The sequence below is a fragment of the Azoarcus sp. DD4 genome (assembly GCF_006496635.1).
GTDB lineage: Bacteria > Pseudomonadota > Gammaproteobacteria > Burkholderiales > Rhodocyclaceae > Azoarcus.
In genome coordinates this window covers 1,125,981-1,182,478 of sequence record NZ_CP022958.1, presented here as the reverse complement: position 1 = coordinate 1,182,478, position 56,498 = coordinate 1,125,981, and the positions used below count along the sequence as shown (strand labels likewise).

Here is a 56,498-nt window from a genome sequence, read left to right as displayed (position 1 = left end):
CAGATATGCACGCGCCTCCTGCGGCAGCGCATCCCAGCTCTGTGCGCCGAAGGTCGTACCCGACCAGCCCGCCATCACCTCATAGATCGGCTCGCAGCGCGTCACCTCTTCCGACCCCATCGGCAGCAGGTCGACGCGCTTGCCGTCCAGCATGTAACCGGTGCACAGCTTCAACTCGGCCAGACCGTCGAGCACGTCGAGCTTGGTGATGCACAGGCCGGTGACGCCATTGATAATGATCGAACGCTTGAGCGCGGCCAGATCAAGCCAACCACAGCGACGCTTGCGCCCCGTGACGGTGCCGAACTCACGCCCCTTGGTCGACATCTGCTCACCCGGCGTGCCGGCCGTTTCGATATCGAGTTCAGTCGGGAACGGACCGCCACCGACGCGGGTGCAGTAGGCCTTGGTAATGCCCAGCACGTAATGCAGGCGGCCGGGGCCAACACCTGAACCCGCCGCGGCCTGACCCGCCACACAGTTGCTGGAGGTGACGAAGGGGTAGGTACCGTGATCGATATCGAGCAGAGTACCCTGGGCGCCTTCGAACAGCAGACTGCCGCCGGACTTGTTCACTGCGTAGAGTTCGGCCGACACATCCGCAACCATCGGCAGAATCTCGGCCGCATCGGCCATCGCCTCGTCGAACACCTCGTCGAAACCGACGGGTTCGGCACCCAGATGCTGAGTCAGCACGAAGTTGTGGTATTCGAGATTGGCCTTGAGCTTGGCCGCAAAGCGTTCGCGGTCGAAGAGATCGTAGACGCGCAGTGCACGACGGGCGACCTTGTCTTCGTAGGTTGGCCCAATACCCTTGCCGGTGGTGCCGATCTTGTCGCAAGCTGCCTTGGCCGCCTCCCGTGCGCGGTCGAGCGCAGCGTGATAGCCGAGTATGAGCGGGCAGCCCGGGCTGATGCGCAGCCGCTCGCGCACCTTGATGCCGCCCGCCTCCAGGGTGCGGATCTCGGACAACAGGTGATGCGCATCCAGCACGACACCATTGCCGATGTAGCAGGCCACGCCTTCGCGCACGATGCCGGACGGCACCAGATTCAGCTTGTATTCCTTCTGCCCGATCACCAGCGTATGGCCGGCATTATGACCACCCTGAAAACGCACCACGCCGCGCGCATGATCGGTCAACCAGTCGACGATCTTGCCCTTGCCTTCGTCGCCCCACTGGGTGCCGACGACCACCACGTTCTTTGCCATACCCTTACTCTCCCTGAAGCGGTTCGACGACCCAGGCGCCTTCCCGCATCACAAGCTGCCGGTCGCAACCGGCCGCGTTCCACGTTCCATCATGTCCCGGCAGACAGGCGACGACGATCTCGCCCTCCGCCCGCAAGGCCGCCACTACGCCCTCGAGCGCGGCATCGCCGCCGACAGGCGCCAGAATGCCACCGACCATCGGTGCCACCGGCAGACGCAACGCCAGTTCGCGCAGATCGAGGCTGAAGCCCGTCGCCGGCCGTGCCCGGCCGAACGCCTCGCCGACGCGATCGTAACGACCACCCAGCGCCAAGGCTGCTGGCGAACCACTGCCGTATGCGGCGAACACCACACCACTGTGATAGTGGTAACCACGCAGGTCGGCCAGGTCGAAGCTGATGGGCAGATCTGCCAGCGCCCCGGCAAGGCGCCGCAGATCATCCAGAGCAGCTGCGATCTCGGCATCGACCGGCAAGCGCTGCGCGGCCACGTCGAGGATATCCGGACCACCGTACAACTCCGGCAGCATCAGCAGCGCGCTGCGCACCGGTTCGGCCACATCGGCCACCATCTCGCGCAGACCCGGCACGTCCTTGGCCTGCAGCAGATCGAACAGCTCCTCCTCCCGCCCCGGCACGAGGCCGGCGCGCGCGGCGAGCGCATGAAAAATACCGACGTGCCCGATGTCGATACGGCTCGCGGGCACCTCGGCCAGGCGCATCACGTCGGCCAGCAGTCGCACGATCTCGATGTCGGCCTCTATCCCCGCATGGCCGTAGAGCTCGGCGCCGAGCTGCAGCGGCTCGCGCGTAGCGGTCAGGGTCGAAGGCAATGTATGCAGGACGCTGCCGCAATAGCACAGCCGCGACACGCCCGCATGATTGAGCAGATGCGCGTCGATGCGGGTCACCTGCGGCGTCATGTCGGCCCGCACCCCCATCGTGCGCCCCGACAGCTGATCGACCAGCTTGAAGGTACGCAGCTTGAGATCCTGGCCCGCCCCGGTGGTCAGCGAATCGAGATACTCCAGCAGCGGCGGCATGACAAGCTGGTAGCCGCGGCTGCGAAAAGCATCCAGCAGCCTGCGGCGCAACGCCTCCAGACCGGCAGCCTCGGACGGCAACGCGTCCTGAATATGATCGGGCAATACCCAGCGCATGAAAGACTCAGCTGAAAACAAACAGGAGAAGCACGCCGAGCAGCATGGACGACAATCCGATGAACCGGATCTGCCCGTCCGCCATGCTCGCGAGCCGCAAAAAAGTTTCGCGCCAGGCGGCTGGCGCGACAAACGGAAGGATGCCTTCGATGATCAACATCAGCGCGAAGGCCATCAACAAACTGGAGCCCATCCGGGGATCAGTTCCTTCGCACCCCTCCGGAATTCTTCATGAATTTGAAGAAGTCCGAACTCGGATCGACCACCAGCACGTCGTCCTTGCCATCGAAGCTCGCACGATAGGCCTCGAGACTACGGTAGAAAGAATAGAACTCCGGACTCTGACCGAACGCTTCGGCGTAGATCGCGGTCGCTTTCGCATCGCCCGCACCCTTCACCTGCTGCGCCTCACGATAAGCACCTGCAATCAGTACCTCGCGCTGGCGATCCGCATCGGCGCGTATCTTCTCGGCCTCCGCCGCACCCTGCGAGCGGAGCTCGTTGGCGACGCGCTTGCGCTCGGCTTCCATGCGGCGATACACCGACTCCGACACTTCGGTCGGGAGATCGACCCGCTTCAGACGCACATCGATGATCTGGACACCGATCTTGCGAGCATCCTGGTCGGCCTTGACCCGCATGTCTTCCATGATCTGGTCGCGAGCGCCGGAAACGACATCATGCACCGTGCGCTTGCCGAACTCCTCGCGCAAACCGGCGTTGACCGTCTGATTGAGACGGGTGCGTGCGCGCGCCTCGTCACCGGCGACCGACTCGTAGTACAGGCGCGGATCGACGATACGCCACTTGACGAAGTGGTCGACCAGCACGTTCTTCTTCTCGGACGTGATGAAGCGCTCAGGCTCCGGCGTATCCATGGTGAGGATGCGCTTCTCGAAATAGCGAACGTTCTGGATCATCGGCAGCTTGACGTTCAGACCCGGCGCATCGATGACGTCCTTGACCTCACCGAGCTGGAACACGATCGCGTACTGACGCTGATCGACGGTGAACAGCGACATCGATGCCAGCACCACGGCGAACAGCACCACCCCTGCGATAACGGAAAGCTTATCGCGCATCATCGTTCTCCCCGCTCGCGGTTGCGCACCAGATCGCGACTACGCGGATCCTGCGATCCGACCGGCGCATTCATTGCCGGCGGCAGGGTCGCCTGCGGCTCGGCGGCAACCGCCGAACTGCCACCGGCTGCCTGCTGCATCAGCTTGTCGAGCGGCAGGAACAACAGGTTGCCGTTACCCTTCGCATCCACCAGAACCTTGCTGGTGCTGGACATCACCTGCTGCATCGTCTCGAGATAGAGACGCTCGCGCGTGACTTCAGGCGCTCGCTTGTATTCCGTATACACCTGATCGAAACGGCTGGCCTCACCTTCCGCATTGGCGACAACCCTCGCACGATAAGCGTTGGCCTCCTCGACCAGCCGCGACGCCGTGCCGCGGGCACGCGGGATGACATCGTTGGCATAGGCCTCGCCTTCGTTCTTCTGCCGCTCCCTGTCCTGGCCCGCCTTCACGGCATCATCGAACGCAGCCTGTACCTGCTCGGGCGGCTGGGCGTTCTGCATCGTGACGCGGCTCACGAGGATGCCGGTCTGGTAGCGGTCGAGAATGCGCTGCATCAATTCATGCGCGGTGGCGGCAATCTCCTCGCGCCCTTCGTACAACACGAAGTCCATCCGGCTCTTGCCGACGATCTCTCGCATCGCCGTCTCGGCCGCCTGCGCTACCGCCTCGTCCGGGAAGCGGTTGTTGAATACGTAATTTTCCGGACTGTTCAGCACGTACTGCACCGCGAACTGGATGTTGATGATGTTTTCGTCATCGGTCAGCATCAGCGATTCACGCAGCACCTTGTTGCGCTCCGAGCCGCGGTAGCCGACCTCGACGGTGCGCACCCCGGTGAGGTCGACGAGTTCGTGACTCTCGAACGGATAAGGCAGACGCCAGCGCAGGCCCGGCTCGGTGGTTTCGGTGAACTTGCCCAACCGCAGCACCACGCCGCGCTGATTGGCATCGACCGTATAGAGACCGCTCGCCAACCACACGAGTGCGACCAGCGCAACCAGGGCGCCGAGGCCACCGCCGAACTGCTTGAATGAGAAGACCGGCAACTGCGGGCCGCCGCCGTCATCGCCACCACCACTGCCACGGCCCTGACGCTTGCCGCCGAACATGCCCGACAGGCGCTGATTGAAGTCGCGCCAGACCTCTTCGAGATCCGGGGGCCCCTGGTTGCCGCCGCGGTTGCCGTCGCCGCGATTGCCATTGCTGTCGCCCTGGCCGCCCCAGCGTGGGTCGTTAAGTGACATGAGAATGCCTGTTATCACTATTGAATGGGTAGGTTGTCGACTCGATCCGGAGCATCCGACGAGTCGCCTTGCATGTCGCGCCGGGCCAGCTCGGCGAGCGCATCGCGAAGCAGAGCAAGCCCTTCGCCCGTCCTGGCGCTCAAAAAAACGCGCCTGATTCTATCACAGTCGCCCCGCTCGACCGCCGGAGCGGCATGGGTGAGGTCGATCTTGTTCCACACCAGGATCTGGGGGACATCGGCCGCACCGATTTCCTCCAGCACTCGGTTTACCGCTTCGATCTGCGCATCCCTGTCTTCGCTTGCCGAGTCCACCACATGCAGCAGCACGTCGGCATGCGCGGTCTCCTCCAGCGTCGCCTCGAACGCAGCCACCAAGGCATGCGGCAAATCGCGGATGAATCCGACCGTGTCGGACAGCACAACGTTCCCGCCACCAACGAAAAGTCGTCGCGAAGTGGTATCCAGAGTCGCGAAAAGTTGGTCGGCTGCATAGGCACCGGCCTTGGTAAGCGCGTTGAACAAGGTCGACTTGCCCGCGTTCGTGTACCCGACCAGCGACACCGACAGGACATCCCGACGTTCGCGCGCCCGGCGCCGTACGCGGCGCTGCTTTTCGATCTGGGCGAGACGGGACTTGAGCAGCTTGACCCGATTACCCAGCAGGCGCCGGTCAGTCTCGAGCTGGGTTTCACCCGGACCGCGCAGGCCAATGCCGCCCTTCTGCCGCTCAAGGTGAGTCCAGCCGCGCACCAGGCGGGTCGACAGATGGTCGAGCTGCGCCAGTTCGACCTGCAGTTTGCCTTCATGACTGCGCGCGCGCAGCGCGAAGATGTCGAGGATCAGCGCAGTGCGGTCGATCACGCGGCAGGACAGCGCCCGCTCGAGGTTGCGCTGCTGCGCTGGCGACAGGGCGTGATTGAAGATCACGAGGTCGGCATCGTGAGCGCGCAAGACCTCGCCGATCTCGTCGACCTTGCCGCGCCCGGCAAACAACGCCGGATCCGGCGCATTGCGCCGCCCGCGCACCACCGCCTCGACGCTGGCGCCCGCACTGGACGCCAGGAGTTCGAGCTCAGAAAGGCGCTCTTCGATCGCCCCCTGACCGAGGTCGAGTTGGACGAGAACGGCGCGCTCGCCCGTCGCGGGACGTTCAAACATGAGAGAAAGGGCCGGCGGCGCACCCGGGCGCCGATCTGACGGACGAGGCGGACTTCAGGCGGCGGCCACTCGCCGGGAGAAGGCTCAGTTGCCGCCCTCGCCGTCCTGCTGCTGGATCGTGACCGGACGGGCGGGCACGACAGTGGAAATCGCGTGCTTGTACACCATCTGGGTGACGGTGTTCTTCAGCAGCACAACGTACTGGTCGAAGGATTCGATCTGGCCTTGCAGCTTGATGCCGTTTACCAGGTAGATCGACACCGGCACGTGCTCGCGGCGCAGGGTATTGAGAAACGGGTCTTGTAAAAGTTGGCCCTTGTTGCTCATCGTTGAACCTCTATAGTTGTGTTTTTATGAATGTATAGGATTTCATGCTGCACCGCCACATCGACGGCGCGCAATCCAGCCTTGGTGTGGAAAGGGTCCTGGACAATCAGGCTTTCGTCGCGTAGGGATTGTGCGCGGTCCGGAACTGGATCCGCAAGGGCGTCCCCTGCAACTTGAACGCTTCCATGAAGGTCCGCTCGAGGAAGCGCACGTAGGAGTTCGGGATATTGTCGAGTGCGTTGCCGTGGATGACGATGACCGGCGGGTTCATGCCGCCTTGGTGCGCATAGCGCAGTTTGGGACGAGCACTGCCGTGACGCGGTGGCGCCTGTTTGGCGACCGCCGCCTGCATGGTCCGAGTCAGGCGCGGCGTCGACAGATTGGACATCGCCGCGGCATAGGCTGCATCCACCGATTTCAGCAGACCGGCGATACCCTCGGCACGCAAGGCCGAAATCTGATGGAAGCGGGCGAAGGACAGAAAGGCGAGCTTGCGTGCCATGTCTTCCTTCAGGCGATCGCGCCGGTAGTCGTCCACCGCATCCCACTTGTTGATCGCCACCACCAGGGCACGGCCGGTATCGAGCACGAAACCGGCAATATGCGCATCCTGGTCGGAGATGTCCTGCGCCGCGTCGAGCACCAGGACAACCACGTTAGCCTCCTGGATCGCCTGCAGGGTCTTGATCACCGAAAATTTCTCGACCGCTTCGAAAACCTTGCCGCGCCGCCGCAAACCTGCGGTGTCGATAAGCGTGTACTGCTTGCCGCCGCGCTCGAACGGGATCGCGATCGCGTCGCGGGTCGTGCCCGGCATGTCGAAGGCAATCACCCGCTCTTCGCCGAGCAGGGTATTCACCAAGGTGGACTTGCCGACATTGGGACGACCGACGATCGCCACGCGCGGGCCGCTGTCCGGCCCCGCTTCCGCCTCGTCATCGGACGGAAAGGGAGCGAGGACGAGTTCGACCAGGGCCTTGATCCCATCGCCATGGGCTGCCGAGACAGGCAGCGGGGCACCAAGCCCGAGCGCGTGGAAATCGGACGCAACGATCGCGCGGTCCAGCCCTTCAGCCTTGTTGACCACCACTACGACCGGGCGGCCCGCACGGCGCAGGTGGGCGGCAATCTGCTCGTCATGCGGCGTGCGACCGGCACGGCCATCAACCAGGAACAGCAGCACGTCGGCCTCGGCAATGGCCTGCTCGGCCTGCCGCGCCATCTCGTGCATGATGCCGTCCTTGGCCACCGGGTCGAAACCGGCGGTATCGACCACCAGGTAATCGCGCTCGCCGACGCGGCCGACGCCGTAGTGGCGATCGCGGGTCAAACCCGGCTGGTCGGCCACCAGGGCATCACGTGTCTTGGTCAGTCGGTTGAACAGCGTCGACTTGCCCACATTGGGGCGTCCGACGAGAACGATGGTGGGTTTCACGTCTGCAGATCCGCCTTAACGCACTTCATAGGCGACCACGTCGCCGGACCGCGTCTGCACCACGAAACCGCGGCCATGGGCACGCAGGTCCGCCGTGATCGCGCTGCTGTCGGCACGCGCACGGGCGGCGAAGGCACCATCCTCGCGACGCAGCAGATGCACGTAACCTTCCAGATCGCCAACTGCGACGTAATCACCCACGATCAGCGGACGCGAAACGGCACGGCGCGCCAGCGCATCCTGTTTCCACACGCTCGCCCCGCTGTAGACGTCGAGCGCCTGGACCGCGTCCTTGTCGTCCGTAATCACGGCGAAGCGGGTGTCGCGATCCATGCCCACGCTGCTGGAAAAATCGCGCGCCCACAACGCATTGCCATTGCTCGCGTCGAAGCAGGCCGCCCGTCCCTGGTACGTTACCGCGCAAACCTCGCGCCGCCCGACCACCGGCACGCCGGCGACATCGGCCACCCGTTCGAGCTCGGTCGAACCACGCGGCAGGGCGACGGTCAGCTCCCACAGGGCGCCGCCATTGGTCAGATTCACAGCGACCAGCTTGCCCCCGGGAAATCCCGCCAGAGCGACGCCACCTTCGACCACAACGCCGGAAAAGCTGCGCAGGGCAAGCGGCGGATTGCTGCGCTGGTACACCCAGCGGCGACTGCCATCCTTGGCACTGAGCGCGATCAGACGCTGATCGGACGCCCGCACGACGACCAGGTCGTCGTTCACCGCCGGCGCCGCCAGCACCTCGGCACCCACCGGCGAACGCCAGCGCTCGCTGCCGGTGGCGGCGTCATAGGCGATCACCACGCCGGCGACCGTCACCACCACGGCCAGCTTGCCGTCGCTGCCGACGCCGGCCGACAGCTTCGCGTCGGCGTCGGCACGCCAGACCTCGCGCCCGCCTTCGATCCGGGCGACCTTGCCCTTGTAGCTTGCCGCATAGACGCTGCCACCGGCCACCGCCGGGTAGAACACGTAAGCGCCGGAATCACCGATATCGACGCTCCAGGCAGCGCGCAGGTCCGCCGAAGTCTGGACATCGACAAGCTTTGCCGGTTTTGGCGCACTGCTGGCAAAAGGATTGAGCGACGAGCAGCCCGACGACAGGGCGATCGCGGCGATCAGCGGCAAGAGACGCAGGGAGCACAATTTCATCGATCAACCTTCCAGCGATTCAAGTTTGACACGGACCACTTCGCGCAAGGTCGATGCCTCCTCGCCCGCAGCGGTGAGGGCATCGAGCGCAGCCTGATAGGCAACGCGCGCCTCGGCAGGCTTGCCCTGGGCAGCGAGCACGTCGCCGCGCAGGTCTGCAAACCGGGCGAGATGGGCTTTGTCGGGATCGGGCTGCAAGCGCGCGAGCGCCTGGTCGAACGCGCCCTGTTGCAGCAGCACGGCAGCCAGCCTCAGACGCGCAATGTCGCGCAACGCGGCATCGCCGCCCTTCTCCGCAGCCCACTCCAGGGGCGCACGGGCATTGTCGAGATCATCCTTACCGAACTGCACGCCGGCCGACACCAGCGCCCCCAGCTGGGCATACGCAGTTCCACCGTACTGGTCGATGAGCCTGCCAGCAAGATCGCGCGTCTTCTGCGCGTCCTGCTGGGCAGCGGCCTGCTGTACCGCGAAGTACAGCGCGCCGGCGTCGGCCGCCTGACGGGCCTGATACCAGCGCCATCCCTGCCAGCCGACCGAGGCGACCGCGACAGCCACCGCAATCGCCGTAACGAACTTGCCGTACTGCGCCCACCACGCCTTGAGCTCGGAGATCTGCTCCTGCTCTTCCAGGTCATACACCGCCATTGTCACCCTCATCGTCTGCATACAGGAGTGCGCCCACCGCTTCCGGCAACAGCTCCAGACTCACCCGCTGCTGACCGCCGGGGCCGCGCAGGGGCTTGATTCCGACTTCACCGACGGCGGCCTCATCGTCGCCGATCACCACGGCAACCGGCGCGCCGCTACCGTCGGCCTTTTTCATCTGTGACTTGAAACTGCCACCACCGCAATGCAGGACAGCGGCAAACCCGTGGCCGCGCAGGGCCTCCGCCGCGCGGAAAGCCAGGCGCTGCGCGGCATCGCCGAGGTGCACCAGATACACGTCCGGCACCATGCGCTCGGCCTCGCCGCCACTTTCACGCCACAGGGCAAGCAGCCGTTCGACCCCCATCGCGAAACCGGCCGCCGGCTGGGGCTTGCCGCCGAGCTGCGAAACCAGCCCGTCGTAACGCCCACCGGCGCAGACTGTTCCCTGCGCGCCCAGACGGGTCGTGACCCACTCGAACACCGTACGGTTGTAGTAGTCGAGACCGCGGACCAGCCGGTGATTGATGCGGTAGGGAATACCTGCATCTTTCAGGAAGACCTGCACCGCCGCGAAATGCGCGCGGCTCTCGTCGCCGAGGTATTCCGCGAGCTTGGGTGCAGCTTCGACCACTGCCTGCAATTCCGGGTTCTTCGTATCCAGAATGCGCAAGGGATTGGTATAAAGGCGACGCTTGCCGTCATCGTCGAGCTTGTCCTGGTGCTGCTCCAGGTAGGCGATCAAGGCCGCACGGTGCTGACCACGTTCCTCGGCCGAACCGAGCGAATTGAGCTCGAGGCTCACATCCTCGAGGCCGAGGTCGTCCCACAAGCGCGCGCACATCATGATGTGCTCCGCATCGATGTCGGGGCCGGCAAAGCCCAGCGCCTCGACGCCGATCTGGTGGAACTGGCGGTAACGGCCTTTCTGCGGACGCTCGTGGCGGAACATCGGGCCATGGTAGTAGAGCCGCTGAGGCCCCTGCCCGGTCACCAGATTGTGCTGGATCGCCGCGCGCACGCAGGACGCCGTACCTTCCGGCCGCAGCGTCAGGTTCTCGCCGTTGAGCGCGTCCTCGAAGGAGTACATCTCCTTCTCGACGATGTCGGTGACTTCACCGATCGCACGCTTGAACAGCGGCGTCGGCTCCACGATGGGCATGCGGATCGGACGGTATCCGTAGCTCTTCAGCCAGTCGCGGACAATGTCTTCGAAGTGCTCCCAGATTTCGGCCTCGTCGGGCAGGATGTCGTTCATCCCGCGCACGGCCTGCAGCGTCTGACTCATCGGTATGTTCGGTTTATCCGGTTTCGGTGTTGCGGGCCTCAGCCCGGCTTTCTCGGGTACTTGGTGGCCACGTAGTTGTCTACGATGGCTTTGAATTCCGCGGCGATGTTGTCACCGCGCAGGGTCACCGTCTTCTCGCCGTCGACGAACACGGGCGCGGCCGGGCTCTCGCCGGTGCCGGGCAGCGAGATGCCGATGTTGGCATGCTTGCTCTCGCCCGGCCCGTTAACCACACAGCCCATCACCGCCAGCGTCATGTTCTCGACGCCGTCGTATTGTTCGCGCCACGACGGCATCTGCTCGCGCACATAGCCCTGGATGCCGGAGGCAAGCTCCTGGAAGAAGGTGCTGGTGGTGCGCCCGCAACCCGGGCAGGCCGTCACCATCGGCGTGAACGCGCGCAAGCCCATGGTCTGCAGGATCTCCTGTGCGACCACCACTTCCTGCGTACGACTGCCGTTCGGCTCGGGCGTCAGCGAGATGCGGATGGTATCGCCGATACCCTCCTGCAACAGCACCGACAGCGCCGCGGTCGAGGCGACGATGCCCTTGCTGCCCATGCCCGCCTCGGTCAGACCGAGATGCAGCGGGTAGTCGCAACGCGTCGCCATGTCGCGATAAACCGCGATGAGATCCTGCACGCTCGACACCTTGGCCGACAGGATGATGCGATCGCCGGACAGGCCATACTCTTCCGCCTTGGCCGCCGACTCCAGCGCCGACACTACCAGCGCCTCGCGCATTACGGCGCCGGCATCGCGCGGCTCGGCGCGGTTCGCGTTCTCGTCCATGATGCGGGCGAGCACCGACTGGTCCAGGCTGCCCCAGTTGACGCCGATGCGCACCGGCTTGTCGTACTTGCAGGCCATCTCGACGATGGCAGCGAACTGAGGATCGCGCTTGGTGCCGGCCCCGACGTTGCCCGGATTGATGCGCAGCTTGGCGAGCGCCTCGGCGCACGCAGGGTTGTCCATCAGCAGCCTGTGGCCGTTGTAGTGGAAGTCGCCGACCAGCGGCACGTCCATGTTGAGCGCCAGCAGGCGGTCACGGATATGGGGCACGGCCTTGGCGGCCGCTTCGTTGTTCACCGTGATGCGAACCAGCTCGGAGCCCGCACGCGCCAACTCGGCGACCTGCATGGCGGTGCCGAGCACGTCGGCGGTGTCGGTGTTGGTCATGGACTGCACCACGACGGGTGCGTCCGATCCGACAAGGACGCGGCCGATGCGCACCTGACGCGTCGGTCGCCGACCCCGCGGACCAAAGGACGGAAGACTCTGGATCATGTCATTGCACCTTCAAGCGCGCCACAGTCCCACGCGTATGCGACTGAAGGTCGATCTCGCGGCCATTGAGTTCGAGGCGGACATCCTTGGCATTGCCAACCACCAGTGCAAAAGGCGGACGGCCCTGCACGTTGCGCGAACTGCCGGCGGAACCGAGGCCCGAATAAACCACGGTACCGGCAGCATCACGGACCTCGACCCAGGACTCGCCGGCAAAGCGGAACGTCAACTGCGGCGACTCAGAGTCGGGTACGGCCTGTGCTGCTCCGTCGGTGGCTGGTGCGGCTGCCGGTTGCGGCACCTGCGGCACAGCCGCAGGGGGCGGCGCCGACGGGCTGAGCGCCTGCGACTCGACTATCGGCTGCGGCACAGCCATGCCCGGAGTCGGCGCCACGGCGTCGGTAGGGGCGGGAGCGGGCGGTGCGACCACGATGGGCTCAACGGCAACGTCGCCACGTGGCGGCATCTCCGGCTCGCTTTGCGTATCGCCCGTAAGGCTTGCCGGCGGTTCGGTCTGGAACCAGTCGAAATACCAACCCGCGAGAACAGCAAGAAGCAGGAACACCGCGACGATCGCGGCCGGACCGGAAGCATTGCGGCCGTGCCCGCCTCCCGACGGCATGTCACCGTCGGCGTTGGAGACCGGTGCGAGCTCCACCTGCGCCGCCACAGCCCCCTCGTTCAGTGCTGCGAGCAAGGGCGCGGGATCGATGCCCAGGTGGCGGGCGTAGTTGCGCATGAAGCCACGCACGAAGGCAGGCCCGGGCAGCGCATCGTAGTCGCCCCGCTCCAGCGCCTCGACCTGACGCATCGACAGCTTGAGCGTCTGCGCGACATCGGACTGCGACTCGCCCCGCGCCTCGCGCGCCGCCCGCAGGCGGTCGCCCGGCGACATCGCTGCACCGGCCACCACATCGGCAGACACGGCGATCTGTTCGGTGTTGCTCACTCGTACTTCCCTTGCGACATCAACTGATATTCCGGCGAACTGGCGAAGCGGCTGCGCAACTGCGCTGCGTAGCTCGCCTCGCCGTCGCGATTGCCCAGGCGGCGCTCGGCACGCAGCCCCAGCCAGGCCGAAGCCGGGGATGGGCCACGGAGCTGATGCAGCCGGATCAGCTGACTGCGCGCGCCCTCGAAATTGCCCTTGCGATAGGCGATGGCCGCCAGCTGATACAAGGCTTCACCGTTTTGAGGATCGGCCTGGAGGGCATGCGTGAACTGGACCTCGGCCGCGCCATCCTGCTTCAGCCGCAGATGGCAGAGTCCGGCATTGGTGTAAGGCCGCGTCGCGTAGCGATAGTAGGGATTGCGCGCGGCAGCGGCGAGCCGCTCTATCCCTTCCTGCTCGCGGCCCTGCGTGCAGAGGAACCAGCCATAACTGTTGTTGAAATCGGGATCCCCCGGCGCCCGCGACAGCGCCTGCTCGAAGTTCTCGCGAGCCGCAGCGACATCGTCGATCGCCATGTAAACCAGCGCGCGCAGGTGATAGGCCGGCGGATATCCGGGGCTGTCGTTCAGCGCGATGCCCGCCTCGTCGAGTGCGACATCGTTGCGCCCGACGTCGAAATAGGCGACGCCGAGATCCACATGCACCTTGGCGCGTCCTTCCGCCGCATTTGCCGGCGGCAGTTCCGACCACGGCCGGCTGGCGCCCGCGCCCGACCCTGACGGCATCGGCGTCACACAACCGCCGAGCAGGGCCATCAGCATCAACGCCAGGGGCGCAAGTCTACGCATCATGAACGAATCTCCATCGACTGCTTGAGGCGCACCGTGCGCCGGGTCTTGTCCTGAACCTGCCCCGCCAGCTGACCGCAGGCGGCGTCGACATCGTCGCCGCGCGTCTTGCGCGTGGTGGTGACGATGCCAGCGTCAATCAGGATACCTGCAAAGCGGCGGATGCGATCCGCCGGAGAGCGCAGAAAACCGGAGTTCGGGAAGGGGTTGAAGGGGATCAGGTTGAATTTGCACGGTACGTCGCGCACCAGCGCGACCAACTCACGTGCATGCACATCCTGGTCGTTCACCCCGTCCAGCATCACGTACTCGAAAGTGATGAAATCCCGCGGCGCACGATCGAGGTAGCGCTGGCAGGCTGCCATGAGTTCGCGCAACGGATATTTCTGGTTGATCGGCACCAGCCGGTCGCGCAACGCGTCGTTCGATGCATGCAGCGACACCGCCAGCGCCACCGGACACTCGTCGCGTAGGCGATCGATCGCCGGCACGATACCCGAGGTCGACACCGTGACCCGCCGGCGCGACAAGCCGTAGGCGTGATCGTCCAGCATCAGCCGCAGTGCGGTGACGACGTTGTCGAAATTGGCCAGCGGCTCGCCCATGCCCATCATCACCACGTTGCTGATGATGCGGCCGTTGTCCTTTTCATCTGCTTCGAGATCCGCTGCCGCATCGCGCGCAGCGCCCAGCAGGTTGTTCGCCAGCCACAGCTGGCCGATGATCTCGCCCGCAGTAAGGTTGCGGTTGAAACCCTGCTTGCCGGTGGAACAGAAAGCGCAATCGAGCGCACAGCCGGCCTGCGAGGAAATGCACAGCGTGCCGCGGTTGGTCTCGGGGATGAACACCGTCTCGACCGCATTGGCATTGCCGACATCGAGCAGCCACTTGCGCGTGCCGTCACTCGACACCGAATCGCGCACCGGCACCGGCGGGCGGATCACCGCGATGTCCTTGAGCTTCGCGCGCAACGACTTGGCCACGTCCGTCATCTGGTCGAAATCGCTGCAGCCTTCGCGATGCATCCAGCGCATCACCTGGCGGGCGCGAAAGGGTTTCTCGCCCAGCCCGGCGAACCAGGCGACGAGACCGTCGACATCGAAATCAAGCAGATTGACCGGGATATTCATGTTTGCCTCCAACGCAAACGGCCCGCCCGCGCGTTTCGCAGTGAAACTACCGCGAAGCGGGCGCGACGGGCCGTCAGGATGGACCGCTCAGCGGGAATAAACGTTCATGCCCGGGAAGAAGAAGGCCACTTCCACGGCGGCGGTTTCCGGCGCATCGGAGCCGTGCACCGCGTTGGCGTCGATGGAATCGGCGAAGTCGGCGCGAATCGTGCCCTTGTCGGCCTTCTTCGGGTCGGTGGCGCCCATCAGCTCGCGGTTCTTGGCAATGGCGTTCTCGCCTTCCAGCGCCTGGATCATGACCGGGCCGGAGGTCATGAAGGACACCAGATCCTTGAAGAAGGGACGTTCCTTGTGCACGGCGTAGAACTGGCCGGCTTCCTGCTCGGACAGGTGCACCATCTTGGCAGCGATGATCTTCAGGCCAGCAGCTTCGAAGCGGGAATAGATCTGACCGATCACGTTCTTGGCGACGGCGTCGGGCTTGATGATGGAGAGGGTGCGTTCGATGGCCATGGAAAAACTCCGAGGGTGTTTGACAAAACGCGGAATTTTAGCAGGTTTACGCTACACCTCGGCGACAGCCTGTAACAGGCCGCGCCTCAGGCGCTGGCCCGGCCGCTTTGCTGGCGCAGCCAGCCAATCACCAGTGGCATCAGCGACAGCACGATGATGCCGATGATCACCACCGAAAGGTTGTTCTTCACCACCGGCAGGTTGCCGAACCAGTAGCCCGCCATGACCAGCGGCCCGACCCAGAGGGCGCCGCCGAGTACGTTGAAGCTGAGGAAGCGGCGATAGTCCATCTCGGCCATGCCGGCGACGAAGGGCGCGAAGGTGCGGATGATGGGCATGAAGCGGGCGATCACGACGGTCTTGCCGCCGTGCCGTTCGTAGAACGCGTGAGTGCGCTCCAGGGCCTTGCGGTTGAAGAAGCGGCTGTCCGGCCACTGCGAGATCCTGTTGCCGAAACGCCGCCCGATCGCGTAATTGAGCGAATCGCCCAATACCGCGGCAACGAAGAGCGACGCGATCAATACCGCCGGATCCATGCCGCCGCCCGCCGCCAGCGCCCCTGCCATGAACAGCAGCGAATCGCCCGGCAGGAAGGGCATCACCACCAGGCCCGTTTCGCAGAACACGATCAGGAACAGGATGGCGTAGATCCAGTTGCCATAGTCGGCCAGCAACTCGGCGAGATGGCGGTCGAGGTGGAGAAAGAGATCGATGAAGGAGGCGAGGATTTCCATGGAACGCCTGAAGGAGAATTTGGTGTGATCTTACCCGAGCAGGCCAGCATCGACAGCCGCGCGATACACCGCGAAACACCCGGAACGAAAAAAGCCCGGCTCTAGGCCGGGCTTTCTTAACGCCAGGACTTCAACACCGCGCTACATCATGCCCAGCGTTCTGGGCAGCCACAGCGAGATCGCCGGCACGTAGGTCACGAGCACCAGGAACACCAGCATGGACAGCAGCCACGGCCACACCGCCACCGTCAGCTCGGTAATGCCCATCTTGGTGATGCCGGACGCCACATAGAGATTGAGACCGACCGGCGGGTGACACATGCCGACCTCCATGTTCACCACCATGATGATGCCGAAATGCACCGGATCGATACCGAGTTTGATCGCGATCGGGAACAGGATCGGCGCCAGGATCAGCACGATGGACGACGGCTCCATGAAGTTGCCGGCGATCAGCATCAGGATGTTGGCCATGATCAGGAAGCCGATTACGCCGACACCGGTGCCGATCATGAAGTCGGCCATCTGCTGCGGAATGTTCTCGTGCGTCAGCAGGAAGGAGAACAGCACAGCATTGGTGATGATGTAGAGCAGCATCGCGCTCATGTTGGCGGAGTTCAGCAGGACCCTGGGCACATCCTTCATGCTCAGATCCTTGTAGACGAACACCGCCACGAAGAAGGCGTAGGCCGCACTCATCGCTGCCGCCTCGGTCGGGGTGAAGATGCCGGTGTAGATACCACCCATCACCACCACGATCAGGAACAAGCCCCAGGCCGAATCCTTGAAGGCCTTCGCGCGCTGCGCCCAGGTCGCCTTCGGCATGCGCGGGTAGCTGAAGCGGCGCGCACGGTTCCAGGTGACAAAGCCGAGGAAAGCCGCCAGCAGCAGGCCCGGAATCACGCCCGCCATGAACAGCGCACCCACCGAGGTGTTGGTGGACACGGAGTACATGACCATCACGATGGAAGGCGGGATCAGGATGCCGAGCGCTCCCGAGGTGGTGATGACGCCGGCGCCGAACTTGTTCGGAAAGCCTTGCTTCACCATCGCCGGCAGTAGAATGGCACCGATCGCCACCACGGTCGCCGGACTCGACCCGGACACCGCAGCGAACAGCGCGCAGGCAAGCACGCCGCCTAGACCGAGACCACCATGCCAGTGACCGACCATGGCCGTGGCGAAGTTGATCATCCGCCGCGCCACGCCACCGTGGGTGAGGAAGTTGCCGGCGAGGATGAAGAACGGGATCGCCATGATCTCGAACTTCTCGATGCCGGTGAACAGCTTCAACGCGACCGACTCGATCGGCACCTGTGTCATGGTGAAGAGGAAGGTCAACACCGTGAGGCCGAGCGAGATGGAGATCGGCATGCCCGTCAGCATGAGGACGAGCAGCAAGACGAAGATGATTGCGGCACTCATTTCTTGCCTCCCTGGTCGCCATCGCGACCTTCGCCGATCTGTTTGTGCTTCAGGTCGTGCGGATGCAGGTTGTCGCCCATGTCCAGATAATTGACATCGGTCGGCAGGTGCTCCTCGTCGATGCCGTCGACATGACCGTGATCATGGTGCGGCAACTCACCGGTCTTGATGAAGCCGACCATCACCTGCAGGAAGCGGAAGCACATCAGGTAGGAGCCCAACGGAATCGCGGAGTACACGACCCAGGTCGGCCATTCGAGGTCGGGCGTGGTCGGCCCCTCGTAGAGTTCGCCGACGTCCATGCCCAGCCAGGTGAGTATCTGGTAATGAGCCCCGTTCTCCAGCACGAAGGTCGCACCGAGCGTGCCAACGATACCGGTGAACAGCGCACCCGCGCCAAGGCCGATCACGATGAATTTGGAACGATTGCTCTCGGACAGACGGTTGATCAGCACATCGACACCAACGTGGATGCCGGTACGCACACCGTAGGCTGCACCGAACTTCGCCATCCACACGAACATGATGATGGTCAGCTCCTGCGCCCAGCCCATGTTCAGCGACAGCAGCCAGTCCTGAACACCCGGAATGGCCCAACCTGAACCGTAACGATGCACGACCGAGAGAAAGATGATCGTGGTCGCCGCACCCATGAGGAAGGTGATGAGCCACTCCTCAATATGGTCGAGAATTTTCAGCATGTGAGGTCTCCCGTCACAAAAAACGCCCGCAAGCGCGCGATCGGCTGGCGGGCGTTGTATGAATAGCGGGTGATTACAGCTTGGCCGGGTCGAAACCGGTTTCCTTGTAGATGGACTGGATCAGCTCGGCGCCGATACGCGACTCCATCTTCTTGTGTACCGGCACCAGCGCCTTCTTGAAGGCGAGACGCTCGTCCGCGCTCAGCTGGGTGACCTCGGTCTTGCCGGACTTCTTCACCAAATCCAGCGACAGGTCGTTCTCTTCCTTGGCGATCTTATTGGCGTACTCGGTCGACTCCTTCATCGCCTTCTCGAGCGAGGTACGCACGTTGGCCGGCAGACCGTCCCAGAACTTCTTGTTGGTGATGACCGCGTAGCCGAGGTAGCCATGTTCGGTCAGCGTCAGGTGCTTCTGCACCTCGTGCATCTTCTGGGTGTAGAGGTTCGAGATCGGGTTCTCGGTGCCATCGACCACCCCTGTCTGCAGCGCCTGGTAGACCTCGGAGAAGGCCATTACCTGCGGCAGCGACTTCAGCTCGCGCATCTGCTCTTCCAGCACCTTGGAGGACTGGATGCGCATCTTCTTGCCCTTGAGATCGTCCGGCTTCTTGATCGGCGTATTGGCGGAGAAGGACTTGAAGCCGTTGTCCCAGTAGGCCAGGCCGCGAATACCCTTGGGTTCGAGCTTGGAGAACAGCTGCTGGCCCACAGCGCCGTAGGTCACCTTGTGCAGGTCTTCGTAGTTGTCGAAGATGAAGGGCAGGTCGAAAACTTCGAACTCGCGCACGCCGAGCGGGCCGAACTTGGCCAGCGACGGGGCGAGCATCTGCACGGCGCCGAGCTGCAGCGCCTCCATTTCTTCCTTGTCCTTGTACAGCGTGCTGTTGGGGTAGACTTCGACCTTGACCGCGCCGGAGGTGTATTTCTCGGCGAGTTCCTTGAACTTGTCGGCCGCCTTGCCCTTGGGCGTATCCTGGGCAACGACGTGGCTGAACTTGATGACGATGGGGTCGGCTGCAGTGGCGGTTGCGGTCAGACCTGCGGCGACGAGGCCGAGCAGCAGTGCACGGATTTTCATTGATCTCTCCTCCAGATGAAGAATCTCGCATTGATTGCTTATTACCTGACGACGGCATTTTTCCGCCGTCCGGATCCCCCAGCTGCACACAGCGACCGGGGCATTCGCCAAGTATCGAGTCCCGCCGATCACTGCATCTATTGTGGAATACCGCAACGAGGCTTGCCGGCCAAAGATCGCAAGCGCCTAATCCCGGCACTCCAGGTCGCATCACCGCAGGGACAGCATGCCCACCTCCAACCCTAGCCCACAGCCCCGTCCGACCAGCAGCTGGCGTACACGCTGGGTGGCACGTCTGCCCTTCCTGACACTGGCGCTCTTTCTCGGAGCCATCGCCACGCTCGTCTGGCTGACGCGCGAGTACGACAAGGAAGAGCAACAGACCACGCTCATCACCGACGCGCTTTGGATGGAGCAGAACCTGCGTTTCCAGCTCGATCGCAACGAAGCGCAATTGCAGCAGATCGCGCCCGAACTGTTGCGGAACGGCCGTCTCGCCCCGCAGACCGAAGCCCAGCTGCGCCACTTGCTCAGCCAGGATCGCGGCCTGGTGCGGATGATCTGGCTGGACCACGAAGGCCGCGTGCGCGGCGCCATGCCGCCGCAGTCCGACGAACACCTGGTCGGCGAAAGCGCCGGTGCGGTTCCCTCCGGCGACGTCTTCCGCCTCGCGCGCGCGGTCGGTCGGCCCGTGTACGGCCCCGCCTACCCGGTGCTCGGCGACAAGACCCACTTCGAGGTGCACGTGCCGGCTTGGTCGGATGAAGGCTTCCTCGGCGTGATCGTGGGGGTCTATTCCCTGTCCGACCTGGTCGTGCGCGAACTGCCCTGGTGGTTCTCCGAGCGCTACCGCGTCGCAGTGCTCGACCCCGATGGCCGTGAAATCGCGGCCAAGTCCAAGGTCGCACCGCTGGAAGCCACCCACGGCTACACCATGGCCTTCGATCCGCCCGGCCATGGCCTGACGATGCAGATCACGCCCTACAAGGGCGAGACGCGCTGGATGCCGGTGCTGCTGTCCGCATCCATCGTGCTGCTGGGCACCATCATCGTGTGGAGCGTCTGGCAACTGCGCCGCCAGCTCGCCGCCCGCCAGACGGCCGAGCAGGCCCTGCGCGAAGAGTCCGCCTACCGCCGCGCCATGGAGGATTCGCTGATCACCGGTCTGCGCGCACGCGACCTCGAGGGCCGGCTCACCTACGTCAATTCCGCCTTTTGCCGAATGACCGGTTTCTCAACCGAGGAGCTGCTCGGGCGCAAGCCGCCCATGCCCTACTGGGATCCGGATCACATCGCAGAAACCCAGGCACTGCACGAGCAGATCATGGCCGGCGGCACGTCACCGGACGGCGTCGAGGTCCGCCTGCGGCGCAAGAACGGCGAGCGCCTGGATACCTTGGTGTTCGAGGCGCCGCTGATCGATGCCCACGGCCGCCACACCGGCTGGATGGGCTCAGTCCTCGACATCACCGAACAGAAGCGCGCCCGTGAGCTCGCCCTGCAGCAGGAGGAACGCCTGCAGGCCACCTCACGCCTGGTGACCATGGGCGAGATGGCGTCCACGCTCGCGCATGAACTCAACCAGCCGCTCGCCGCGATCGCCAGCTACAACAGCGGATGCATCAACCGGCTCGAGGCGGACCAGCTCGACCGCGGCGAACTGCGCGACATCCACGATAAGATCGGTCGCCAGGCACGCCGCGCCGGCGAGATCATCCGCCGGGTGCACGACTTCGTGCGCCGCTCCGAGCCGCGACGCGAGGCCATAGACCTCAACGCCGTGATCCGCGAGGCGCTTGGACTGATAGAGGCCGACGCGCGCAAGCGCCGCACCCATCTGGTCGCAGATCTCGCCACCGATCTCCCGCCGGTGCACGCCGACGCGGTGATGATCGAGCAGATCATCGTCAATCTGGTGCGCAACGGCATGGACGCGATGCGCGACACGCCCGACGCGCTGCGCACCGTACGCATCTCCACCCGCAGCGGCGGCAACGTGGTGACGGTGCGCGTCTCCGACCACGGCAGCGGTATCGACGCCGACACCGCACGCCACCTGTTCCAGCCCTTCTTCACGACCAAACAGGAGGGCATGGGCATGGGCCTGAATATCTGCCGCTCGATCGCCGAACTGCATCACGGCCGTCTGGGTTTTGAACCGGCCCCCGACGGCGGTACCATCTTCACCCTCACGCTCCCGGTAGACCCTACATGACACAGGCCTGCGCCCACATCATTGACGACGACGAAGCCATCCGCGACGCGCTGCAATGGTTGTTCAAGACGCGGACGGTGCCGGCCCGGGCCTGGGCAAGCGGCGAAGCCTTTCTGGCAGCCTGGCAACCCGACTGGCGTGGCTGCATCGTGCTCGACATCCGCATGGACGGCATGAGCGGGCTGGAATGCTTCGATGCGCTGCTGGAACGCGGCTGCCAGCTGCCGGTGATCTTCATCACGGGCCACGGCGACGTACCGATGGCCGTCGCCGCCCTGAAGAAGGGTGCCTACCACTTCATCGAAAAGCCCTTCAACGACAACGATCTGGTTGATCTGGTCGAGAAGGCGATCGCGCACGACGCCGAACAGCAGCGCGCGGTTGCCGACCGCGAAACCGTTGCCGCGCGGCTGGCAACCCTCACCGCCCGCGAGCGCGAGGTGATGGAGCTGATCCTGGAAGGCAAGTTCAACAAAGTGATCGCCGACGAGCTCGCGATCTCCATGCGTACGGTCGAAGCCCACCGCTCACGCGTTTTCGACAAGATGGAGGTACGCTCAGCGGTCGAACTGGCGCAGATGCTCACCACCCTGCGCAACTGATTACGGCTGCCAGTCCGGCACCACACCAGGCTCGTCCGGCCCGCAGCGAAACTCGGCTGCCACGCCGATCCCGCCTATCCAGGCGGTCGCGCCGTCGACTTCCAGCACCGGCAGGCGCGGCCGCATCCATGTCGGGATGCCGGCCTCCTGGCACAGGTTCTTGAAGCTTCTATTCGGCCGGCGCGCGTCGAGCCGCAGGCGCAAGCCGGGCCGGGGCGCCTGCAGGCTCAGCGAGGCGGCCGCATCGAGCCGCCCCCGCGCCAGCCCCTCACCGCGCGCCGGCCTGAATCCGATCATGCCCGCCCCCCAAGGCAGTTGCGGCTCGCCCCGCCACACGCAACTCGTCGGCGGCGCGTGCTCGGCCTGCTCCAGCCACACCCGCCCGCGGTAGGCGCAGCAGGCGACCTCACCCAACGGCAGGTAGAGCGGATGACGGGCGTCGACCGTCCCGAGCTGACGCAGCGCCTCGCCCAGCCGCGCTTGCGAAGGCATCGCCGCCCCGAGACGCCGCACCTGCCAGCGCAGCAGGTTGGCAATACGCGCCGGCGACAGGGCACGCAGGCGCTCACGATCCAGCATCGCACCGCCACATTCCTTTTCGTCGATTCCGGCGAGTACATCCAGCAGATCGCTCGCCTCACGGAAATGCCCTGCCGCCCGCGCCAAGGCCGGTACCGCAGCACCGAAGCTGCGCTCGATCGCCGGCAGCACCTGATGACGCAAGGCGTTACGGGAAAAACGGCAGTCGGCGTTGCTCTCGTCCTCGACCCAGCACAAACCCCGCGCGCGGGCATGCCGGAGGATCTCGGCGCGACGAAGTCCTAGCAGCGGTCGCAACTTGCCAGGCACGGCCGCCTGCGGCGGCTCGACCGCCGCCATCGCAGCCGCACCGTGCAAACCGGTACCGCGCAGCAGCCGGAACAGCAGGGTTTCTGCCTGGTCGTCCTGATGATGACCGAACACCAGCCAGTCGCAGGCCTGCGCCCGCAACGCGGCATGGCGCACACGCCGCGCTGCCGCCTCGAGCCCTGCATCGTCGTCGCGCGGGACGTCGACCCTCAGGACGGATACGGGCACCCCGCGTGCAGCGCACAGCCCGGTGCAGAAGTCCGCCCAGTCGTCCGCGTTCGGGCTGAGTCCATGATGAACATGTGCCGCGCTCAGCGAATACCCGAAGCACGCCCGGAGCTCCGCCAGCAGGTCGAACATCACGACGGAATCCACGCCGCCCGACAGTGCGCAGCACAAATGATTCGCCGGACCGATCCCCGCAGCAGACAGCACCGCGGCAACCGGTCCGGCGAGCGTGGATTCCATCACGGCAAGGGTCAGGCCGCGATTTCCTTGAAGCGACCGTAGCCCATCAGCTTTTCCATGCGCTGCTCGATCAGCTCGGCCGGCGACATCGAATCGACCTGGCGCAAGGCTTCGGCGAGCGCCCGCTTGAGGGTCTGCGCCGTCGCCCGGTAATCACGGTGCGCGCCGCCGACGGGCTCGTTCACCACCTTGTCCACCAGGCCGAGCGACTTCAGCCGGGCCGCGGTGATCCCCATGGTTTCGGCCGCCTCCGGGGCTTTCTCGGCGCTCTTCCACAGGATGGAGGCGCAACCTTCCGGCGAGATCACCGAGTAGGTGGAGTACTGCATCATCATGACCTGGTCGCCGACCGCAATCGCCAGCGCGCCACCGGAACCGCCCTCGCCGATCACCGTGCAGATCAGCGGCACCTTGAGTTCGGCCATCACATAGAGATTGTGGCCGATCGCCTCGGACTGGCCGCGCTCCTCGGCACCGATACCAGGGTAGGCGCCCGGCGTGTCGACAAAGGTAAACACCGGCAGGCCGAACTTCTCGGCCAGCTTCATCAGGCGCATCGCCTTGCGATAGCCCTCTGGCCGCGGCATGCCGAAGTTGCGCGCAATCTTTTCCTTGGTGTCGCGCCCCTTCTGGTGCCCGATGACGACGCAGCTCTGGCCGTTGAAACGGGCCAGACCGCCAACGATCGCCTTGTCGTCCGCATAGGCGCGGTCACCATGCAGTTCTTCGAAGTCGGTAAAGATGTGCTGGGCGTAGTCCAGCGTATAAGGCCGCTGCGGGTGACGCGCGACCTGGGCGATCTGCCAGGGGGTCAGCTTGGCGTAGATATCCTTGGTCAGCGCCAGGCTCTTGGCCTCGAGGCGGGCGATCTCTTCGGAGATATCGACCGCGGAATCGTCCTGAACGAAACGCAGCTGCTCGATCTTTTCCTCGAGCTCGGCAATCGGTTGTTCGAAATCCAGAAAGGTGGTCTTCATCCGACCGTCCCAGCAAAAAAATGAGCGACATTGTAACGCCTGCGGCGAAAAAGCCACCCCAGGCGTTACATTCACGCCTTGCTCAGGCGTCCGCAGCCCGTGCCGAGCGGCGCACGCTCAGCCATACTGTGACGGCCAGGATCGCCGCCACCACGCCCAGCGACACCGACACCGGGATCTTGAACCAGTCGACGATCAGCATCTTGGTGCCGATGAACACAAGGATCAGCGCCAAGCCGTATTTCAGCAGTGAGAAGCGGTTGCCAAGATCTGCGAGCAGGAAGTACATCGCGCGCAGGCCAAGGATGGCGAAGAGGTTGGAGGTCAGCACGATGAAGGGATCGGTGGTGATCGCGAAGATCGCCGGAATGCTGTCCACCGCGAAGATCACGTCGGAAATTTCCACCAGCACCAGGGCAAGCAGCAGCGGCGTGGCGTAACGAACACCATTGCGCATCACGAAGAAGCGCTCGCCCTCCAGCGTTTCCGTCACCGGGTAGTGCCTGCGTATCCAGCGGATCAGCGGGTTCTTCGCCAGATCGGGATCATGCTCGGCGAACCAAACCATCTTGATCCCGGTCATGATCAGGAAGGCACCGAAGACATACAGCAACCAGTGGAATTGGGTGATCAACCAGCTGCCCGCGAAGATCATGCCGGTGCGCAGTACGATCGCCCCAACGATGCCATACAGCAGCACCCGGCGCTGCAGCTCGATCGGCACAGCGAAGAATCCGAAGATCATCATCCAGACGAAGACGTTGTCTACCGCCAGCGACTTCTCGACCAGATAGCCGGTGAAGAAAGCCGCTGCCTTCTCGTTTGCGACAACCCGCCCGACCGTGCCGTCGAGGTACCACCACAGCCCCGCGTTGAACAGCAACGCCACAGTCACCCAGGCCGCCGACCACGCCGCAGCCTCCCTGAGCGACACCTTGTGCTGGTGCCCCCCTTTGAACACCAGCAGGTCCACCAACAGCATCACCACCACGATGCAGGCAAAAGCCGCCCACATCCACCACGTACCGATCGACTCCATGCGACGACTCCGAACAAGAAAAGAAAAAGGCCTGTTCCGAAGGACACAGGCCTGTTTCGAGTCAAGCGAGTCGAACGCGCAATGCACCTTGCCCTTCGGCAAGGTCTTGCTTGCAACGTGTGTTGCCCGGAGCACCGGGAGGCCCGCCCAGCCTTGCTGGCACGAACCCACCGTGATGACGATGCTGCGGCGAAAAGCTACTCCCCTTGATGTGCCAAAGTCTATCCTGCCTCGAACGGAAGTCAAGCTTCACGCATGACACGCCCGGACGATTCGTGCATGATTGCATTCGTTCGAACACAATAAAGGCCGTGCGAGGCGGAATGCGCCTCGCCTTATGAGTTACCGACCTACGTCCCCCCCCCTCCCGGCGCCCTCCCGGCAGGCACACTTTGCCGCCGGTCGATTTCCGCCTCCAGCCGCTACGGCCGCTTCCGTTCCGCACTTGTCCGGCTCGTACAGGCAGTCCTTTTCCGCACGCCGGCCGCCGTCTGCCGCGCGCCGACGCACATCGGCCCAACGCCACGCCCACGCAACACCAAACCCGTGGCTGATGACGGGCCATGCCCTGCCCCCGCTCCAACACCTGATCAACGTCCCAGCGCAGACGCCCGCCGGCTGCCGCCACTCGGGCTGACGCTACCCCCATGGAAATCTTCATACTCATCGCCCTCATCATTCTGAACGGCGCATTCGCGATGTCCGAGATCGCGCTGGTCACCGCGCGAAGGGCCCGCCTCGCCAAGCTCGCCGAGGAAGGCGACGCTTCGGCAGCGGTCGCGATCAAGCTCGGCGAAGAACCGACCCGCTTCCTGTCGACCATACAGATCGGAATCACCTCGATCGGCATACTCAACGGTATCGTCGGTGAAGCGGCGCTGGCCTCACCGCTCGCCACCTGGTTGCAGGCCCTCGGCGTCGCACAGCGGCCCAGCGAGATTGGTGCCACCGTGCTGGTGGTCGTGGTGATCACCTACGTTTCCATCGTCGTCGGCGAACTGGTGCCCAAGCGCATCGGCCAGATCAACCCGGAGGGCATTGCCCGCCTGGTGGCCAAACCGATGAATACGCTGTCCATCGTGTCGCGCCCCTTCGTGCGCCTGCTGTCAACCTCCACTGCCTTGCTGCTGCGCATCATGGGACAGCGCGACGAAAAAGGCCCCGGCGTCACAGAAGAGGAGATCCACGCGCTGCTCGAGGAAGGCTCCGAAGCGGGCATCATCGAGAAGAACGAACACGCGATGGTGCGCAACGTATTCCGGCTCGACGATCGCCAGATCGGCTCGCTGATGGTGCCGCGCTCCGACATCGTGTGGCTGGACGTCAATCGCCCGCTGGAAGAAAACCTGGCACGCATGGCCGAATCCGACCACTCACGCTTCCCGGTGTGTCGCGGCGGCCTCGACGACATCCTCGGCATCATCTCGTCCAAGCAGCTCTTCAACCAGACGCTGAAAGGCGGCAAGGCGGATTTCACCCGGCAGCTGCAAAGCCCGGTGTATGTGCCCGAGTCGCTCACCGGCATGGAACTGCTCGATCAGTTCCGCGCCTCCAGCTCGCGCATGGTCTTCGTCATCGACGAATACGGCGAGGTGCAGGGCATGGTCACGCTGCAGGACGTCATGGAGGCGGTCACCGGCGAGTTCCAGCCCCATCGGCTCGAGGACGCCTGGGCGGTGCAGCGCGAGGACGGCTCGTGGCTGCTCGACGGACTCATTCCGCTGCCCGAGCTGAAGGATCGCCTCGAACTCAAGAGCGCCCCGGAAGAGGACAAGGGCCGCTACCACACGTTGAGCGGCATGATCATGTGGCTGCTCGGCCGCCTGCCGCGTACCGGCGACGTCACCGTGTGGGAACAATGGCGGCTGGAAGTCGTCGATCTCGACGGCAAGCGCATCGACAAGATCCTTGCCAGCCGCATCCCCGAACCCAGCGGCGAGGATGGCGGCGCCGCACAGACGGAACCGCCGGCGGAGAATTAGCCGCGCACTCGGTTCAGCTGTGCCCCGAACGTCCGGTGCCCGGCGGCGCCGGACTGGCGGGCGCGAAGCGCGCGAGCACGTGGCTGGTCATACCCTTGGCGAGCTCCTCTTCGCCAAAAAACACCCGCCCGACAGACTCCTTGGCCAGCAGTGCGGCCTCGTCTTCGCTATGGGTGCGCAGCACGATCTCGATCGACGGGTTGAGCGTCCGCGCCGTCTCAGCCATCTTGCGGACGTCGAGCGTATCCGGCGTGGCAACCACCAGCATCGCCGCATGGGCGATATGAGCCTGGATCAAAACCGCCGGCTCGACCGCATCGCCCGACACCGCAACGATGCCCTGTTTGCGCAAGGCTTCGACGCGCTCGCGGTTCTGCTCTGCCACCACATAGGGAATGCCACGTTCGCGCAGCGATTCGGCAATCCTGCGACCGACCCTGCCGTAGCCCACCAGCACCACCTGACCTTCGAGGTACTTCCGCTCGGTCGTCATCGGCAGTTCGGCCAACGGATCCTCCCGCCGCTCCAGCTTGCGCGCGAGTTCCGAACGCTCCAGCACCCAGTTCCGCACCGGCGTCACAGCGGCGAACACGAAGGGATTGATCGCGATCGAGATGAGCGCGCCGGCCAGGATCAGGCTCTGCCCCTCGGCCGGCAATAACCCGAGCGACATCCCCAAGCCGGCCAGGATGAACGAGAATTCGCCGATTTGCGCCAAACTCGCCGCCACTGTGAATGCAGTGTTGAGGGGGTAACGGAACGCGATCACCAACACCGCCGCGGCGATCGACTTGCCGACGATGATGACAGCCACCACACCCAGCACGTGTAGCGGCTCATCCAGCATCACCTTGGGATCGAACAACATCCCCACCGATACGAAGAACAGCACCGCGAACGCATCGCGCAGAGGCAGCGACTCCTCCGCCGCCCGATGGCTGAATTCCGACTCACGCATCACCATGCCGGCGAAGAAGGCACCCAGTGCAAACGAGACACCGAAGAGACTGGCAGCCCCGAAGGCGATGCTCACGGCAGCGGCAACCACCGCGAGCGTAAACAGCTCCCGCGACCCGGTGCGCGCAACCTGCCACAACAACCACGGCAGCACGCGCCGCCCCACGACCAGCATCAGGGCAACGAAAGCGCCGACCTGCAGCAGCGTCAGCCCCACCGTCCGCCACAGCGACACGTCGTCAACCGCGGCGTCCGTCTTCCCGCCCAACACCCCGGCCAGCGGCGGCAGCAGCACCAGCACGATCACCATCGCGAGGTCCTCCACCACCAGCCAGCCCACCGCGATGCGCCCGTTCATCGAATCGAGTACCCCGCGGGTCTCCAGCGCCTTGAGCAGCACCACGGTGCTCGCCACCGACAGCGACAGGCCGAAGACGAGGCCGGCGCCGATGCTCCAGCCCCACCACCACGCCATCCCCATCCCTAGCAGCGTCGCCACCGCCATCTGTACCACCGCTCCCGGCAGGGCAATGCGCCGCACTGCCAGCAGGTCATCGAGCGAGAAATGCAGACCGACGCCGAACATCAGCAGCATCACGCCGATCTCGGACAACTGACTGGCGATGCCTACGTCGGCCACGAAGCCCGGCGTGGTCGGACCGATCAATATGCCGGCGAACAGGTAGCCAACCAGCGCGGGCAACCTCAGCCGCTCGGCGATGAAACCGAATACCAGGGCTAGGCCAAAACCGCCGGCAAGAGTGGCAATCAGGGAAACGTCATGAGGCATGAGGATAACGGGTCAAGGGTGGTAACAGGGCGGGACCAGATCGGTCACGACGCGCGACACCTCGGTTCATGGAAATGATGCGAGGGCAGGGAGCGATGCAACGCTTCGCTTCCGGTCAACACGACAGGGGGCGGGTGCCTCACCGGCACCCGCCCCCGGGTCAATCAACAAGACCGAAAGGAATCAGTCGTTGTTCATGAAACCCAGCAGGTGGAGCAGGCTGGTGAAGAGGTTATAGATGGACACATAGAGCGACACCGTGGCCATCACGTAGTTGGTTTCACCGCCATGGATGATGTTGCTGGTCTCGAACAGGATCAGGCCGGACATCAGCAGCACGAACATCGCCGATACCGCCAGCGACAGCCCCGGCATCTCGAAGAACACCGCCCCCAGGCCAGCCAGGAAGGCCACCAGGATGCCCACCATCAGGAAACCGCCCATAAAGGAGAAATCCTTGCGGGTGGTTAGCGCGTAGGCCGACAGTCCCAGGAAGATCGCCGCTGTGCCGCCCATGGCTTGCATTACGATGGCGCTGCCGTTCGGCAGTGCCAAGTAGGACGAAATGATAGGGCCAAGGGTGAAGCCCATGAAACCGGTCAATCCGAAGACGAACAGGACGCCGAGGCCGCTATTGCGGAACTTGGTGGTCAGGAACAGCAGACCGAAGTAACCCACCAGGGTCACGATCAAACCCAGGCGCGGCGCCCCCATCGCCATCGACACGCCGGCAGTCAGCGCCGAGAAGGCCAGCGTCAGCGACAGCAGCATGTAGGTGTTGCGGATGACCTTGTTGGTCGAGAGCACCGAGGCTTCCGACCGGGTCATGGTTGCCATACGGTTTTCCATGGAAGACTTACCTCTTGAAAATGGGTTGCATTAGCGCAGTCTAGCGCGTCACATACTATCGGACAAAGATATTCAGGCCGGCTGCTCGGCCAGCCCGATCGACTGGCCGCGTTCGACGCGCTGGTGGCGCCGCAGGCGCTGCGCCAGTACGCGCGCGACCCGGTCGGCGGCTTCGTCCACCGCCGCCCGCACGTCGAGCTGGGTGATCGCGAACACCACGTCGGGCAGGTTGCGCAAGCGCAGCTGCACAACGCAGCGCTTGTCGGTACCGCCACGCGGACCGTTTACGTCCGCTACCTTGATCCGTGCCCACTGGATGTGATCGCGGAAACGTCCGATCGCGAAGCGCATCCGCCGGGTCACGTAGTCCTGCAAGCCGGGGGCCGCCTTCACGCCGTCACAATGCAGATCGATTCGCATGTCGAATTCTCCTTGGTTCTGATGCACTCGCCGGCCTGCACAAGTACATGCCGGATGCTAAGTCTGAGACTGTTCGATAAAATCCGGGTTCAACAGAATTTAAATCCTGTTTTATCGAACCATTGCGACATGCTGAACTATAAGCAGCTTCACCATTTCTGGAATGTCGCCCGCGCTGGCGGCGTCGTTCGCGCCAGCGAGCGTTCCGGACTGGCGCCGCAAACCCTGTCCGGCCAGATCGCCGTCCTCGAAGCCACGCTGGGCGTTACGCTGTTCCGCCGCCAGGGCCGTCGTCTGGTCCTGACCGAAACCGGCCGGATGGTGCTCGACTATGCCGAAGAAATCTTCCGTCTCGGCAGCGAGCTCGAAGATGCGCTCAGCAGCCGCGCGGCCGGCCGTGCGGTGCCATTCCGCGTCGGGGTGGCCGACGTGGTGCCCAAGGCGATCGCCTACGTGCTGCTGGCCCCCTCGATGCAATTGCCCGAGCCGATGCGCATCGTCTGCCGCGAGAACAAGTTGGACCAGCTGCTGGGCGAACTCGCCACCCACAAGCTGGACGTGGTGCTGGCCGACAGCCCGCTCCCCCCCAACATGGACGTGCGCGGCTACAGCCACAAGCTGGGCGAATCGCCGCTGGGATTCTTCGCCACGCCGGCCCTCGCAGCCACGCTCGAAGGCCCGTTCCCGGCCTGTCTGGATCGCGCTCCGCTGCTGCTGCCCGGTGCCGAGGCGGCAGTACGCGGACCGCTGTTACGCTGGCTGGAGCAGCACAAGGTGCGACCGCAAATCGTGGGCGAGTTCGACGACGCCGCCCTGATGCGCGCCTTCGGCGAGGCGGGGGCGGGTATCTTTCCGAGCGCCATGCTGATCAACGACGAAGTGTGCCGTCAGCACGGCGTGCGCTGCCTGGGCACTGCTGACAACGTCAGCGAATCGTTCTACGCGATTTCGGTCGAGCGCCGCCTGACACATCCTGCCACCCGGGCCATCAGCGGAGCCTCGCCGTTCGCGGCGGCATCGAAGACGGAATAGGCCACGACCGGTCGGACAGGCCGCGGACGCTTACAGGGAACCTGGGGAATACTGCTAGAATTCGCGGCTTTCGCGCGAAGAGGCCAGAAGCCTGGTGCCGGGAGTGGGACTCGAACCCACACACCTTGCGGCGGCGGATTTTGAATCCGCTGCGTCTACCGATTCCGCCATCCCGGCACGGGAAGGTCGCGCATTATTACTGATCCGGCCCGCCCGCGGCAAGAGAACACACGCCTGATGACGCTTACGCTCAACGATTTCGACTACACCCTGCCCGCCGAGCTCATCGCCCAGGCGCCGCTGGCCGAACGCAGCGCCAGCCGGCTGCTCGTGGTAGCCGAGGGCGGAAACTTCACGGATCGCCACTTCGTCGACCTGCCCGACTACATCCACCCCGGCGACCTGCTGGTGTTCAACGACACCCGCGTACTGCATGCGCGCCTGCACGGCACCAAGGAATCCGGCGGCCAGGTGGAAGTGCTGATCGAGCGGCCGGTCGGTCCGCACGAAGCGCTCGCCCAGATGCGCGCCAGCAAGTCGCCCAAGCCGGGCACCCGGCTGCGGCTCGCCGACGCCTTCGACGTCGAAGTACTCGGCCGCGTCGGCGAGTTCTACCACCTTCGCTTTCCCGACGGCGAAAACCTGGTCGCACTGCTTGAGCGCCACGGCAAGCTGCCGCTGCCGCCCTACATCCAGCGCGCCGCCGGCGACGCCGATGAGACCCGCTACCAGACCGTTTTCGCCCGCACGCCGGGCTCGGTCGCCGCGCCGACTGCCGGCCTGCATTTCGACGAGACCGTACTGGCCCGCATCCGGGAACGCGGCGCCCAGTGCGCCTGGCTGACACTGCATGTCGGCGCCGGCACCTTCCAGCCGGTGCGGGTCGACGACCTCGGTGAGCACCGCATGCACCGCGAGCGCTACGTCATCCCTCAGGAAACGGTGGAAGCCATCGCCGCCACCCGAGCCGCCGGCGGACGCGTGATCGCGGTTGGCACCACCAGCATGCGGGCACTCGAAGCTGCGGCCCAGGACGGACCGCTGGCCGCCGGTAGCGGCGAAACCGAGATCTTCATCCTGCCGGGCTTCCACTTCCAGGTGGTCGACGCGCTGGTCACCAACTTCCACCTGCCCAAGTCCACCCTGCTGATGCTGGTATCCGCCTTCGCCGGCATGGACACCATACGCCACGCCTACGCCCACGCCGTGGCCGAACGCTACCGCTTCTTCAGCTATGGCGACGCCATGCTTCTCACCCGCAACGACCATGCAATTTGATCTGCTCTCCACCAGCGGCAGCGCCCGTCGCGGTCGCCTGACGCTGGCCCACGGCGTCGTCGAAACCCCGGTCTTCATGCCGGTCGGTACCTACGGCACGGTCAAGGCGATGACGCCCACCATGCTCACCGACATCGGCGCCCAGATTTGCCTCGGCAACACCTTCCACCTCTGGCTGCGGCCGGGGCTGGACATCATCCGTGCGCACGACGGCCTGCATCGCTTCATGGGTTGGGACAAGCCCATCCTCACCGACTCCGGCGGCTTTCAGGTGTTCAGCCTGGGCGCGCTGCGCAAGATCAGCGAGGAGGGCGTGAAGTTCGCCAGCCCGATCGATGGCGCCAAGCTCTTCCTGACGCCGGAAATCTCGATGCAGATCCAGACGGTGCTCAATTCCGACATTGTCATGATCTTCGATGAGTGCACGCCCTACCCGGCCACCCGCGACGAAGCGGCAAAGTCGATGCGGCTGTCGCAGCGCTGGGCGCGGCGCTCGCGCGACGAATTCGACCGCCTGGAAAACGCAAATGCGCTCTTCGGCATCGTCCAAGGCGGCATGTACGAAGACCTGCGCGACGAGTCGCTCGGGGTGTTGCAGGATATCGGCTTTCACGGCTATGCCATCGGCGGGCTGTCGGTCGGCGAACCCAAAGAAGACATGGCGCGCATCCTGGCCCACACCGCACCGCGTCTGCCGACGGACAAGCCGCGTTACCTGATGGGCGTGGGGACGCCGGAAGACATCGTTGAAGGCATCGCCAACGGCATCGACATGTTCGACTGCGTGATGCCGACCCGCAACGCGCGCAACGGCTGGCTGTTCACCCGCTACGGCGACATCAAGATCAAGAACGCAATACACAAGGCCGATACCCGTCCACTTGACCCGAGCTGCGACTGCTATACCTGCCGCAACTTCAGCCGCAGCTACCTGCACCACCTGCACCGCACCGGCGAAATCCTCGGCAGCATGCTCAACACTATCCACAACCTGCGCTACTACCAGATGCTGACCGCCGAACTGCGCGACGCCATTGCCGCAGACCGTTTCGCGGATTACGTTGCGCACTTCGGTCAGGAGCGCGCCACCGGCACGGCCTAAGACCGTGGTGGCCTGGCCCTGAGATCAGATGCCGGCCACTTCGAAGGCCTCGCGGATATCCGCCAGATAGTCGGTCAGCTCGTCCGGGTGCAGGCCGAGTTCGCCCATCACCTCGCCGCCGATACGCGGCCAGCTCGCATTGAAAATACCGTGCTGACCGTGGTAGCAATGGATCGCCAGCTGCAGGATGGCGACCAGGCTACGCACCGCGCCGAGTTCCTCACGCGGCACCTCGCCGTAATGCAGGATGGCCTGGGCAACGAAATCGGGCAACCGCCAGTGACGGGCTACCAGGTAGCCGATACTGGCGTGATCGACGTTGTAGCGCTGGTCTTCCTCACGCAGGCTGGGCAGATCCAGGCTATCGTCGCCCATCAGGCTCTCGCAGTAGCCGGGAAAGCGCTGCATCAGCACCGGTACGCCGCAATCGAGAAAGATCCCCGCCATGTAGGCCTGGTCGGGAAAGATGTTGCAGACCGACACCCTGTCCTCGGCGATCACCGCGGCAAAGCGCGCGATCTCCCGGGCACGGCTCCAGAATCGCTGCATGGCTTCGGCGCCACCGGCCGGCAATGCCGTGGTCAGTGCGACTACCCTCACCAGGTTGATGGTCTGCTTGAGACCGAGCCGGACCAACACCTGCTCCAGCGAATCCGGCGAACGGCCCGCGTGGAACAGCGGACTTCGCGCCACCTTGAACAGCATTGCGGCGATGCCTGGATCGGTCGAAATGATCGCCGCCAGCCCACGTGCGTCGTAATCGCCGTCACGCAGGCGCTCGCACAATTCCACCAGCACCACCGGCTGCGGCGGAATACGTATCCCGCGGGCCACCAAAGCCTGCAACGCCTGCTCTTCGTCCATCACCCCTGCTGCTCCGACAATGTTGCAGCGCACATTTTCCGGCCGATCAGCACTGGCGCCAAGTCCACACCGGAAAATAATGAGAATTATTTCACTCGATATCCGCATCGCACTGCCCGTACGCAGCGGCCGGCCGGGGAGGCGTCATGTGCTGCTGCTATAATCCCGAGCTTTTCGCAACCTCTGGAGTACAACGTGCTGATTTCCAACGCATACGCCCAGGCCGCCTCCGGCGCCGCCCAGGACCCGACGGGCGGACTGATGGGCCTGCTGCCGCTGATCCTGATGTTCGTGGTCCTCTGGTTCCTGATGATCCGTCCGCAAATGAAGCGGGCGAAGGAACACAAGTCCATGGTGGAAGCGCTGGCCAAGGGCGACGAAGTGGTGACCCAGGGTGGCGTTGCCGGCCGCGTGGCCGAAATCGGCGACAACTTCGTCCATCTCGAAGTGGCCGAGAAGACCAACATCCTCGTCCAGAAACAGTCCATCGCCACGGTACTGCCGAAGGGAACGCTCAAGACCCTGTAAGGTCCGAAGCGCGGGCGCGCAAGCGCCCCGCCCCATCCGCCGTCGCGCGCCAGCGCCGACGCCCTTCCCTTCCCTTCCCTCCGACGATGAATCGCTATCCGCTCTGGAAGAACATCCTCATCGGTCTCGTCCTGCTCTGGGGCCTGATCTACACCCTGCCGAACTTCTACGGAGAAGTCCCTGCGGTCCAGGTCTCCAGCGCCAAGGCGACGCTGAAACTGGATCCCGCGAACGTGACCGACCGCGTCGCTGCCGCCCTGCAAGGCGCCGGCATCCAGCACGACGGCATTTTTTCGGATACGGGCAGCGTACGCGCCCGCTTCGCCAGCACCGAACTGCAACTGCGTGCCAAGGATGCGATCGAGCACGCCTTCAATCCTGACCCGCAGGATCCCTCCTACGTAGTCGCACTGAACCTGCTTTCCGCCTCGCCCACCTGGCTGACCTCCATCCACGCGCTGCCGATGTACCTCGGCCTCGACCTGCGCGGCGGTGTGCATTTCCTGCTGCAGGTCGACATGCCCGGCGCGCTGCTCAAGCGGCTGGACGCCACCGCAGGCGACCTTCGCACCTTGATGCGCGACAAGAACGTCCGCCACGCCGGCATCACCCGCGAAGGCAGCACCGTGGTGATCCGCTTCCGCGAATCGGCCCAGCGCGAGGCCGCACGTACGGCGATCCAGGCGACCACGGCCGACCTGCAGCTCGCCGAGCGCGATGACGGCAGCGAAGACCTCAAGCTCGTTGCGACGCTGACCCCGCAGGCGCAGCAGACGATGCGCGACTTCGCCATCAAGCAGAACATCTCCACCCTGCACAACCGGATCAACGAACTCGGCGTTGCCGAACCTGTGATCCAGCAGCAGGGCGCCGAGCGCATCGTCGTCCAGCTGCCGGGCGTGCAGGACGTCGCCAAGGCCAAGGACATCCTCGGCCGCACCGCCACGCTGGAAGTCCGGATGGTGGACGACACCCCGGGGGCGCTCGAGAATGCGCTCGCCGGCAACGTCCCCTTCGGCACCGAGCTCTATCGCGAACGCGGCGGTGGTCCCTTGCTCGTGAAGAAACAGGTCGTGCTCACCGGCGACCGCCTCACCGACGCCCAACCCGGCTTCGACGGCCAGACCAACGAAGCCGCCGTGCACCTGACGCTGGACGCAGCCGGCGCCCGCATCTTCCGCGACCTCACCCGCGAGAACGTCGGCAAGCGCATGGCCATCCTGCTGATCGAAAAGGGCAAGGGCGAGGTCGTCACCGCGCCGGTGATCCGCACCGAGATCGGTGGCGGTCGCGTGCAGATTTCCGGCCGCATGACCACGGTCGAAGCCAACGACGTCGCCCTGCTGCTGCGCGCCGGCTCGCTGGCCGCGCCGATGGAGATCATCGAGGAGCGCACCGTCGGCCCCAGCCTCGGTGCCGAGAACATCGCCAAGGGCTTCAATTCCACGCTGTGGGGCTTCGTCGCAATCGCGGTCTTCATGTGCATCTACTACGCGCTGTTCGGCCTCGTCTCCAGTATCGCGCTGGCCGCCAACCTGTTGCTGCTGGTGGCCCTGCTGTCGCTGTTGCAGGCCACGCTGACGCTACCCGGGATCGCCGCGATGGCGCTGGCGCTGGGCATGGCGATCGACGCCAACGTGCTGATCAACGAGCGCATCCGCGAAGAACTGCGCAACGGCGTCAGCCCGCAGGCCGCCATCGCCGCAGGCTATGACCGCGCCTTCGGCACCATTCTCGACTCCAGCGTCACCAGCCTGATCGCCGGCATCGCGCTGCTGGTGTTCGGCTCCGGCCCGGTGCGCGGCTTTGCGGTGGTGCACTGCCTCGGCCTGCTGACCTCGATGTTCAGCGCCATCCTGGTGTCGCGCATGCTGATCAACCTGATCTACGGCCGCCGCCGCAAGATCGACAAGCTCGCGATCGGCCAGGTCTGGAAACCCGGCAGCACCGCCGGCAACTGAGCGGAACTGAGGAACGCATCATGGAATTCTTCCGCATCAAGAAAGACATCCCCTTCATGCGCCATGCGCTGGTGTTCAACGTCATCTCGTTGATCACCTTCCTGCTGGCGGTGTTCTTCCTCGTCACCCGCGGCCTGCACCTGTCCGTGGAATTCACCGGCGGCACCCTGGTCGAGGTGAGCTACAGCGAAGCCGCCGAGCTCGAACCCATCCGCCAGTCTCTTGCCGCCGATGGCTACACCGATGTGCTGGTGCAGCATTTCGGCAGCACGCGCGACGTGCTGATCCGCCTGCCCAACCGCGACGACATCGACAGCAACGGCATCGCCCAGCGCGTGATGGACACCTTGCAGAAAACCTCCGCTCAGGCGCCGCAACTGCGTCGCGTCGAGTTCGTCGGCCCGCAGGTCGGCAAGGAACTCGCGACCGACGGCGCAATGGCGCTGTTGCTGGTGGTGATAGGCATAGTCATCTACCTGGCGATGCGTTTCGAATGGCGACTGGGGGTGGCGACCATCATCGCCAACCTGCACGACATCGTGATCATCCTGGGCTTCTTCGCCTTCTTCCAGTGGGAGTTCTCACTGGCGGTACTGGCGGCGACACTGGCGGTGCTGGGCTATTCGGTGAACGAATCGGTGGTGGTCTTCGACCGCGTACGCGAGACTTTCCGCAAGAAGCGCAACTACAGCACCGAGCAGGTCGTCGACCACTCCATCACCAGCACCATCTCGCGTACCGTGATCACCCACGGCAGCACGCAGATGATGGTGTTGTCGATGCTGATGTTCGGCGGCGAAACGCTCTTCTACTTCGCCCTCGCACTGACCATCGGCATCTGCTTCGGCATCTACTCCTCGGTGCTGGTTGCCAGCCCGCTGGCGATCTGGCTGGGCGTGTCGCGCGAACAATTCGTGAAGCCGAAAAAGGAGAAGGAAGAAGCGGTGGTCTGACCACCCGCCGAGCGCATCCCGCCCGGTTTGCTGCAAACAGAAAGGGCGCCGCGGCGCCCTTTTTTTGGTCGTCGGCCAGCGCCCGATGTCAGACCGCAAACACCTGCTTCACCCGCAGGCTCTCGCCGCGCTCGACCAGGCCGATCAGGCGGTCGATATTGGGATGCTTGCCCGGATTCAGACGGGCGTCCTCGCTGTGCTCCGCATAGAGTTCCAGCCCCTTCTTCGCCGCTTCCGGCGTGATCGCTCCGTAGAGCTGGGCAAGGTGGTTGTACACCGCGAGCGAACCGGCCTGGCCGGGCTTGTTCTCGATGGTGGCGACCACCGCGTCGGCGGCGTCGATCAGGTTCATCGCCGCAAGGTGGGACACCCCCGGCAGCGTCTTCAAGGTATCAGCAAAAGCCATCGTGTACTCCTTCAACATGGAAAACGCCACCCGAGGGTGGCGTTGTGACCGTACCGGCGGACAACCGGCAGGCGTCGATCAGATACGGCGGGCGAGCTCGGCGGCCTTGCCCACGTAGCTCGCCGGCGTCATCGCCAGCAGACGGTCACGCTCGCTCTGGGGAATCGCCAGCGTGGCGATGAAGTCCTGCAGCGCTTCGCGGGTGATGCCCTTGCCACGCGTCATCGCCTTCAGCTGCTCGTACGGATTCTCGATACCGAAGCGGCGCATCACCGTCTGCACCGGCTCGGCCAGCACTTCCCAGCATTCGGCGAGGTCGGCAGCGAGGCGTGCGGGCTCGGCCTCCAGCTTGCCCAGACCGCGCAGCGCGCTGTCGAGCGCGAGCACGGTGTGGCCGAAGCCCACGCCCATGTTACGCAGCACCGTGGAGTCGGTGAGGTCGCGCTGCATGCGCGACACCGGCAGCTTCTCGGAGAAGTGGCGCAGCACCGCGTTGGCGATGCCGAGGTTGCCTTCGGCGTTCTCGAAGTCGATCGGGTTGACCTTGTGCGGCATGGTCGAGGAGCCGACCTCGCCTTCCTTCAGCTTCTGCTTGAAGTAGCCGAAGGAGATGTACATCCAGATGTCGCGGCAGGCGTCGATCAGGATGGTGTTCATGCGGCCGATGGCGTCGAAGAGTTCAGCCATCGCGTCGTGCGGCTCGATCTGGATGGTGTAGGGGTTGAACTCGAGGCCGAGCGACTCGATGAAGCGCTTGTTGAAGCCCTCCCAATCGAATTCCGGCCAGGCCGACAGGTGGGCGTTGTAGTTGCCCACAGCGCCGTTGAACTTGGCGGTGAGCGACACGCCGGCGATCTGCGCGCGGACGCGGATCAAGCGGGCGGCGATGTTGGCCATCTCCTTCCCCAGCGTGGTCGGGCTGGCGGGCTGGCCGTGGGTGCGCGACAGCATGGGCAGGTCAGCGAGCTGGTGGGCGAGTTCGCGGAAGCGGGCGATCACCTTGTCCACCGCCGGCAGCAGCACCTCGTCGCGCCCGGCCTTGAGCATCAGGGCGTGGGAGGTGTTGTTGATATCCTCCGAAGTGCAGGCGAAATGGATGAATTCCGACACTTTCATCACTTCGGTGTTGTGGCCGAGGCGCTTCTTCAGCCAGTACTCCATCGCCTTGACGTCGTGATTGGTGGTGGCTTCGATCGCCTTCACCGCCGCGCCGTCGGCCGGCGCGAAACCGGCCACCACAGCATCGAGCTCGGCGATGGTAGCGGGAGAGAACGGCGCGATCTCGGCCAGCGCGGCATCGGCGGCCAGCGCCTTCAGCCACTCGACTTCCACCTTGACGCGATTGCGGATCAGGCCATGTTCGGAGAAGTGGTCGCGCAGCCCCGCGACCTTGCCGTGATAGCGGCCGTCGAGCGGGGAAAGGGCGGTGAGTGCGGAGGGCACGGCTTGGGACATGACAGAACTTCCGGACAAAATGGTATTTTACCGCTCCGGCCCCGTCTCGCGGCGGGCAAAAAGCGACAACGGTGCAATCAGGCAGGTTTCTTGCGAGCACCGAGACCCGGCACATCTCCCAGGGCTCCCGATCCGGCCCCTCAACAGTACGGAGCAGCGCACGCGTGAGCAAATCGGAAACCTACCGCATCGAGGTCGAAGCCGTCGCGGAATACATCGAAGCGCAGTCCAATCCGGACGACGACCACTACGTTTTCGCCTACAACATCACCATCCGCAACACCGGCACGATCGCCGCGCGGCTGATCAGCCGGCACTGGATCATCACCGACGGCACCGGCCACGTGCAGGAAGTGCACGGCCAGGGCGTGGTCGGCGAGCAGCCGTTGCTGGCGCCCGGCGAGAGCTTCCGCTACACCAGTGGCTCGGTGCTCGAAACGGCAGTAGGCACCATGCACGGCAGCTATCAGATGGAGGCCGCGGACGGCCACCGCTTCAATGCGGAGATTCCGACCTTCATGCTGGCGATGCCGCGGGTGCTGCACTGAACCATACGCGGCACGCAGCAGGAGCCGCGCCATCCGGCTTTTTGTTGCGCAAAGCACAAATCCATCACGATCGCATGGCTTTGACCCGCCGCGCATAGGCCGGCAGCGTTGTCGGCATTACCCTGAACGGGCATACTCCGGACCCGCAGAGTATTAACGGGAGTATTCCTGATCGTGGGCAGCGTACGCAGCGACCCGAAAACCGGCAGGGCCGGCCCCCAGGGCACCATGCTGTTCCGCGCCGGCGAGCTCGATGAAATCATCGCCTCGCCGTCCGCCGACCTCGCTGGTGACGCCGAGCGCGCAGCCCTGATCGGCATTACCCCTCCTTTTCTCGACCAGCGCTTCGTGCTCAAAACGGGCAAGACCATGATCGGGCGCAGCGACGGGAACGACATCATTCTTCCCGACGGCAGCGTGTCCGCACAGCATGCCTGGATCCTGCACGAGGATGGCCGCTACCGGGTGATGAACATGCTGTCCACCAACGGCATCTACGTGAACGACACCAAGGAACACGACGCCCCCCTGACCGACGGCGACCGTCTCCGCCTCGGGCGTGCGGAGTTCGTGTTCCGCGCCGGTGCGCCGGCAGCGCCTGCCGCCACGCCTGCCGCCGCGACTGTTCCGCGCTGGGTCTGGGGTGCCGCCGGCCTGGTTCTCGGCCTGACCGTCGTCATCCTTGCCCTCTGAAGGCTTGCCGATGAAGCCCACCCTCGGGCGTCACACACTGCATGGCGAGCTCGGTCGCGGCGCGATTTCCGTCATCTACCGCGGCTACGACCCCGGCATCGGCCGCATGCTGGCGATCAAGACGCTGCGCCCCGAGTACGTCGCGCGCGAGGACTATCGCGAGCGCTTCCTCGCCGAAGCGCGCATCGCCGGCACGCTGTCGCACCCTGGCATCGTCACCATCTTCGACGTGGGCACGACCGACGGCGAACCCTTCATCGCCATGGAACTGCTGCGCGGACCGACGCTGGCAGCCCACGTCCGGAAGCGCGGACGCCTGCCCCTGCGCACGGTAATCCGCATCGCGACACAGGTGGCCGACGCGCTCGATTACGCGCACCGCCATGGTGTCGTGCACCAGGACATCAAGCCGGACAACATCGCGGTCACCAGCGCCAGCGGCAATGTCAAGGTCATGGACTTCGGCATCGCCCGCCTGCGCCGCACCGCGAAGCCGGGGGGCGACGCCGGCAACGGCATACAGCCGGTGGCGGGCACGCCGCAGTACATGTCGCCGGAGCAGATACGCGGCAAGGGCATAGATGGCCGCAGCGACCTCTACGCGCTGGGCGTGGTGCTCTACTGGCTGCTCGCGGGCCGAACGCCGTTCGAAGCCGACGACGTCGACGTGCTGCTGCGCAAAATCCTCAACGACGCCCCGCCACCGCTCAAACCGCTCGATCCGGCCACGCCCGACGCCTTGCTCGACGTGGTCCGCACCCTGCTTGCCAAGGATGCGGCCGAGCGCTACCAGAGTGGCAGCGAACTGATCGAAGACCTGCGCCGCATCGACGACGCGCTGGCCGAGCGCGAGGACGCCTGGGCCGGCCGCCGCATCATCCCGATCCGCGTACGATGGACGGCCGTCATGGGCCTGCTGGTGGCACTGACCGTCACCCTCGGCCTCGGCGTCGTCTATTACAAGCAGAACCAGGCAATGCAACGTCTCGCCTTCGACTACGGCCTGACGCTCACCCACGTGCTGGCCGCCGAGAGTGCGGAAAACCTGCTGCTCGACGACCATATTGCCATGCAGGCGATGGTGAACGAGATGGCGCGCAATCGCGAAATCGTCGACCTCGCCATCAGCAATCGCAGCGGTCACGTCGTCGCCAGTACCGACAGCGCGCTGATCGGCACGGCGGCGATGTCGCCGCCAGCGGAACAGCGCCTGCTGCAGCGCGGTGCGCAGACCGTCTATGCGGCGTCGGACAGCGAGGGGAAGTCCTTCTTCCTGTTCGAGTCACCCATCCAGTACGAGCGCCACGAACTCGGCCGGCTGAAGGTCGGCCTTTCCACCGACAGCCTGGCAGCCACCAATCGCACCACGCTGATCGCGATGATCGCAGTGATGCTGGTCACGCTGCTGGCGGTGTTCATCGGCGCCTACATGCTGTCGCGCCGCCTCGTGGTACCGATCGAGACCCTGCGGGCAGCGCTCGTACGCATCGGCCAGGGCCGTTTCGACACCCGCATCCGTATGCACCGCAGCGACGAGTTCGAGCGCGTGTTCGCGGCCTGCAACACCATGGCCGATTCGCTCGAAGCCCGCATGCTGATCGCACGCTCGTCCGGACCAGGCTCCGCCCGCCATGACAGGCGGACGCCGGCCATGGCGGAGCCAGAGCCGACCGAATTCGTGCCCTGAACGGCTCAGGAGGCGTCGAGCGCGTTCAGGCGTCGCTTGAGCTCCAGCGCCCGCGTGCGGTAACCGCGCGCCGGCTCGAACCCCGGGTCCAGCTTCAGTGCCTTGTCCCACAGCGCAATCGCTTCGTCGAGCTGCTGGTTGCGGTAACGCACCACAGCCACCTTGTGGTACTCGGCCACGAGCACCCCGCGCAGGGACGCGCGATGGCGGCGCGCCGGTTCGAGCTCCGGTTCCTGCGCAAGGGCCTGCCCGAAGGCCTCGTAGGCCGCCTCGTGCTGGCGCCGCTCCATCAGCGCGATCCCCCGCTGCTGCTGCGCCACGGCCATTGCCCGACGCGCCATCGGATCCAGCCAGGCATTCCAGGCACCGTTGCCCGGGGCGTCGGCACGCGCCTGCTCGATCGCCGCAGCGGCTGTATCGCCCCGCCCGGCGGCGAGCTCGACCTCGATCCGGCGGCGATGGACTTCCTCACGTTCGCCCGCCGATCCTGTCGGCGCCGGCAGGGCTTCGCCGCCGACATCGACCACCTGGGCCTGGGACATCCTGGCAGTCGGGACCTTCAAGGTCTGTCCCGCAGCCAGCGTCCTGGCGCGATCGATCCCGTTGTAACGCGCCAGCGCAACGAAGCGCAGCGGGTCGCCCAGAAAGCGGCCCGCCAGCGCGCCCATGGTATCGCCGGGGCGCACGGTGTAGGTGGTGTGGGTTTTGCCCAGCAATGCGACCGGATCGGTGTCGATCTGCTGCAGCAGGCTCTTCGCCGTCGCGTTGGCCGGCTCCCGCTTCAGATAGGCGACCAGCGCCTCCCGCGCCGCTACCAGCTGACCATCCTGCAAGCGTTCAATGATCCAGCGCAGGTCGCGTGCCACGACCGTCTTGCCGGCGTCATCGTCCGTGGCGGCAGCGCTGTTTGCCGCCTCGCTGTGCGTGGGGGAGCCGGTGCCCTGGTCCGACGACGGGAGACCGGCGCAAGCGCCGGTCAGCAGCGCGATCATGATCAGGAAGGTGCGTTGTGTGCTGTGCATGCTCAGTGAAACGTGATCAGTGGAAAATCTGCGTCAACGCGACGACGAGTGCCACGCCCAGCGCGCCGAACAGCGGCCACAGCTGGCGCAGGCGTAGTCCGGCGGTTGCGCGCTCCGGCTGCAGCACCGCCACGGTGACGTTGTCGCCCTCGGCCCCGCCACGCGCCGCAGCAAGCGCCGCCCATTGTGCGCAGCCCGCCGCCGCATCGTCCGCCTGCAGCAGCCGCGCCATCTCGTCAGTAGCGACGCTCGCCCAGAAACCATCGGTACACAGCACGAACGCGGTGTCGGCGGCGATCCCCATCCGTCCGTGGGTGGCCCTCGGCGGCTCGTCGCCGCCCAGGCCGCGCAGCAGCTTGTTGCGTTCGGGGTGATCGGCGACTTCGGACTCGAGGAGATCGCCGATGCGGATCAGGTGCTGGACCAGGGTGTGATCCTCGGTACGACACACCAGACGACCGTCGCGGAACAGATACACCCGGCTGTCGCCCACGTGCACCCACCAAGCGCGCCCCGGCGTCACCAACAACGCTGCCAGCGTGGAATACGGATCCAAGCCTTGCGCCTGCCCGCGGCGGCGGATCTCGGCGTGAGCCTGCTGGCAGAGCGCCTCCAGAAAGCCGGCCGGCTGACGGGGCGCGCCCTGCAGGTCGTGCCACATCCGCTCGGCGACATCGATCACCGTGCGTGCGGCAAGCTCGCCGCCTTGATGGCCACCCATGCCGTCGGCCACCACCAGCAGATGACTGCTGCCGTCGCGGCTCGTCAGGCAGACCGCCCGGTCCTGCTGTTCGGAGCGCCCGCCGATATGACTTTCGCATGCCGCCCGCCGCTCTGCCCGCCTCATCCTCCCCTCCGGGTTCTCGCATGTTCTGCGGCCGCCAGTCCGGTCAAGGGTATTGCACCGGAACTGTGCGGCCGTGCCGTCGTCATGACGATATCACGCCCGGCGATCGCTCAGCTGCGGTAGTCCGCGTTGATCTTGACATAGTCGTAGGAGAAGTCGCAGGTCCACACGGTGGCTGCGGCGCCACCGCGGGCGAGGTCGATACGCACCGTCAGTTCCGCTTCCTTCATGATGCGGGCACCGTCCTCCTCGCGGTAGCTAGCTGCCCGCCCGCCGTGCTCGGCCACCAGGACCGACTCCGCCGGACTGCCAAGCCAGACCCGGAGTGTGCTCACGTCCAAGTCGGCAATACCGGCGTAGCCAATCGCGGCGAGGATGCGCCCGAGGTTGGGGTCGGACGCGAAGAAGGCGGTTTTCACCAGCGGCGAATGCCCCACCGCGTAGGCCACCTTGCGGCACTCGTCGCGATCCTTGCCGCCTTCGACTGCGATGGTCATGAACTTGGTGGCACCCTCGCCATCGCGCACGATGGCCTGCGCCAGACGGATCGACACGTCGACCACCGCATCGCGCAGCTTGCGGTAGTCGGCCGATGCGGCGTCGACGATTTCCGTGTTGCCGGCCCGACCGGTGGCGATCAGGATGAAGGAATCGTTGGTCGACGTGTCGCCGTCGACCGTGATGCTGTTGAAGGAAAGGTCGGCCGCCTCCCTCACGAGCTGGTCGAGCAGCGCCTGGCTGACCGCCGCATCGCAGGCGAGATAGCCGAGCATCGTCGCCATGTTCGGCTTGATCATGCCGGCGCCTTTGCTCATGCCCGTCAGCGTGACCTTGCGGCCGCCGATCTCGACCGTGCTCGACACCGCCTTGGCCAGGGTATCGGTGGTCATGATCGCGTGCGCGGCGTCGAACCAGGCGTCCGCACGCAGATCGGCCACTGCGCGCGGCAAGCCGGCGACGAGACGATCCACCGGCAGCGGCTCGAGGATCACGCCGGTCGAGAACGGCAGCACCTGATTGGCGGCAACGCCGAGCTGGGCGGCCAGCGCCTCGCAGGTGGCACGCGCATTGGCCAGCCCGGGTTCGCCGGTGCCGGCGTTGGCGACGCCGGTGTTGATCACCAGCGCGCGGATCTGCGCCTCCTGCAGGTGGGCCTTGCACAGCTGCACCGGCGCAGCACAGAAGCGGTTGGTGGTGAATACGCCGGCCACGCGGGAGCCCGGCACGAGCTCGATCACGGTGAGGTCGCGGCGGTTGACCTTGCGGATGCCGGCTTCGGCCACGCCCAGGCGCACACCGGCAACCGGCAGGAGATCGGCGGGATTCGGGGTATTCAGATTGACTGCCATGCGGAGGTCTCCGGACTGAGGAATGCGACCGACAGCAGGTCGGCCGGAAATTGCGAGCGCCCGATCATAGCGGATTCAGGCGCAACGATTATTGTTGCCGGGCGCCCGGGACGTTGCGGGCGACAGCGAGCGAAACCTGCTGACTGAAAAGCAGCAGGCTATCGACGCTGTCGCGGTCGATTGCAGAGCGTGCATGCGGCCGATCGGCGTAGAACAGACCGATGGCGCGGCCCTGCGCAAGTATCGGGGCGATACAGGCAAAGCGCGCGCCGCTTACCGCCTCCAGCCGGCCTGCGTCGATGCCGGCCGGCGTCGAACCCGGCCCGAGATTCAGTACCCTGGGATTGCGGAAAAAAGCGTTGAAGACATCGTCGGCCACCTGATCGAGCGTGAAGATGAAGCGTTGCGACAGGCTCTCCGCGCCCTGGCCCAGCGCGGCCTTGCCCACCAGCTGCTGCCGGTTGGGCGTCAATAGCGCAAACAGCACGCGCTCGAAACCGACTGCCCGGTAGATGCCTTCGAGCACCATTTCCAGCACCTCGCCGAGCGTCGCCCCTGCCGCGATGCGACCGGAGACTTCGCGCAGGATGCGCAGTTGAAGCAGGGGGTCAGCCTCGCCGACTTCGTCTGCCGCGGCGGTGTCGACCGCAGTCGGAATCGGCACCGGAATCAAGCGGCTGGCCTCACCTGCACCATAACAGGCAGCAATGCGCGCGGCCTCGGCCGCACTGCTCGCGAGGGCTTCGCGCACCACATCGTCGGGCTCACCCGTGAAGCCGGCGAGACTTTCGACCAGCGGCGCCACGGCGGGACTGTCCCAGCCCTTTTCCACTGCCGCCGCCAGCCGGTGGGCGAGCAGCACCGCCTGCTCCTCGACGCCGGGTCGCGACCTGCCTTCCAGGACGTCCACCAGCAGGCTGCCAAGCCGCCATTCCCGCGCCAGGCCAAGCGAGAGCTGGCGCAGGTTGAAGCCGAGCGCGGTCTGCTGGGCCTCGTCCGGCGTCAGCGTGCCGGCGGCGAGCAGCGCATCGAGCCGCTGCGCGACGCCGCCGCCGAAGCACCAGAAAGCCATCTCGCCCACACGCGCCAGCAGCGCGGCGATGAACACCTCCTCGCCAACGCGCTCCTTGCGCAACTGCAACAGGGCGCGTGCCTGTACCGCGGCATGAAAGCACCGCGCCATCTCCGCAACCACACGCTGGCGCACGCCACCGGCGAGCAGCGCATCGACCAACACGACACCGATGGCGATCTCGACCACGACGTTGAAGCCCAGCACCACGATGGCGCGGCTGATCGTGCTGATGGGCTGGCGGGTCGGGTTGTAATAGGCGCTGTTGGCCAGCTTGAGCACCTTGGTGGTCAGCGCCGCGTCCTGCAGGATGACTTGGGCCAGACGGCCGGCCGACGCCTGCTCGTCACCGGTCACGCGGTGGACAGCCGCCACCGTGGCGCCGAAGGCCGGCATCTCCTGCTCTCGGATGTGCACGACCCAATCCTGCGGCGCCCGGGGTTCGCGCGGCGACGCCGCAGCTTGCCCCGGGCCGGCACGCGGCCCGGCCTTGTCTTCTGGTTTGTTCGCCATGTCCCCTCCCCGCCCCCCACAAGTAACAACGGCCCACACGGGGCCGTTGTTGACCTGTTGGCCGGCAGAGCCCGCGTTCAGCTCAGTTTGCCATGGCAATGCTTGTACTTCTTGCCGGAACCGCAGGGGCAGGGATCGTTGCGACCGACCTTGGGCCCGGGATTGCTCTGCGGCACCGCAGCTGCGCGATCCGCATTGGCCGCACCGAGCGCCTCGTCGTAGTCGGCGTGGTGGTACTGCACGTTTTCCATCTCGGGCGGCGCCTCGGCCTCTTCCAGTTGCGACTCGGTGCGGATCTGCACCGTCATCAGCAGCTTGGAGACGTCGCCGCGCACGGCGTCGAGCAGGGTTTCGAACAGCTCGAAGGCTTCGCGCTTGTACTCCTGCTTGGGGTTCTTCTGCGCATAGCCGCGCAGGTGGATGCCCTGGCGCAGGTGATCGAGCGCGGCCAGATGCTCGCGCCAGTGGGTATCCAGGCTCTGCAGCATGACGTTGCGTTCGAACTGGTGCCAGGCGGCACCGTCGACCTGCGCGACCTTGGCCGCGTAGGCCTGTTCAGCAGCATCGATGACGCGCTTGAGAATGGCTTCGTCGTCGAGGTTGGGCTCGGCCTTCACCCACTCGCCCACCGGCAGCTTCAGCAGGTAATCGGCAGCCAGGGCCTGCTCGAGACCGGCGATGTCCCACTGGTCTTCCACGCTGTCGACCGGTACGTAGGTGCGGAACAGGTCGTTCAACACGCCCTGGCGCATTGCCTGGATGGTCTCGGAGATATCCTCGGTTTCCAGCAACTCGTTGCGCTGCTGGTAAATGACCTTGCGCTGGTCGTTGGCGACGTCGTCGTATTCGAGCAGCTGCTTGCGGATGTCGAAGTTGCGCTGCTCGACCTTGCGCTGGGCGGACTCGAGCGAGCGTGTGACCATGCCGTGCTCGATCGCCTCGCCTTCGGGCATCTTGAGCCGGACCATGATCGCATTGAGCCGCTCCCCGGCGAAGATCTTCATCAGCGGGTCTTCCAGCGACAGGTAGAAGCGGCTGGAGCCCGGGTCGCCCTGGCGGCCGGAGCGGCCGCGCAGCTGGTTGTCGATGCGGCGCGATTCGTGCCGTTCGGTACCGATGATGTGCAGGCCGCCGGCCGCGATCACCTGCTCGTGCACCTTGCGCCACTCCTCGCGCATGGCCGCGATCCGGCCTTCCTTCTCGCTGGCGGGTACGCTCTCGTCGTCGCGCACCAGCGAAACCGGCTTCTCGATATTGCCGCCGAGGACGATGTCGGTCCCGCGACCGGCCATGTTGGTGGCGATGGTCACAACACCCGGCCGACCGGCCTGGGCGACGATCTGCGCTTCGCTATCGTGCTGCTTGGCATTGAGCAGCTGGTGCTCGATCTTGGCCTTTTTCAGCAAGTTCGAGAGGTATTCGTTGGTCTCGATCGAGGTCGTGCCCACCAGCACAGGCTGGCCGCGCTTGACGCAATCCTCGATGTCGGCGATCACGGCCTCCCACTTCTCCTTGGCGGTGCGATAGACCTTGTCGTTCTCGTCCTTGCGCACCATCGGCCGGTTGGTGGGGATGACCACCGTTTCCAGCGCGTAGATGTGATGGAACTCGAAGGCCTCGGTGTCGGCCGTGCCGGTCATGCCGGCCAGCTTGCCGTACATGCGGAAGTAGTTCTGGAAGGTGATCGACGCCAGAGTCTGGTTCTCGGCCTGGATGCGCACGCCTTCCTTGGCCTCGACCGCTTGGTGCAGGCCGTCGGACCAGCGCCGGCCGGCCATCAGCCGCCCGGTGAATTCGTCGACGATGACGACCTCACCGTTCTGCACCACGTAATGCTGGTCCTTGTGGTACAGCGCATGCGCCCGCAGGGCAGCGTAGAGGTGATGGACCAGCAGGATGTTGCCCGGCTCGTAGAGACCGGCGCCTTCCGGCAGGAGGCCCAGGCGCACGAGGATCTGCTCGGCATTCTCGTGGCCCTGCTCGGTGAGCAGTACCTGGTGGGCCTTGAGGTCGACGGTGTAATCGCCCGGCTCGGTGACATTGTCCTTGTCGTCGAGCCCGCCTTCCTGGCGCTTGAGCAGCGGCGCCACCTGGTTCATCTTGAGGTAGAGGTCGGTGTGGTCTTCCGCCTGTCCGGAAATGATCAGCGGCGTGCGGGCCTCGTCGATCAGGATGGAGTCGACCTCATCCACCACCGCGAAGTTGAGACCCCGCTGTACGCGCTCGTTGGTCGCATAGACCATGTTGTCGCGCAGGTAATCGAAGCCGAACTCGTTGTTGGTACCGTAGGTGATGTCCGCGCCGTAGGCCGCCTGCTTCTCGGCATGCGCCATGCGCGACAGGTTGCAGCCGGTGGTCAGCCCGAGGAAGCCGTAGATGCGCCCCATCATCTCGGCATCGCGGCTGGCGAGATAATCGTTCACCGTGATCACGTGCACACCCTTGCCGGGCAGCGCATTCAGATAGGCGGCAAGCGTCGCCACCAGGGTCTTGCCTTCGCCGGTACGCATCTCGGCGATGCGCCCGTCATGCAACACCATGCCGCCGATCAACTGGACGTCGAAGTGGCGCATGCCATGCACGCGTTTGCCCGCCTCGCGCACCACGGCAAAGGCTTCCGGCAGCAGATCGTCCAGCGTCGCGCCGTCGGCGAGCCGCTGACGGAACTCCGCGGTCTTGCCGCGCAGCGCCTCATCGGAAAGTGCCGAGATTTCCGGCTCCAGCGCATTGATCTTGCGTACGTTCTGGGAGTACTGGCGGATGAGACGGTCGTTGCGACTACCGAATATTTTCTTGAGCAGACCGGAGATCATGAGATGGGGAGGGACGTCGATTCGGCAAAGCGGCGAGTTTATCATGTCGGAGTTGACGCCCCTAAGACGGGTGCGCGATCGCCATATTCACTGGCACCGGACAGGCCCTCTTCTTACTCGCAGCCCTACCCCATGACCCGACTATTGCAACGCTATCTAGGCAGCGGCGACGCGCTGGCCCGTTTGCAGGACCACGCTGCCCGACTGCGCCGCCTGCAGGGCGTGCTGGAGCGTGGTCTGCCGGCCCAACTGGCGGGCGCCTGTCGCGTCGCCAACCTCAAGGACGAGATTCTGGTGGTCGCCGCCCAGGGCGGTGCGGTCGCGGCGCGCCTGAAGCAGATGGTGCCCAGCCTGCAGGCGCATTTCCTGCAAGCCGGCTACCCGCTGCAGGGAATCAAGGTGAAAGTGGCCACGCCGCAGGAAACGGTCTGGCGCCGGCCGCCACCGGAACGGCACATCTCGGCCGAGGCGCGCTCCGGCATCAGCGACTTCGCCGCCACCCTGCCGGCCGATTCACCGCTGCGCAAGGCACTGGAACGTCTGGCGCAGCGCAGCGGCTGACACGGCACGGCCCCGTCAGAGCGTAGGCGCGAGCACCCGCTCCAGCAGCAGCAAGGCAAAGAACACGAAGACCACCGCCACCCCGACACGGAAGGCCTTCCAGGCCCAGGCGCGGTAGCGTGGATTGCCGGTCAGCAGCCACAGCACCAGCGACCCGCCAATGGCGAGCACCGCGAACAGGATCGCGAGGCGCATGATCAGCATCGAATGAACTCGCGGCTTTACCGACGACGGATCAGGCAGCTGCCAGCACGTCGGCAGCGAACTGATGCGTCACCGCGGCCGGCGTGGCCGCATCCTGCTCGAAACTGACGATTTCCCAGGCCGACTTGTCCTCGAGCAGCACGCGCAGGATCTGGTTGTTGAGCGCATGGCCGGACTTGTGTGCCGAATAGGCAGCGAGCAGCGGATGGCCGCAGAGATAGAGATCGCCGATCGCATCCAGTACCTTGTGCTTGACGAACTCGTCGGCATAACGAAGCCCGTCGGCATTGAGCACGCGATACTCGTCCATCACGATCGCGTTCTCGAGACTGCCGCCAAGGGCTAGCCCGTTGGCACGCATGAACTCGACGTCCTGCATGAAGCCGAAGGTGCGTGCCCGCGCGATGTCGCGGATGTAGGAATGAGTTGCGAAGTCGATGCTCACCGAGGTCGAGGTGCTGTCGATCGCCGGGTGATTGAAGACGATGGAGAAATCCAGGCGGAAACCCTCATACGGTTCCAGCCGCACCCATTTGTCGCCCTCGTGGTATTCGACCGGCTTCTTCACCCGCAGGAAGCGCTTCGGCGCCTTCTGCTCCTCGATGCCGGCGGACTGCAGCAGGAAGACGAACGGGCCGGAACTGCCGTCGAGGATGGGGATCTCCGGCGCATCCACGTCGACATGCAGGTTGTCGATACCGAGACCGGCCAGTGCCGACATCAGGTGCTCGACGGTACCGACCTTCTGTCCGCCCTTCTCCAGCCCGGAACACATGCGCGTATCGCACACGGCGTACGGATCGGCAGGCAGGTCGAGCGGCGGGTCGAGATCGACGCGATGGAAGACGATGCCGTTATCCGGCGCGGCCGGACGCAGCACGAGATTGACCTTGCGGCCGCCATGCAGGCCGACGCCGGTCGCCTTGACCACGGATTTGAGAGTACGCTGCCGGATCATTTCTTGTTTTCCTTCATCACGCCAATAGTTTAGCACGCCCGTCCGCGGCTTCTGCAGTGCAGCAGATGGCTGCGGCGGCTATGGCCATGATAGGAAAAAACGACGGGCATCCCCGCGCGCGCCGGAGGCGGCGGCGCGCACGGGGATGCCCGTCGTGCAGCGAGCGAAGGCTCAGTCGGCCTGGCGGCGCAGGAAGGCGGGAATGTCGTAGTTGCCCATGCCATTGCTGGCCATCGCGTCGATGGTGGTGCGCGCACCGCCGCGGCCGTTGCGGAACACCTCCGGCATCGCCGGGTTGGTATCGATGCCGCCCATCGGGCCGTAGGTGCCGGTGCCCTGCACCACCTGCATGACCGGCTGGCGCGCCGCACGCGGGGTGCCGAGGCCGGTGGCGACCACGGTGATGCGGATACGGTCTTCCATGGCCTCGTCGAACACGGTGCCGTACTTGACGAAGGCTTCGGGTGCAGCAAAGGCCTGCACCGTCTTCACCGCGTCGCGCACTTCCGACATCTTCAGCGACTTGCTGGCGGTAATGTTGATCAGCACGCAGCGCGCGCCGGACAGTTCGGTGCCTTCGAGCAGCGGCGACACGGCAGCCTGCTCGGCGGCGATGCGGGCGCGGTCCATGCCGGAGGCTTCGGCGGAGCCCATCATCGCGCGGCCCATCTCGGCCATCGCGGTACGCACGTCCTGGAAGTCGACGTTGACCAGGCCCGGCACGTTGATGATCTCCGCGATGCCGCCCACGGCGGAGCGGAGCACGTTGTCGGCCGAACGGAAGCACTCTTCGAAACCGGCGTCGTCGCCGAACACGTCGAGCAGCTTGTCGTTGAGCACCACGATCAGCGAATCGACGTGGCGGGTCAGTTCCTCGACACCGCTTTCTGCGACACGGATGCGGTTCTCGAAGTCGAACGGCTTGGTGACCACGGCGACGGCGAGGATGCCCATTTCCTTGGCGATCTCGGCCACCACCGGGGCGGCGCCGGTACCGGTGCCGCCACCCATGCCGCCGGTGATGAAGCACATGTGCGCCCCCTCGAGCGCGGCAGCAATCTGCTCGCGCGATTCCTGCGCCGCGGCGCGGCCGGCTTCCGGCTTGGAGCCGGCACCCAGCCCGCTGTTGCCGAGCTGGATCTTGGTCGGCGCCAGGCAGCGCGACAAGGCCTGTGCGTCGGTGTTGGCGGAGATGAACTGCACCCCCTGAACACCCTCGCGGATCATGTGATCCACCGCATTGCCACCAGCGCCACCGATGCCGATCACCTTGATGATCGTTCCGGTCGGTTCTTTCTCAACGATTTCAAACATTTGCCTCGCCTCCATGATAAACGGCCCTGCTATTCACCGGGCACCCGACCGACCCATATTTAGTATTGACGGCAAAGTCTACTACTAAATCTGGAGCCGATGGCGGGTGCTCATTCAAAACGACCGGATGCCCCTGCATCCGGTCAGAAATTCTTCTCGAACCACGACTTCATACGCCCGAAGATCTGCTTCACCGAACGCGTGTCGCGCGCCTGGATGCCGCGCCGGCGCTGGGCTGCGCCCTCCATCACCAGGCCCATCGCGGTGGCGTAGCGCGGCTGGCAGACGACATCGGCCAGGCCGCCGTCGTACTGCGGCGAACCGACGCGCACCGGCATGTGGAACACGTCTTCGCCCAGTTCCACCATGCCGCGCATTACCGACGATCCGCCGGTCAGCACGATGCCGGACGACAGCAGCTCCTCGTAGCCGCTGCGGCGCAGTTCCGCCTGCACCAGCTCGAAGAGTTCCGACACGCGCGGCTCGATCACGTCGGCCAGCGCCTGACGCGACAACTTGCGCGGCGGCCGGTCGCCGACGCCGGGCACTTCGATCATCTCCTCGGCGTCGGCCAGCTGATGCATGGCCACGCCTTGATGGATCTTGATCTCCTCCGCCTCGGCGGTGGGCGTGCGCAGCGCCATCGCGATATCGTTGGTGATCTGGTCGCCGGCGATCGGCAGCACTGCGGTGTGCCGGATCGCGCCCTGGGTGAATACGGCGATGTCGGTCGTACCGCCACCGATGTCGACCAGGCAGACGCCCAACTCCTTCTCATCCTCGGTCAGCACGGCGTAGCTGGACGCGAGCGGCTGCAGGATCAGGTCCATCACTTCGAGGCCGCAACGACGCACGCACTTGATGACGTTCTGCGCCGCCGACACTGCACCGGTGACGATGTGCACCTTCACCTCCAGCTTGACGCCGCTCATGCCGATCGGCTCGCGCACGCCGCCCTGGCCGTCGATGATGAATTCCTGGGTGAGAATGTGCAGGATCTGCTGTTCGGCCGGGATCGGCATCGCGCGCGCGACCTCGATCACGCGTTCGACGTCCAGCGGCGTGACTTCCTTGTCCTTGATCGCCACCATGCCGTTGGAGTTGAAGCTCTTGATGTGGCTGCCGGCGATCCCGGTATAGACATCGCGGATCTTGCAGTCGGCCATCAGCTCGACCTCCTGGATCACCCGCGAGATCGCATCCACCGTCGCCTCGATGTTCACCACCACGCCCCGCTTCAGGCCGTTGGTCGGCTGGGTGCCGAGACCGACGACGTTGAGCCGCCCGTCGGGGCGCACCTCGGCCACCATGCAGGTGATCTTGGCGGTGCCGATGTCGAGGCCGACGATCAGTTCCTTGTATTCCTTGCTCATTGCTTGCCTTTTCCTGCTGGGGCTGCTCCGCCTACCGGAGTCAGTGCGAATCCGCCGGGGTAACGGAGGTCGGCCACCGCTACCATCGTTCCAATGTGATGTTCCAGTTCCGGCCACGCCGTGACGAAACGCTTGAGGCGCCGGTCGAGCACCGCCTGGTCGGATTCCCGACCCAGCAGGATCACCAGACCGTTCTCCATCGTCAGCTGCCAGGCCTCGCGCGCCGACAGTGCCACGCCGACCAGGCGCAGATTCATCGGCTGCAGAAGATTCGAAAGCTCGTGATAGCGCGCCAGCAAACGTGCCGACGTGCCTTGCGGACCGGCCAGCGCCGGCATCGGCTCGGTGCTGCTTGCGGTGAATACTTCGCCTTCGCGGTTCACCAGTCGCGCCTCGCCGCTCTCGGACGCGGTCCAGTGAGCGACCGCCTCGTGTTCGACCAGGCGCAGTTCGATACCGTCCGGCCAGCGCCGACGCACCTCCGCGCGGCGCACCCAGGGCAGCTTCTCGAAGGCGGAGCGCACTTCCTCGAGATCGACGGTGAAGAAGTTGCCCCGTACCGCGGTCCGGGCGACATACTCCAGCTGTGCCTCGGTCACTTCCGCGGCCGGCGACAGCAGGATCACTTCGCGCAGCGGGAATAGCGGACGCGACACGAACCAGGTCACCAGGGCCCAGCCGAAACCGATTGCCGCAAACAGCATCAGCAGGTCGGAAATCAGATGCAGCAAGGCCGGCCGATGCCACAGGCCGCGTTCCTCGCGCGCGCGCTCACGTGCCGCCCCCCGGGGGGCAGCGGATGCAGCAGCGCGGGCGCGGATTTCAGCCAAGTCGGGCCTCCGCGAGAATCGCCAGACACAGCGCTTCGAACGACATGCCCGCCACACGCGCCGACATCGGCACCAGCGAATGGCCAGTCATGCCGGGCGAGGTGTTCATCTCCAGCAGATAGGGGCGGCCCTCGGGTGTCAGGATGAGGTCGGCCCGGCCCCAGCCGCGGCAGCCGAGCACGCGCGCGCTCTTCATCACCAGCGCCTGCAGCGCCTCCTCCTCGGCCTGCGGCAAGCCGCAGGGGCAGTCGTAGCGGGTGTCATCGGTGAAATACTTGTGCTGGTAGTCGTAATTGCCGTCGGGCGCGACGATGCGTACCAGCGGCAAGGCGCGGTCTTCGAGGAAGGGTGCGGTCAGTTCCTGGCCGGAGATGAACTCCTCGGCGATCACCAGGCTGTCGTAGCGCGCCGCCAGTTCCCAGGCCGCGCGCAACTGGCCCGCCTCGGTCACCTTGGTGGCGCCCATGCTGGAGCCTTCATGCACCGGCTTGACGAAGATGGGCAGGCCGAGCTCGCGCGCCACCGCATCGAAATCGCTGTCGGCATCGAGGATGGCGTAGCGCGGCGTCGGCAGACCGCAGGACAACCACACCATCTTGGTCCGCCACTTGTCCATCGCCAGCGCCGAAGCCATCACGCCGCTGCCGGTGTAGGGGATGCC

Annotated in this window: 53 protein-coding genes and 1 tRNA gene (2 of these 54 cut by a window edge); 13 read left to right on the top strand and 41 right to left on the bottom strand. The window is 65.1% G+C overall.

From position 1 onward, the window contains the following. From CJ010_RS05645 to CJ010_RS05550, 20 genes are all read right to left on the bottom strand, one after another. A protein-coding gene (locus tag CJ010_RS05645) for an adenylosuccinate synthase (protein WP_141017132.1) crosses the window boundary here: on the bottom strand, positions 1 to 1,212 show its 5' portion. 99 nt of this gene lie to the left of the window's left edge; only the first 1,212 of its 1,311 coding nucleotides appear in the window; its start codon is at positions 1,210 to 1,212; its stop codon lies off the left edge, out of view. 4 nt (positions 1,213 to 1,216) lie between these two features. Further along, positions 1,217 to 2,371, bottom strand: coding sequence for an ATP phosphoribosyltransferase regulatory subunit (locus CJ010_RS05640; RefSeq protein WP_141017131.1), 1,155 nt, complete (start codon positions 2,369 to 2,371; stop codon positions 1,217 to 1,219). A gap of 7 nt (positions 2,372 to 2,378) precedes the next feature. Next, the gene (locus tag CJ010_RS05635) at positions 2,379 to 2,564 is read right to left on the bottom strand and encodes a DUF2065 domain-containing protein (protein ID WP_141017130.1); all 186 of its coding nucleotides are present in this window, start codon (positions 2,562 to 2,564) and stop codon (positions 2,379 to 2,381) included. A gap of 7 nt (positions 2,565 to 2,571) precedes the next feature. Then, positions 2,572 to 3,453: a protease modulator HflC gene (gene hflC, locus CJ010_RS05630; RefSeq protein ID WP_141020586.1), complete on the bottom strand. Its 882-nt coding sequence runs from the start codon at positions 3,451 to 3,453 to the stop codon at positions 2,572 to 2,574. After that, entirely contained in the window at positions 3,453 to 4,703 is a 1,251-nt protein-coding gene (gene hflK, locus CJ010_RS05625) for an FtsH protease activity modulator HflK (protein WP_141017129.1), read from the bottom strand. Before hflK ends, hflC begins: the two co-directional genes overlap by 1 nt. 17 nt (positions 4,704 to 4,720) lie before the next feature. Further along, positions 4,721 to 5,863 carry a ribosome rescue GTPase HflX gene (hflX, locus tag CJ010_RS05620; RefSeq protein WP_141017128.1) on the bottom strand — a complete coding sequence of 381 codons (1,143 nt, stop codon included), beginning with the start codon at positions 5,861 to 5,863 and terminating at the stop codon, positions 4,721 to 4,723. Between the two features lie 84 nt (positions 5,864 to 5,947). Beyond that, positions 5,948 to 6,190 carry an RNA chaperone Hfq gene (hfq, locus tag CJ010_RS05615; protein WP_011764666.1) on the bottom strand — a complete coding sequence of 81 codons (243 nt, stop codon included), beginning with the start codon at positions 6,188 to 6,190 and terminating at the stop codon, positions 5,948 to 5,950. Positions 6,191 to 6,296: 106 nt separating this feature from the next. Further along, positions 6,297 to 7,625: a ribosome biogenesis GTPase Der gene (gene der / locus CJ010_RS05610; protein ID WP_141017127.1), complete on the bottom strand. Its 1,329-nt coding sequence runs from the start codon at positions 7,623 to 7,625 to the stop codon at positions 6,297 to 6,299. 15 nt (positions 7,626 to 7,640) lie between these two features. Then, entirely contained in the window at positions 7,641 to 8,783 is a 1,143-nt protein-coding gene (gene bamB / locus CJ010_RS05605) for an outer membrane protein assembly factor BamB (RefSeq protein WP_141017126.1), read from the bottom strand. 3 nt (positions 8,784 to 8,786) lie between these two features. Beyond that, positions 8,787 to 9,431: a tetratricopeptide repeat protein gene (locus CJ010_RS05600; RefSeq protein WP_141017125.1), complete on the bottom strand. Its 645-nt coding sequence runs from the start codon at positions 9,429 to 9,431 to the stop codon at positions 8,787 to 8,789. Further along, on the bottom strand, positions 9,418 to 10,719 hold the full coding sequence (hisS, locus tag CJ010_RS05595) for a histidine--tRNA ligase (RefSeq protein WP_141017124.1): 1,302 nt from the start codon (positions 10,717 to 10,719) through the stop codon (positions 9,418 to 9,420). Before hisS ends, CJ010_RS05600 begins: the two co-directional genes overlap by 14 nt. A gap of 38 nt (positions 10,720 to 10,757) precedes the next feature. Continuing rightward, positions 10,758 to 12,005: a flavodoxin-dependent (E)-4-hydroxy-3-methylbut-2-enyl-diphosphate synthase gene (gene ispG, locus CJ010_RS05590; RefSeq protein WP_141017123.1), complete on the bottom strand. Its 1,248-nt coding sequence runs from the start codon at positions 12,003 to 12,005 to the stop codon at positions 10,758 to 10,760. Position 12,006: 1 nt separating this feature from the next. Beyond that, complete coding sequence (locus CJ010_RS05585) at positions 12,007 to 12,954, bottom strand: RodZ domain-containing protein (protein ID WP_240794509.1); 948 nt, start codon at positions 12,952 to 12,954, stop codon at positions 12,007 to 12,009. Beyond that, positions 12,951 to 13,748 (bottom strand): type IV pilus biogenesis/stability protein PilW, encoded by a 798-nt coding sequence (gene pilW / locus CJ010_RS05580; protein WP_141017122.1) that lies wholly within the window; start codon positions 13,746 to 13,748, stop codon positions 12,951 to 12,953. The genes CJ010_RS05585 and pilW overlap by 4 nt, the downstream gene beginning before the upstream one ends. Further along, on the bottom strand, positions 13,745 to 14,875 hold the full coding sequence (rlmN, locus tag CJ010_RS05575; protein ID WP_141017121.1) for a 23S rRNA (adenine(2503)-C(2))-methyltransferase RlmN: 1,131 nt from the start codon (positions 14,873 to 14,875) through the stop codon (positions 13,745 to 13,747). Before rlmN ends, pilW begins: the two co-directional genes overlap by 4 nt. A gap of 87 nt (positions 14,876 to 14,962) precedes the next feature. Beyond that, positions 14,963 to 15,388, bottom strand: coding sequence for a nucleoside-diphosphate kinase (gene ndk, locus CJ010_RS05570; protein WP_110523343.1), 426 nt, complete (start codon positions 15,386 to 15,388; stop codon positions 14,963 to 14,965). Positions 15,389 to 15,474: 86 nt separating this feature from the next. Continuing rightward, entirely contained in the window at positions 15,475 to 16,122 is a 648-nt protein-coding gene (locus tag CJ010_RS05565; protein WP_141017120.1) for a DedA family protein, read from the bottom strand. Between the two features lie 141 nt (positions 16,123 to 16,263). Further along, positions 16,264 to 17,547: a TRAP transporter large permease gene (locus CJ010_RS05560; protein WP_141017119.1), complete on the bottom strand. Its 1,284-nt coding sequence runs from the start codon at positions 17,545 to 17,547 to the stop codon at positions 16,264 to 16,266. Continuing rightward, on the bottom strand, positions 17,544 to 18,248 hold the full coding sequence (locus CJ010_RS05555; protein WP_141017118.1) for a TRAP transporter small permease: 705 nt from the start codon (positions 18,246 to 18,248) through the stop codon (positions 17,544 to 17,546). The genes CJ010_RS05560 and CJ010_RS05555 overlap by 4 nt, the downstream gene beginning before the upstream one ends. Before the next feature lie 73 nt (positions 18,249 to 18,321). Further along, positions 18,322 to 19,326 (bottom strand): TRAP transporter substrate-binding protein, encoded by a 1,005-nt coding sequence (locus CJ010_RS05550; RefSeq protein WP_141017117.1) that lies wholly within the window; start codon positions 19,324 to 19,326, stop codon positions 18,322 to 18,324. Between the two features lie 226 nt (positions 19,327 to 19,552). Here CJ010_RS05550 and CJ010_RS05545 point away from each other — a divergent pair, with 226 nt between their 5' ends. Both CJ010_RS05545 and CJ010_RS05540 read left to right on the top strand, forming a co-directional pair. After that, positions 19,553 to 21,541: a PAS domain S-box protein gene (locus tag CJ010_RS05545; RefSeq protein WP_205754903.1), complete on the top strand. Its 1,989-nt coding sequence runs from the start codon at positions 19,553 to 19,555 to the stop codon at positions 21,539 to 21,541. After that, on the top strand, positions 21,538 to 22,143 hold the full coding sequence (locus tag CJ010_RS05540; protein ID WP_141017116.1) for a response regulator transcription factor: 606 nt from the start codon (positions 21,538 to 21,540) through the stop codon (positions 22,141 to 22,143). The genes CJ010_RS05545 and CJ010_RS05540 overlap by 4 nt, the downstream gene beginning before the upstream one ends. On the opposite strand, the gene tilS is transcribed toward CJ010_RS05540, so the two are convergent. From tilS to CJ010_RS05525, 3 genes are all read right to left on the bottom strand, one after another. Next, on the bottom strand, positions 22,144 to 23,460 hold the full coding sequence (gene tilS, locus CJ010_RS05535) for a tRNA lysidine(34) synthetase TilS (protein WP_141020583.1): 1,317 nt from the start codon (positions 23,458 to 23,460) through the stop codon (positions 22,144 to 22,146). It lies immediately after the preceding gene. Between the two features lie 11 nt (positions 23,461 to 23,471). After that, positions 23,472 to 24,437 (bottom strand): acetyl-CoA carboxylase carboxyltransferase subunit alpha, encoded by a 966-nt coding sequence (locus tag CJ010_RS05530; RefSeq protein ID WP_141017115.1) that lies wholly within the window; start codon positions 24,435 to 24,437, stop codon positions 23,472 to 23,474. An 82-nt stretch (positions 24,438 to 24,519) separates the two neighbouring features. After that, on the bottom strand, positions 24,520 to 25,476 hold the full coding sequence (locus CJ010_RS05525; RefSeq protein ID WP_141017114.1) for a TerC family protein: 957 nt from the start codon (positions 25,474 to 25,476) through the stop codon (positions 24,520 to 24,522). Positions 25,477 to 26,123: 647 nt separating this feature from the next. On the opposite strand from CJ010_RS05525, the gene CJ010_RS05520 reads away from it, so the two are divergent. Continuing rightward, positions 26,124 to 27,458 carry a hemolysin family protein gene (locus CJ010_RS05520; protein ID WP_141017113.1) on the top strand — a complete coding sequence of 445 codons (1,335 nt, stop codon included), beginning with the start codon at positions 26,124 to 26,126 and terminating at the stop codon, positions 27,456 to 27,458. 13 nt (positions 27,459 to 27,471) lie between these two features. Here CJ010_RS05520 and ybaL read toward each other — a convergent pair whose 3' ends face one another. The 3 genes from ybaL to CJ010_RS05505 form a co-directional block, all read right to left on the bottom strand. Continuing rightward, positions 27,472 to 29,205, bottom strand: coding sequence for a YbaL family putative K(+) efflux transporter (gene ybaL, locus CJ010_RS05515; protein WP_141017112.1), 1,734 nt, complete (start codon positions 29,203 to 29,205; stop codon positions 27,472 to 27,474). Between the two features lie 183 nt (positions 29,206 to 29,388). Further along, positions 29,389 to 30,054 carry a Bax inhibitor-1/YccA family protein gene (locus CJ010_RS05510; RefSeq protein ID WP_141017111.1) on the bottom strand — a complete coding sequence of 222 codons (666 nt, stop codon included), beginning with the start codon at positions 30,052 to 30,054 and terminating at the stop codon, positions 29,389 to 29,391. A gap of 72 nt (positions 30,055 to 30,126) precedes the next feature. After that, on the bottom strand, positions 30,127 to 30,474 hold the full coding sequence (locus tag CJ010_RS05505) for an HPF/RaiA family ribosome-associated protein (protein ID WP_141017110.1): 348 nt from the start codon (positions 30,472 to 30,474) through the stop codon (positions 30,127 to 30,129). Positions 30,475 to 30,603: 129 nt separating this feature from the next. On the opposite strand from CJ010_RS05505, the gene nhaR reads away from it, so the two are divergent. Next, positions 30,604 to 31,506, top strand: a complete 903-nt coding sequence (gene nhaR / locus CJ010_RS05500) for a transcriptional activator NhaR (RefSeq protein ID WP_141017109.1) — start codon at positions 30,604 to 30,606, stop codon at positions 31,504 to 31,506. 92 nt (positions 31,507 to 31,598) lie between these two features. Here nhaR and CJ010_RS05495 read toward each other — a convergent pair. After that, a tRNA-Leu gene (locus CJ010_RS05495) sits at positions 31,599 to 31,683 on the bottom strand. Positions 31,684 to 31,743: 60 nt separating this feature from the next. On the opposite strand from CJ010_RS05495, the gene queA reads away from it, so the two are divergent. Next, the gene (queA, locus tag CJ010_RS05490; protein ID WP_141017108.1) at positions 31,744 to 32,784 is read left to right on the top strand and encodes a tRNA preQ1(34) S-adenosylmethionine ribosyltransferase-isomerase QueA; all 1,041 of its coding nucleotides are present in this window, start codon (positions 31,744 to 31,746) and stop codon (positions 32,782 to 32,784) included. Next, positions 32,774 to 33,886 (top strand): tRNA guanosine(34) transglycosylase Tgt, encoded by a 1,113-nt coding sequence (gene tgt, locus CJ010_RS05485; RefSeq protein ID WP_141017107.1) that lies wholly within the window; start codon positions 32,774 to 32,776, stop codon positions 33,884 to 33,886. The genes queA and tgt overlap by 11 nt, the downstream gene beginning before the upstream one ends. Positions 33,887 to 33,910: 24 nt before the next feature. Here tgt and CJ010_RS05480 read toward each other — a convergent pair whose 3' ends face one another. Then, a complete protein-coding gene (locus CJ010_RS05480) occupies positions 33,911 to 34,750 on the bottom strand; it encodes an HDOD domain-containing protein (protein ID WP_141017106.1) in 840 nt (279 codons plus the stop codon). A 195-nt stretch (positions 34,751 to 34,945) separates the two neighbouring features. On the opposite strand from CJ010_RS05480, the gene yajC reads away from it, so the two are divergent. The 3 genes from yajC (at position 34,946) to secF (ending at position 38,192) form a co-directional block, all read left to right on the top strand. Further along, entirely contained in the window at positions 34,946 to 35,278 is a 333-nt protein-coding gene (gene yajC, locus CJ010_RS05475) for a preprotein translocase subunit YajC (protein WP_141017105.1), read from the top strand. An 86-nt stretch (positions 35,279 to 35,364) separates the two neighbouring features. After that, entirely contained in the window at positions 35,365 to 37,239 is a 1,875-nt protein-coding gene (gene secD / locus CJ010_RS05470; protein ID WP_141017104.1) for a protein translocase subunit SecD, read from the top strand. Positions 37,240 to 37,259: 20 nt separating this feature from the next. Next, positions 37,260 to 38,192 (top strand): protein translocase subunit SecF, encoded by a 933-nt coding sequence (gene secF / locus CJ010_RS05465; protein WP_141017103.1) that lies wholly within the window; start codon positions 37,260 to 37,262, stop codon positions 38,190 to 38,192. Positions 38,193 to 38,280: 88 nt separating this feature from the next. Here secF and CJ010_RS05460 read toward each other — a convergent pair whose 3' ends face one another. Continuing rightward, positions 38,281 to 38,598, bottom strand: coding sequence for a DUF2322 family protein (locus tag CJ010_RS05460; RefSeq protein WP_141017102.1), 318 nt, complete (start codon positions 38,596 to 38,598; stop codon positions 38,281 to 38,283). A 78-nt stretch (positions 38,599 to 38,676) separates the two neighbouring features. After that, positions 38,677 to 40,053, bottom strand: a complete 1,377-nt coding sequence (gene purB, locus CJ010_RS05455; protein ID WP_141017101.1) for an adenylosuccinate lyase — start codon at positions 40,051 to 40,053, stop codon at positions 38,677 to 38,679. A 164-nt stretch (positions 40,054 to 40,217) separates the two neighbouring features. Here purB and apaG point away from each other — a divergent pair, with 164 nt between their 5' ends. The 3 genes from apaG (at position 40,218) to CJ010_RS05440 (ending at position 42,981) form a co-directional block, all read left to right on the top strand. Continuing rightward, positions 40,218 to 40,601: a Co2+/Mg2+ efflux protein ApaG gene (apaG, locus tag CJ010_RS05450; protein WP_141017100.1), complete on the top strand. Its 384-nt coding sequence runs from the start codon at positions 40,218 to 40,220 to the stop codon at positions 40,599 to 40,601. A 228-nt stretch (positions 40,602 to 40,829) separates the two neighbouring features. Next, the gene (locus tag CJ010_RS05445; RefSeq protein ID WP_240794507.1) at positions 40,830 to 41,294 is read left to right on the top strand and encodes an FHA domain-containing protein; all 465 of its coding nucleotides are present in this window, start codon (positions 40,830 to 40,832) and stop codon (positions 41,292 to 41,294) included. A 10-nt stretch (positions 41,295 to 41,304) separates the two neighbouring features. Continuing rightward, positions 41,305 to 42,981: a protein kinase gene (locus CJ010_RS05440; protein WP_141017098.1), complete on the top strand. Its 1,677-nt coding sequence runs from the start codon at positions 41,305 to 41,307 to the stop codon at positions 42,979 to 42,981. A 5-nt stretch (positions 42,982 to 42,986) separates the two neighbouring features. On the opposite strand, the gene CJ010_RS05435 is transcribed toward CJ010_RS05440, so the two are convergent. From CJ010_RS05435 to secA, 5 genes are all read right to left on the bottom strand, one after another. Further along, complete coding sequence (locus CJ010_RS05435) at positions 42,987 to 43,973, bottom strand: LysM peptidoglycan-binding domain-containing protein (RefSeq protein ID WP_168224906.1); 987 nt, start codon at positions 43,971 to 43,973, stop codon at positions 42,987 to 42,989. Between the two features lie 46 nt (positions 43,974 to 44,019). Continuing rightward, positions 44,020 to 44,850 carry a PP2C family serine/threonine-protein phosphatase gene (locus CJ010_RS05430; protein WP_141017096.1) on the bottom strand — a complete coding sequence of 277 codons (831 nt, stop codon included), beginning with the start codon at positions 44,848 to 44,850 and terminating at the stop codon, positions 44,020 to 44,022. A 110-nt stretch (positions 44,851 to 44,960) separates the two neighbouring features. After that, positions 44,961 to 46,199, bottom strand: a complete 1,239-nt coding sequence (gene argJ / locus CJ010_RS05425; RefSeq protein WP_141017095.1) for a bifunctional glutamate N-acetyltransferase/amino-acid acetyltransferase ArgJ — start codon at positions 46,197 to 46,199, stop codon at positions 44,961 to 44,963. Positions 46,200 to 46,287: 88 nt separating this feature from the next. Continuing rightward, positions 46,288 to 47,784, bottom strand: coding sequence for an HDOD domain-containing protein (locus CJ010_RS05420; protein ID WP_141017094.1), 1,497 nt, complete (start codon positions 47,782 to 47,784; stop codon positions 46,288 to 46,290). A 77-nt stretch (positions 47,785 to 47,861) separates the two neighbouring features. After that, positions 47,862 to 50,597, bottom strand: a complete 2,736-nt coding sequence (secA, locus tag CJ010_RS05415) for a preprotein translocase subunit SecA (protein ID WP_141017093.1) — start codon at positions 50,595 to 50,597, stop codon at positions 47,862 to 47,864. A gap of 132 nt (positions 50,598 to 50,729) precedes the next feature. Between secA and CJ010_RS05410 the strand changes: the two genes are divergently transcribed. Then, a complete protein-coding gene (locus tag CJ010_RS05410) occupies positions 50,730 to 51,158 on the top strand; it encodes a DciA family protein (protein ID WP_141017092.1) in 429 nt (142 codons plus the stop codon). Positions 51,159 to 51,173: 15 nt separating this feature from the next. On the opposite strand, the gene CJ010_RS05405 is transcribed toward CJ010_RS05410, so the two are convergent. The 6 genes from CJ010_RS05405 to CJ010_RS05380 form a co-directional block, all read right to left on the bottom strand. Continuing rightward, positions 51,174 to 51,362 (bottom strand): hypothetical protein, encoded by a 189-nt coding sequence (locus tag CJ010_RS05405; protein WP_141017091.1) that lies wholly within the window; start codon positions 51,360 to 51,362, stop codon positions 51,174 to 51,176. A gap of 31 nt (positions 51,363 to 51,393) precedes the next feature. Next, the gene (lpxC, locus tag CJ010_RS05400; RefSeq protein ID WP_141017090.1) at positions 51,394 to 52,320 is read right to left on the bottom strand and encodes a UDP-3-O-acyl-N-acetylglucosamine deacetylase; all 927 of its coding nucleotides are present in this window, start codon (positions 52,318 to 52,320) and stop codon (positions 51,394 to 51,396) included. A 171-nt stretch (positions 52,321 to 52,491) separates the two neighbouring features. Beyond that, a complete protein-coding gene (ftsZ, locus tag CJ010_RS05395) occupies positions 52,492 to 53,634 on the bottom strand; it encodes a cell division protein FtsZ (RefSeq protein WP_141017089.1) in 1,143 nt (380 codons plus the stop codon). Positions 53,635 to 53,777: 143 nt separating this feature from the next. Continuing rightward, the gene (ftsA, locus tag CJ010_RS05390; RefSeq protein WP_141017088.1) at positions 53,778 to 55,007 is read right to left on the bottom strand and encodes a cell division protein FtsA; all 1,230 of its coding nucleotides are present in this window, start codon (positions 55,005 to 55,007) and stop codon (positions 53,778 to 53,780) included. Next, positions 55,004 to 55,837: a cell division protein FtsQ/DivIB gene (locus CJ010_RS05385; protein ID WP_141017087.1), complete on the bottom strand. Its 834-nt coding sequence runs from the start codon at positions 55,835 to 55,837 to the stop codon at positions 55,004 to 55,006. Before CJ010_RS05385 ends, ftsA begins: the two co-directional genes overlap by 4 nt. Then, positions 55,830 to 56,498: the 3' portion of a D-alanine--D-alanine ligase gene (locus CJ010_RS05380; RefSeq protein WP_141017086.1), read on the bottom strand. It continues 246 nt past the right edge of the window; 669 of the gene's 915 nt are visible here — the last part of the coding sequence; the start codon falls outside the window, past its right edge; it ends in the stop codon at positions 55,830 to 55,832. Before CJ010_RS05380 ends, CJ010_RS05385 begins: the two co-directional genes overlap by 8 nt.

What these genes read in the sequence shown, in the direction of transcription:
- CJ010_RS05640 (WP_141017131.1), bottom strand. Translation starts at nt 2,371, where the DNA reads ATGCGCTGGGTATTGCCCGATCATATTCAGGACGCGTTGCCGTCCGAG.
- CJ010_RS05635 (WP_141017130.1), bottom strand. Translation starts at nt 2,564, where the DNA reads ATGGGCTCCAGTTTGTTGATGGCCTTCGCGCTGATGTTGATCATCGAA.
- hflC (WP_141020586.1), bottom strand. Translation starts at nt 3,453, where the DNA reads ATGCGCGATAAGCTTTCCGTTATCGCAGGGGTGGTGCTGTTCGCCGTG.
- hflK (WP_141017129.1), bottom strand. Translation starts at nt 4,703, where the DNA reads ATGTCACTTAACGACCCACGCTGGGGCGGCCAGGGCGACAGCAATGGC.
- hflX (WP_141017128.1), bottom strand. Translation starts at nt 5,863, where the DNA reads ATGTTTGAACGTCCCGCGACGGGCGAGCGCGCCGTTCTCGTCCAACTC.
- hfq (WP_011764666.1), bottom strand. Translation starts at nt 6,190, where the DNA reads ATGAGCAACAAGGGCCAACTTTTACAAGACCCGTTTCTCAATACCCTG.
- bamB (WP_141017126.1), bottom strand. Translation starts at nt 8,783, where the DNA reads ATGAAATTGTGCTCCCTGCGTCTCTTGCCGCTGATCGCCGCGATCGCC.
- CJ010_RS05600 (WP_141017125.1), bottom strand. Translation starts at nt 9,431, where the DNA reads ATGGCGGTGTATGACCTGGAAGAGCAGGAGCAGATCTCCGAGCTCAAG.
- hisS (WP_141017124.1), bottom strand. Translation starts at nt 10,719, where the DNA reads ATGAGTCAGACGCTGCAGGCCGTGCGCGGGATGAACGACATCCTGCCC.
- ispG (WP_141017123.1), bottom strand. Translation starts at nt 12,005, where the DNA reads ATGATCCAGAGTCTTCCGTCCTTTGGTCCGCGGGGTCGGCGACCGACG.
- pilW (WP_141017122.1), bottom strand. Translation starts at nt 13,748, where the DNA reads ATGATGCGTAGACTTGCGCCCCTGGCGTTGATGCTGATGGCCCTGCTC.
- rlmN (WP_141017121.1), bottom strand. Translation starts at nt 14,875, where the DNA reads ATGAATATCCCGGTCAATCTGCTTGATTTCGATGTCGACGGTCTCGTC.
- ndk (WP_110523343.1), bottom strand. Translation starts at nt 15,388, where the DNA reads ATGGCCATCGAACGCACCCTCTCCATCATCAAGCCCGACGCCGTCGCC.
- CJ010_RS05565 (WP_141017120.1), bottom strand. Translation starts at nt 16,122, where the DNA reads ATGGAAATCCTCGCCTCCTTCATCGATCTCTTTCTCCACCTCGACCGC.
- CJ010_RS05560 (WP_141017119.1), bottom strand. Translation starts at nt 17,547, where the DNA reads ATGAGTGCCGCAATCATCTTCGTCTTGCTGCTCGTCCTCATGCTGACG.
- CJ010_RS05555 (WP_141017118.1), bottom strand. Translation starts at nt 18,248, where the DNA reads ATGCTGAAAATTCTCGACCATATTGAGGAGTGGCTCATCACCTTCCTC.
- CJ010_RS05550 (WP_141017117.1), bottom strand. Translation starts at nt 19,326, where the DNA reads ATGAAAATCCGTGCACTGCTGCTCGGCCTCGTCGCCGCAGGTCTGACC.
- CJ010_RS05545 (WP_205754903.1), top strand. Translation starts at nt 19,553, where the DNA reads ATGCCCACCTCCAACCCTAGCCCACAGCCCCGTCCGACCAGCAGCTGG.
- CJ010_RS05540 (WP_141017116.1), top strand. Translation starts at nt 21,538, where the DNA reads ATGACACAGGCCTGCGCCCACATCATTGACGACGACGAAGCCATCCGC.
- tilS (WP_141020583.1), bottom strand. Translation starts at nt 23,460, where the DNA reads ATGGAATCCACGCTCGCCGGACCGGTTGCCGCGGTGCTGTCTGCTGCG.
- CJ010_RS05530 (WP_141017115.1), bottom strand. Translation starts at nt 24,437, where the DNA reads ATGAAGACCACCTTTCTGGATTTCGAACAACCGATTGCCGAGCTCGAG.
- CJ010_RS05525 (WP_141017114.1), bottom strand. Translation starts at nt 25,476, where the DNA reads ATGGAGTCGATCGGTACGTGGTGGATGTGGGCGGCTTTTGCCTGCATC.
- CJ010_RS05520 (WP_141017113.1), top strand. Translation starts at nt 26,124, where the DNA reads ATGGAAATCTTCATACTCATCGCCCTCATCATTCTGAACGGCGCATTC.
- ybaL (WP_141017112.1), bottom strand. Translation starts at nt 29,205, where the DNA reads ATGCCTCATGACGTTTCCCTGATTGCCACTCTTGCCGGCGGTTTTGGC.
- CJ010_RS05510 (WP_141017111.1), bottom strand. Translation starts at nt 30,054, where the DNA reads ATGGAAAACCGTATGGCAACCATGACCCGGTCGGAAGCCTCGGTGCTC.
- CJ010_RS05505 (WP_141017110.1), bottom strand. Translation starts at nt 30,474, where the DNA reads ATGCGAATCGATCTGCATTGTGACGGCGTGAAGGCGGCCCCCGGCTTG.
- nhaR (WP_141017109.1), top strand. Translation starts at nt 30,604, where the DNA reads ATGCTGAACTATAAGCAGCTTCACCATTTCTGGAATGTCGCCCGCGCT.
- queA (WP_141017108.1), top strand. Translation starts at nt 31,744, where the DNA reads ATGACGCTTACGCTCAACGATTTCGACTACACCCTGCCCGCCGAGCTC.
- tgt (WP_141017107.1), top strand. Translation starts at nt 32,774, where the DNA reads ATGCAATTTGATCTGCTCTCCACCAGCGGCAGCGCCCGTCGCGGTCGC.
- CJ010_RS05480 (WP_141017106.1), bottom strand. Translation starts at nt 34,750, where the DNA reads ATGGACGAAGAGCAGGCGTTGCAGGCTTTGGTGGCCCGCGGGATACGT.
- secD (WP_141017104.1), top strand. Translation starts at nt 35,365, where the DNA reads ATGAATCGCTATCCGCTCTGGAAGAACATCCTCATCGGTCTCGTCCTG.
- secF (WP_141017103.1), top strand. Translation starts at nt 37,260, where the DNA reads ATGGAATTCTTCCGCATCAAGAAAGACATCCCCTTCATGCGCCATGCG.
- CJ010_RS05460 (WP_141017102.1), bottom strand. Translation starts at nt 38,598, where the DNA reads ATGGCTTTTGCTGATACCTTGAAGACGCTGCCGGGGGTGTCCCACCTT.
- purB (WP_141017101.1), bottom strand. Translation starts at nt 40,053, where the DNA reads ATGTCCCAAGCCGTGCCCTCCGCACTCACCGCCCTTTCCCCGCTCGAC.
- CJ010_RS05445 (WP_240794507.1), top strand. Translation starts at nt 40,830, where the DNA reads ATGCTGTTCCGCGCCGGCGAGCTCGATGAAATCATCGCCTCGCCGTCC.
- CJ010_RS05440 (WP_141017098.1), top strand. Translation starts at nt 41,305, where the DNA reads ATGAAGCCCACCCTCGGGCGTCACACACTGCATGGCGAGCTCGGTCGC.
- CJ010_RS05435 (WP_168224906.1), bottom strand. Translation starts at nt 43,973, where the DNA reads ATGATCGCGCTGCTGACCGGCGCTTGCGCCGGTCTCCCGTCGTCGGAC.
- CJ010_RS05430 (WP_141017096.1), bottom strand. Translation starts at nt 44,850, where the DNA reads ATGAGGCGGGCAGAGCGGCGGGCGGCATGCGAAAGTCATATCGGCGGG.
- argJ (WP_141017095.1), bottom strand. Translation starts at nt 46,199, where the DNA reads ATGGCAGTCAATCTGAATACCCCGAATCCCGCCGATCTCCTGCCGGTT.
- CJ010_RS05420 (WP_141017094.1), bottom strand. Translation starts at nt 47,784, where the DNA reads ATGGCGAACAAACCAGAAGACAAGGCCGGGCCGCGTGCCGGCCCGGGG.
- secA (WP_141017093.1), bottom strand. Translation starts at nt 50,597, where the DNA reads ATGATCTCCGGTCTGCTCAAGAAAATATTCGGTAGTCGCAACGACCGT.
- CJ010_RS05410 (WP_141017092.1), top strand. Translation starts at nt 50,730, where the DNA reads ATGACCCGACTATTGCAACGCTATCTAGGCAGCGGCGACGCGCTGGCC.
- CJ010_RS05405 (WP_141017091.1), bottom strand. Translation starts at nt 51,362, where the DNA reads ATGCTGATCATGCGCCTCGCGATCCTGTTCGCGGTGCTCGCCATTGGC.
- lpxC (WP_141017090.1), bottom strand. Translation starts at nt 52,320, where the DNA reads ATGATCCGGCAGCGTACTCTCAAATCCGTGGTCAAGGCGACCGGCGTC.
- ftsZ (WP_141017089.1), bottom strand. Translation starts at nt 53,634, where the DNA reads ATGTTTGAAATCGTTGAGAAAGAACCGACCGGAACGATCATCAAGGTG.
- ftsA (WP_141017088.1), bottom strand. Translation starts at nt 55,007, where the DNA reads ATGAGCAAGGAATACAAGGAACTGATCGTCGGCCTCGACATCGGCACC.